The following is a 56246-nucleotide window of genomic DNA, read 5'->3' as shown; positions in this document are numbered from 1 at the left end:
AAGGTTGAAGAAGGGTCCATTGGTTAATAGATGCCAAAAGGCACCGGATCACCATCGGACCCAGCAACCCAAGACAGAGGAGCACGCCCGTGCCTTCATTCTCGAACACGCTCGAACAGGCCATTCACGCAGCGCTGGCGCTGGCGAATGAGCGACGCCACGAATTTGCAACGCTGGAGCATTTGCTGTTGGCCCTCACGGACGAACCAGATGCCGCCCGCGTCATGCAGGCCTGTAGCGTCGACCTTGGCGAGCTTCGAAGTGCCCTGTTAGAGTTTGTGGACGAGGAACTGTCCAATCTGGTTACCAGCGTCGAAGGGTCCGAAGCCGTGCCCACCGCCGCGTTCCAGCGCGTCATCCAACGAGCCGCGATCCACGTGCAGTCTTCGGGCCGTACCGAGGTCACAGGCGCAAACGTGCTGGTGGCGATCTTTGCCGAACGCGAAAGCGATGCCGCCTACTTCCTGCAAGATCAGGAAATGACCCGTTATGACGCGGTGAATTACATCGCCCACGGCGTGGCCAAAGACCCGGCCTTTGGCGAAAACCGCACCGTCAGCGGTGCCGAAGAATTTGAAGAGGCTGAGCAAACCCCTCCGGGTGAGACGGCCGAAAAGAAAGAGAGCGCGCTGGCCAAATACTGCGTCGATCTCAACTCGAAATCACGCGACGGCGACATCGACCCGCTTATCGGCCGCTCTCACGAAGTTGAGCGCTGCATCCAGGTCCTGTGCCGTCGCCGCAAGAACAACCCGCTGCTGGTGGGTGATCCCGGCGTAGGTAAAACTGCCATCGCCGAAGGTCTGGCCCGCAAGATCGTCCAGGGCGAAGTGCCCGAGGTTCTGGCGGCCGCCACGATCTTCTCCCTCGATATGGGCGCACTTCTGGCAGGCACCCGCTACCGCGGCGATTTCGAAGAACGCCTCAAAGCGGTAGTGACCGAGCTGGAAGATCACCCCGACGGCGTTCTCTTTATTGACGAGATTCACACCGTAATCGGTGCCGGTGCCACGTCGGGCGGCGCAATGGATGCCTCCAACCTGCTGAAACCTGCCCTTCAGGGCGGCAAGCTGCGCACAATGGGCTCCACTACATATAAAGAATTCCGCCAGCACTTCGAAAAAGACCGCGCCTTGTCGCGGCGGTTCCAGAAAATCGACGTGAACGAGCCTTCGGTGGAAGATTCCATTGCCATCCTCAAAGGGTTGAAACCCTATTTCGAGGAGCACCACTCGATCAAATTCACCTCGGATGCGATCAAATCCGCCGTGGAACTGTCGTCGCGCTATATCAACGACCGCAAATTGCCGGACAAAGCCATCGACGTGATCGACGAAGCAGGCGCGGCCCAGCATCTGGTGCCCGAAAGCAAACGCCGCAAAACCATCGGCGTCAAAGAGGTCGAGGCCGTTGTGGCCAAGATCGCGCGCATTCCCCCCAAAAGCGTCTCCAAAGATGACGCCGAGGTTCTGAAAGATCTGGAAAGAAGCCTCAAACGGGTTGTGTTCGGCCAAAACGACGCCATCGATGCGCTCTCCAGCGCCATCAAACTGGCACGTGCTGGCCTGCGTGAACCTGAAAAGCCGATTGGTAACTACCTCTTTGCAGGTCCCACCGGCGTCGGCAAAACCGAAGTGGCCAAACAGCTGGCAGATCAGCTGGGTGTGGAACTGCTGCGCTTTGACATGTCCGAATATATGGAGAAACACGCGGTCTCCCGCCTGATCGGTGCTCCTCCCGGCTATGTGGGTTTTGACCAGGGTGGCCTGTTGACCGATGGCGTCGACCAGCACCCCCATTGCGTACTGCTGTTGGATGAGATCGAGAAAGCGCACCCGGACGTGTTCAACATCCTCTTGCAGGTGATGGACAACGGTCAGCTGACCGACCACAACGGGCGCACCGTGAACTTCCGCAACGTGATCTTGATCATGACATCCAACGCCGGGGCCGCCGATATGGCGAAATCCGCTGTCGGCTTTGGGCGTGACCGTCGCGAAGGCGAAGACACCGCCGCAATCGAACGCACCTTCACACCTGAATTCCGCAACCGTCTGGACGCGGTGATCTCCTTCGGCGCCCTGCCGAAAGAAGTGATCATGCAAGTGGTTGAGAAATTCGTGCTGCAACTCGAAGCGCAGCTGATGGACCGTGATGTGTCAATCGAACTGACCCGACCTGCAGCCGAATGGCTGGCCGACAAAGGCTATGATGAGAAGATGGGCGCACGTCCGCTGGGCCGCGTCATACAAGAACACATCAAAAAACCCCTGGCCGAGGAGCTGCTGTTTGGCAAGCTCACCAAAGGCGGATTGGTCAAAGTCGGCATCAAAGAGGGCAAGCTGGACCTGCGGATCGAAGGCCCGTCCAAGCCTCGTATTTCTGGCAAGAAACCACCTCTGTTGACCGCGGAATAATCCAATGAAATATGCCTTGGCTTTAGCCTGTGCAGCATCGCTCGCCTCCCCACTGGGGGCGAGCGATTTCTCTTTGGCCTGGCCGGTGGACTGCACCCTGGGTCAAGACTGCCACATCCAGCAATATGTTGACCACGACCCCGGCCCCGGCTCTCAAGATTTCCTGTGCCAGGGTCTCAGCTATGATGGTCACAAAGGCACCGATATCGCCCTGCCGACCCATGCCGAAATGCACGCTGGTATGACTGTTCTGGCGGCGGCTGCGGGTACGGTTACGGGCGTGCGCAATACCATGGCGGATGTGCTCTACTCGTCCGAGACGGCCGATGCGATCAAGGGGCGCGAATGCGGCAACGGGGTGGTGATCAAACACGCCGACGGCTGGGAGACCCAGTATTGCCATCTGAAACAGGACTCGGTCTTGGTGAAGTCAGGACAGACTGTCACGCCCGGCACTCCACTTGGGGAAATTGGCCTGTCCGGGCAGACGCAGTTCCCTCACCTTCATCTCTCGGTGCGCCACAACAACCAGGTCGTGGATCCGTTTACCTCCGCCTCGCCGGACCCATCCACCTGCCGCGCCGCCTCCGATACCCTGTGGGGCTTCGATGTGGCTTACGAACCGGGCGGCCTGCTGGCAACCGGGTTTTCTGACACAGTGCCCGACTACAGCGCCGTCAAAGCAGGCACCGCCGCGCAAACCGCCCTACCCGCCGCCGCGCAGGCCTTAGTGTTTTGGGGATATGCATATGGCGGGCGCACTGGTGACAAGCTGCACCTCAGCATCTCAGGCCCCGACGGCCCCTTTGTCACCCATACCGAGGAACTGCCCAAAGCGCAGGCCCAGTTCTACCGCGCGGCCGGACGTCGCTTGCGCACAGCGGGATGGCCCAAGGGCACCTATACCGGCACCGCTCGGCTGCTGCGCGATGGAGCCGTCGTGGATGTGATGACAACAAGGCTTACCATAAAATAGACCGGCGCTAGAAACGGCAACCGCCTTGCGCATCGCGCAAGGCCACGCCCAACCGGTGCGCTGGCCCCCATGGGGCATGCAGGCACTGGGCGGGAGCGCCCACCCTGTCAGTGGGCGGGAGCGTCCCGCCTCTTGCACAAGCACGCGGTCATTTCCGGCCCTTAGCGTTCGGTGAACTTCAACTCAATACGGCGGTTCTCGGCACGGGCTTCCGGCGTGTTGTCCGTATTCACTGGCTGGTATTCACCAAATCCATTTGCCGCCAACCGTCCGGGCGGCAAGCCGAGCCCCTCGACCATGAACCGCACCACGGACAGGGCCCGCCCCTGACTCAGCTCCCAGTTATCGGCAAATTTGGGGTGATTGATCAGCGGATCATTGTCCGTGTGCCCATCCACGCGGATGATCCAATTCAGCTCGGTTGGAATGGCCGCCGCTACACTTTGCAGGATCCGCGCGACCTTTGCGATCTCGGCGCGCCCTTCCTCGGACAGATCCGCGCTGCCTGCGTCAAACAGAACCTCTGAGGCAAAGACAAACCGGTCGCCCTGGATCTGCACGCCTTCTTGGTTGCCCAACACATCGCGCAGCCGGCCAAAGAATTCTGACCGATACCGCGCCAGATCTTCGCTTTCCGCCTCCAACGCCTCGGCCCGCAATGCCAATGCCGCCGCCTCATCCTCCAGACGTTTGCGCTCCGCCTCCTCCAACAGGCGCCGTTTACGCTCTTCCGAGGCCGCGCGCGCCAGCGCCGCATTCAAATCCTGACCAAGACTTTGCAGCTGGACCGATTGCGCCACATCGCGCGCCTCGTAATCATCCAAAAGCGCCTGCAAACTGCCAAGCTGTTCGCGCAGGGCCGAAACCTGTTGGTTCAACAGGGCCGTCTGGCGCTGCGCTTCGGTAGAGATCTCTTGTTCCTGCGCCAGGGACGCACGGGCCTGCGCCAACAGATCCGCCCTTTGCTGCGCCAGGGACCGGCTCTCGGTCGCGGCGCTTTCCGCATTTTCCTGCCCCTCAAGCGCTGCCAGCAGGCGGCTTTGCAGCAGGTCTTTGTCCTGCGCGGCGGCATTGGCCTGTTCCAGCTTTTCCAAAGCCATCAACAGACGCGCTTCCACCTCGGCGCGTTGATCTTCGGTTGAGGTCGTGCTGCGCCGCGCCGCTTCCAGATCGTTGCGCGCCTGCGCCAATTTCGCTTCCAGTCCCGCTTTTTCGCTGGCGAATGCGCGTTCGGCATCGGCCAATTCGCCGCGCAGGCTGTCGTCCAACGCAGCCGCGCGTGCCTCTGCATCGGCCAGCGCCTGCTCGTAAAAACGGGCCGCCGCATCGCGTTCCTCGCGCAGGCGGGCAATTTCCTGGTCAAAGGCGCTTTGGGTTTGCACCGATGTTTCCTGCTGCTGGGCCAGCTCGCGTTTCAATTCCTGCTGAATGCGCAAAGCCTCCGCCTGCGAAGCCGCCAATGCGCCCTGCAAAGTCGCTTGGTTCTCTGCGCTGGTGCTGCGCACCCGGTCCAGTTCAGCTTCCAAAGCGGAGACACGCGCCTCGGCCTCGGACTGGCTCACTTCCATCTGCGACAGAACCCGTGTCAGGCGTTGCGCCAGCGCATCGCGTTCCTGCGCCTGGGCGCGCGCGGCTTCCAAGGTGCTCAGCGCCTCTTCCAACTGGGCATCCAATTGCGTGCGCGCAGCCTGTGCTGCCGCCAGCAAGGTCAACGTATCCTCGGCCTCTTGCCGCTGCGCCTCTAGCGCCAGGGTCATCGCCGTCAGTTCCGCATCGGCGTTTTCCAACCGCGCCTGCAAGGCCTGCGCCGCTGCGGCCTCGGCCAGACGTGCGGTTTCTTCGGCGCTCAAACGTTCCTGTAAGTCATTGATTTCAGACGTGCGCGCCGCGCCTTCGGTCTCAAGATCTGCAACCAAAGCTTCCAGAGCTTCGCGTTGCGCCGCCGCCAGCCGTGCTGCCTCTACTTGTTCGTCAATCTCGTCGCGTGCGGTGGCAAGCGCCAGGTTCAACGCCTCCTGCGCGCTCAACAATTCACCCTGCTGGGTTTCCAGATCGTCACGTTCTGCGGTCAGGGCCGAGACCTGACGCTCCGCATCATCGCGACTGTTGATCAACGCCGCGACCTGCGCCTCAAACGCGGTTATCTGCCCGCGCGCGATCTCCAGTTCCGACGCGCGAATATCCCGTTCCGCCGAGACTTGCGCCAAGGCCACGGTGCGATCTGCCAGCTCCTGCTGGGTCTGCGTCAACAGGGCCTGCGTGGTGTTCAGGGTCGAATTCAAGGCCCCAAGCCGCGCCTGCAGCTGAGTGTTTTCCCGGTCCGAAAGCCCAAGCGCCGAGGCCAGTGCTCCCACCTCATCGGCCAGATCATCCAGCTGGGTTTCCTGGCCTGAAATCGTCTCGCGCAGAACGAACTGCACCATCATAAAGATGGTGAGAACAAACATCAAAACCAGCAACAGGCCCGTCATCGCGTCGACAAACCCGGGCCAGATCGCCCCCTGGAACCGTTGACCCGTGCGCCGTGACAGAGCCATGGTTTAGGCCCCTTCGCCCGGCGGCGGTGTTGGCCGCATCCGCGCGCGTGGATTGGCAAAGGCCTTGACCAACAGATCAATATCCTTGCGCAGCTCAGCCAGGCTTTCCTGACGACCAGCGGAAATCTCTTCGAGGATGCGCAGCATCTGCACGTCAATCGAGCGCAGGCGCATGCGGCTTTCGGCGTCGATCCCCACGTCACCCTGGGCACGCATGATCTCAACCAAGGCCTCCTGGCCGAGCGCAATCCGTTCAATGGCGCCGGATAGAGTTTCGGTACGGTCTTGTCGTTGGTTCATGTCCGAGATCACATTGATCAACGCGTCCATCTTGTGGTCCATATCCACCCGCGATTGCGCGGTGTCCATGAACATCACATTCAGCGCTTCCATCTGCTCGGCCATCGTGTCCAACACCTGGCTGACGGCACCGCCCGCGCCTTCACCGACGGAATCCTCGGACGACAGGCTCACACGGGTAAAGGACGACAGCCACTCTTCCAGCTCCCGGTAAAACCGGTTCTGACCGTGACCTGCAAACAGCTCCAGCAGCCCAACAATCAACGAGCCCGCCAGACCCAAAAGCGAGGACGCAAACGCCACGCCCATACCGCCCAGCTGCGCTTCCAGACCGCTCATCAGACGGTTGAACACCGCCAGACTTTCTTCGCCTTCCTGGGGGGCAAGGCTGCGAATGGTGTCGACCACCGCAGGCACCGTGGTCGCCAGACCATAGAACGTGCCCAAAAGTCCCAGGAAAATCAGCAGGTTGACGATGTATCGCGTGATTTCTCGGTCTTCATCGATCCGCGTGGACACCGAATCCAGAATGGATCGTGTCGACGAAGATCCCAACTGCATCCGCGCCCCGCGCGAACGCAGAAGCGAAGCCAGTGGCGCCAACATCGACGGGACTTTATCGTCCTCAAACGTCTCATCACTGGCAAACCGTTCGATCCACCGCACTGACCCGATCAGCTGCACCACCTGCCAGAAACAGGCAGTCACGCCGATCAGAAAAACAAGTAAGATAAATCCGTTCAGCCAGGGATTGGCCTCAAAGATCGGCAACACCCGCGGCAGAGCCACAAAGGCCCCGAATCCGGCAAGTCCCAGCGCGATCAACATCATGATCACCTGGCGCACGGGTTGAGAAAATTGCGGTCTCGCCTCGCGCCCATTTTGCGCCATAGGTTATGACTCCTGACACCTGTTACTGCTCGCTGTCCTCGCGCAGCCTATAGGGAAAGACTGTGAAGTGCCAAGTGTTTATCACGCATTTATGCGGTCAGTTCACGCACTCGCGCAGTGAGCCAGGTCAGATCCGTATCTTCCAATCCGATTTCCGACAAATGCTCGGCGGTGTTGTATAGGTATTCTGTATTTGGGCCCCGTCCGCCAATGGCGCGTGCGATCACTTGGGCTTGCGTTTCCAACGCCATGCCACCGCAATATTGCACGTGTTCGGGGTCCACCACATAGGTCACGGTGCGCACCCGCTCTCCGCATTCCAGCTCAACATCCAGCTCGCGCTCTACATAGGCCGAGGATATCAGCTCGCGCTCACGCAAGGCCTGCAATGTCGCGGCCTCGTGCCTCGCTTCCACCGCAAAGGCGAGGCCGGTGCAATGGGCGCTTTCGATCTCATCCAACGCCAGCACCAGGCCTGGGTTTTCTTCGGTGCCGCGATGATGGATCGACCACATGCAAAATGACCGCCCATAGCCATGCAGCGTCGCTTTGCGCGTCTCAGCCACTGGAAAGCCTGGGTTCCACAGCAGCGACCCATATCCAAAAACCCACATCGTCATGTCGTTACTGGTCCTTTTTGACCGCACCTTATAAACAGCATTTCACGGCCGCGAAAAGGGGATTGCTATGCGCAGGTTGATCAATTGGCTTGTAGTGCTCACTCTTTTATGGACTGCCTATTGGGGCATCGCGGCCTGGGCCCTGCGTGAGGGGGTGACCGCTTGGTTTGGTGAACGTGCACGCGAAGGCTGGCATGCGGAATATGACGGTGTCGAAACCGCCGGATACCCCTCCCGCCACGTGACCCGGATTGTGAACCCGGCGCTTGCCGATCCCGGCACCGGCACCGCCTGGAGCGCAGATTGGATCTCCCTCGACAGCGCCGCCGTCTCCCCCACCCAACAAGGGCTGCGCTTTCCGGCAAGCCCGCAACGGTTTTCCTATTTTGACGGCACCCTGGTTCTGGAGGCGACAGACATGCGCGCCGGCCTCGGTTTTGCACCGGGCCGCGCGCTGGCGCTGGAACATATCGACCTGCGCTCCGGCCCCTGGCAGATCTCGGATGCGGACCAGCCGCTCCTGTCTGGTCAGGCCTTTGTTCTGCGCATGGAAGAAAGCGACGCACCGCTGCGCTACCAAATGCACGGCACGATCGCGGATCTGGTGCTGACCGGCGACACCCGGCGATTGTTGTTTTCCACCAAAGGCCTGCCAGAGGCGTTTGACGCGCTGGATTTTCGCGCCACCGCGACCTTTGACACGCCCTGGGATCGCCGCGCGCTGGAACAAAGCCGCCCGCAACCACGTCACATCATTCTGGAACAGATGCATGTGCAATGGGGCCCGATGCAGATCCGCGCGGCGGGTGAATTAACGATGGACGAAGCAGGCCGCCCCACCGGCACCATCACTCTGCAGGCACAGGACTGGCAACGCATGTTATCCCTGGCCGAGGAGGCCGGCGTGCTTCCGCCCTCGCTGCGCTCCAATGTGCAGCAGGTCCTGACGTTGCTTGCCGGGCGCAGCGGTCATCCCGAACGGTTAGAGCTGCGCCTGAACTTTGCTCGCGGTCGCGTCATGCTCGGGCCCTTGCCCCTTGGCCCTGCCCCGCGCATTCTACTGCGCTGACCTCTGCTAAAGATCGCAACCGCATCGCACCCTTGGTGCGATGCGGCGCCCAAGGCTGGAATGGGGCAAAGCCCCCTTCAGGCGCGGGAGCCGCCCGCCTTTGAAAGAACGCGCCGCCGCTGCAAAATCTTACCGACAGTAAGGTCCACCGCGATGGCGGGCGGTATCCAGATGGAAGTGGTCTTGATGATAGCGATCCGACCGCGGTCCCAAAACCGTGCCAAATGGACCACAGGCCGCTTTCCAGGCCTTTTCCAACTGCTTGTGGGTTTTGCGTGACTTCCATCCCTCAAGAACGGTGATCACATCGCCGTTTTTCAGAATAAACCCGGAAATATCAATCGCCTTGCCACGGCCATGTTCCGAGATTTTGGCACCGGGGCGATTGTTGCGCGTCCGGCACGAGTAATGCGCCGCAACCCGCAGCCCCACCACATCTTTGCGAAACGCCGGTTGCACGCCTTTCTCAACCCAATGTTTCAAGGCCTGCGCCGTCTCACATGTCATCACCGACTGCTGGCTCAACGTCACGCCAGAGACCGCGCGCACCCGCACTGCATCCGTCGCGCCGCAGCCGTTCAGTTTGCCCGGAACAACACCAACAGCCTCACCCTGAATGTCCAGATCGTCACAGATCGCAGCCTTGCGCCGTTTGCGTTTGCCAAACAGAACCGGCTCCACCAAATGTGGCCCCAAAAGATCAGGTCCCAACAGATCCGGCCAGGCTGAGACATCGCCTGCCTGCGACGGCAAGGCCCACATGAAATTTCCGGACGCGTTGGATCCAACAGATGTCGCCGCGCTGCCAATTGACTCCGCCTGCAGGCTCGCAGCCGCACATGCAGCCGCCATTACCAGCCCAGCCAAACACCCCGCGCGTGCCATCAGCTTTTCTCCCGGCCGAAATTCGGCGCGGCCGTGTCTTGTCCGGCTTCGATAATGCCACGCCGGATCGCGCGGGTGCGGGTGAAATAGTCATGCAGATGCTCCCCGTCGCCGGTGCGGATCGCTCGTTGCAAGGCAAACAGCTCTTCGGTGAACCGGCCCAGGATTTCCAGCGTCGCCTCTTTATTGGTCAAGAACACATCGCGCCACATGGTCGGATCGGACGCCGCAATCCGGGTGAAATCGCGAAACCCCGCAGCGGAGTATTTGATAACTTCGCTGTCGGTCACCCGGCGCAGATCATCGGCCACACCCACCATCGTATAGGCAATCAAATGCGGCGCATGAGAGGTCACAGCCAGCACCAGATCATGGTGGTCGGCCTCCATCTCATCCACATTGGCGCCCATCCCTTCCCACAACGCGCGCAGACGTTCGGTCGCGGCAGGATCGGTGCCTTCCACCGGCACCAAGAGGCACCAGCGATTGTCATACAGTTCGGCAAAGCCGGACTCGGGCCCGGAATGTTCGGTGCCTGCAATCGGGTGAGCCGGGACAAAATGCACGCCCGCTGGCAAATGCGGCTGCACCGCCTCGATCACGCCGGCCTTGACCGAACCCACGTCGGACACCGTCGCGCCGGGTTTCAGATGCGGCGCGATTTCCGCCGCGACCTGCCCCATGACCCCAACCGGCACACAGAGCACCACAAGATCGGCGTCCTGCACCGCCTCAACCACCGTATCACTGACCCGATCACACAGTCCGATGCGGCGTGCGGTGTCGCGGGTTTCAACGCTGCGCGCAAACCCCGTGACCTCACCCGCCAGACCGCTGCGCTTCATCGCCCAAAACATCGAGGACGCGATCAGCCCCAGGCCGATCAGCGCCACGCGCTCGTAAACAACAGATGTCATGCGCGCGCACCTTCCTTGAATGCTTGGATCCCGGCCACCACGGCGCGGCAGCCCTCTTCGTCGCCAACCGTGATGCGCAGCCCGTTGGGGATGCCGTACCCGGCCACTTTGCGCACGATGACGCCGCGCGATTGCAAGACCGCATCACAAGCCTCGGCCTCTTCTTGATCGGCAAACCGTGCGAGGATGAAGTTGGTCTGGCTTTCATCTGACGCCACGCCCAAGGCCTCCAGTTCCGCCGCCAACCAATCCCGCCATTTGGCATTTTCCGTCATACAAAACGACAGATAGTCGCGGTCGCGCAAGGCGGCCTCGGCCGTGTTCAACGACAGGTTCGACAGGTTAAAGGGCTGGCGGACCCGGTTCAGCACATCAATAATCTCACGCGCGCCGTAGCCCCAGCCAACCCGCAGCCCGCCCAGACCATAAACCTTGGAGAAGGTGCGGGTCATGATCACATTAGGATGTGCATCAACCAGTCCGGCACCGCCATCAAACGGCGTCTCGCCGCGCACGAATTCCGCATAAGCACCATCCACCACCAACAGGATATGCGCAGGCAGGGCTTGTGCCAGTCGCGCGACCTCTGCGTCGTCCAGCATGGTGCCGGTGGGATTGCCGGGATTGGTCAGAAACACCAGCCGCGTTTGATCTGTCACCGCATTCAGGATCTGATCCACATCGACCCTCCGGTCACGTTCCGGCACACAGACCGGGGTCGCCCCCGCCTGACGTGCCAGGATCGGATACATGGAAAACCCGTGTTCGGTATAGATCACCTCATCGCCCGGACCGGTGTAGGACTGGGTGATAAATTGCAGCACCTCATCACTGCCGACGCCGCAGATAATGCGGTCGGGGTCCAGATCATGCACTTCGCCAATGGCGGTGCGCAGCTCTGCGTGATCGGTGGAGGGATATCGATGCAGATCGGGCGCCGCAGCCTGCGCCGCGGCAATTGCCTTGGGGCTTGGGCCAAAGGGGTTTTCATTCGCGCTCAGCTTGATAACCCGCGCCTGACCGGTCACATGGGATTTGCCCGCCTGATAGAGGGTGATATCCATGATTCCGGGCTGCGGTGTGATCTGCGTCATGTGTTAGGGCTCCTTTAATCGCCCCAGTCATATCGCCACCGCCGCCATTGGAAAAGCCGCAAGACCGCGCGCAGCCGCCCGCTTTGGTCGTTTTTCCCGCCAAATCCGGATCAATTACCAAATTCCGCCAAAGGAACCCCGCTCAGCTGGCGCATTTGAACCGTGCTGTTGCGGGGTCTGCGCGATAAGACGACAGATAGCGTTCGACATTTTCCGCCAGTTCCACCACGGAGGCCAAGATGTACCGCACCGTCTGCGGCGTCATCAGATAGGAAAAATTGAGCCGCACCCAACCCGGTTTCTCCAACTCTTCGCCCGCCTCCAACCGTTGAAACAACGCGTCCGAGGCGGCGGCATCGATCCCCAGCAAACGATGCGCATAGGGCCCCGCACAGGCACATCCGCCCCGCGCCTGAATGCCATACACATCGCTCAGCATCCGGGTGAAGAGTTGCTGATGCACCGCATCACCAGCCCGGTCGCGCACCATAAATGAAAAGATCGGCAAGCGGTGCGCCACGTCCGAGCCCAAAATCGTGATCTGTGGATGCGCGCCCCAAGCGTCCCAGGCCAAGCGCGCAAATCTGTTCTCACGCGCGGCGATCTCGGGGTGGCCCACCGCCGCTTTGACCAGAAACGCCAGCGCCGCGCGAATGTCGCCGATGACATTGGGGGTGCCGGCCTCTTCGCGTGCCACGAGATCGGCGCTGTAGTCATGACGCCAGGGAGAGACAAAGCGCACGGTCCCGCCCCCCGGCCAGCTGGGGCTTTGCGCAACCACCGCATCTTGATTCACGAGTAACACGCCTGATGCACCGGGCCCGCCGGGGAACTTATGAGGGGAGACCACCACCGCATCCTTCGGCGCGCCGCCATATGCGCCCATATCGATCGGCAGGTAAGGCCCACCGCCGGCATAGTCCCAGACCACTTTGGCACCGTGCGCGCGCAACAGCTGCGACACCGGATCCGGGTCGGTCACGATGCCGGTCACGTTAGAGACCGCAGAAAAACTGCCGATCATCACGTCGCTGCAGGCATTATCGCGTAAAGCCTGCGCCAGTGCCGCCAGATCCACACCGCCACGCGCGCCTTCTGGGATCTCTACCACTTTGGCCCGGCTTTCGCGCCAGGGCAGGATGTTGGAGTGATGTTCATAGGGACCGATAAACACCACCGGATCGCGTGCTTCGTTGACGCCAAACAGGCTGACCAGGCGGTTCAACCCCGCCGTCGCACCAGAACCGGTAAAGATCACGGCATCCCTTGGACGCGCCCCGCAGGCTTGCGCAATTTCAGCCCGGGCAGCGCGGCGCAATTGGGTGATATACTGCCCGCAATACGAGGCCTCGGTATGGGAATTGGCATAAAACGGCAGCACCTGCGCGGCAATGAACCGCTCCACGCTGTGCATGGCCCGGCCAGAGGCGACGTAATCCGCATAGACCAGCGGCACCTCGCCCTTGAAACCTGGGATCATCACCCCGTCGCCGATGATATCCGGGCCCAGGGTTCCTTTTGCCACATGGTTGGCAAGGTCGGCTTTGAATGAGGTAAATGGCATCTGGGGGCTCCGCTCTGTCTGCTTTTGCCCATCCTGCCCCACGTGATTGGATAATGCGCAATCATTATCACATTGATTTACGCCCTATTTCGATCATATGATCGCAAATGAGTTCAAAAATAGATCAAATAGATCGCGCACTGGTGAAAGCCCTGCAAAGCGATGCAAGCCTCTCCCAACGGGAGCTGGCGGACCGGTTGAACCTGTCGCAGAACACCTGTTGGCGCCGTCTGCGCGCGCTGGACGAACAAGGCGTGTTACAAGGCAGCACGGCCCGCATTGATCGCAAGGCGCTGGGTCTGGATCTGGTGGTCTTTGTCATGCTGCGCACCCGCCACCACTCAGTGGACTGGCTGGCGCAGTTTCGCCGCCACGTTCTGACCATTCCCGAGGTGGTGGATTTCCACCGGATCGGCGGCGATTATGACTATCAGCTGAAAGTGGTGACCGAAGATATGCCCAGTTACGACCGGGTCTATCAACGTCTTATCGCGGGTGTTGAGCTGGACAGCGTCACATCCTACTTCGCGATGGAGACCATAGCAGAAGGGCGCCCCCTCCCGCTGTAGCCCATATTTTTCAGGTACTTAATGGCCAAAGGCGCTGTCAGGCATCCATTTCACCCGCTTGCCCACCGGCCCCATGCGCATATGCAGACAGGCCGTGTTCAGACGTTGGTAATACAAGGCCTTCAGCGGATACCAACCCGCCGTTGGCACCTCGACATCCACCGCGAATGTTTCTTCGCAGGGTTGGCGGCCGTCAAATTCGCCCACAATCTGCCCACCAACCGTGGCACGCAGCCCGTCGTTGGTCAGGAAATCGATGGTGTACTGCCCCGGCGCGTCGAAATGCACAAACCCAGAGATATCGGCGACAACCCGTTCCGCGCGGGTAGAGGTCAGCACCTTTTCCCCCACATCCGTGTCACGGTGATCCAATCCAGCAAGCGGCGCGCCCTGCTCAACCTTATACCGCAGCGCGCTTTCAGCGGATTTCAGGTTCCGCACATCGGCCGGATAGGCATATTGCACCGCAAGCCCCGGTTTCAGATTGGCGGGCTGCGGGTTGGCAGGCTCCAGTTTCAGCGGCCCCGCCGCTGCCATATGCGCACAAAATCCCAAAGCCAGGCCGAGGCCCAGTTTAACATAGTTCATCATTACTTCCCGTTGCCCCGGGCGCTTTTTGTCCTGTAGCAACAGGCCTCAGGCACGCCCTCAAAATGTGATCTCGAAAACTTTATGAAAAAATAAACCTATTTGACAATCACAATGATGAAATTGTGTGCACACCCCCAAATGCAAAAAGGGCCGCCTGAAACAGGCAGCCCTTTGAAAGTCTCGACTGGTGCGGCGAAGATTAGTTCTTCGCGTAGAATTCAACAACCAGGTTTGGCTCCATAACAACCGGGTACGGAACATCCGACAGGCCCGGGGCGCGCACGTAGGTGGCAACCAGTTTGGAGTGGTCAACGTCGATGTAGTCCGGAACGTCACGCTCTGGCAGCTGAACCGCTTCCAGGATGGCGGCCATTTGCTTGGACTTTTCGCGAACTTCGATCACGTCGCCTTCTTTAACGCGGTAAGACGGGATGTTGACCTTCTTGCCGTTCACCAGAACGTGGCCGTGGTTCACGAACTGACGGGCCGCAAATACGGTCGGAACGAATTTGGCGCGGTACACAACAGCGTCCAGACGACGCTCCAGCAGGCCGATCAGGTTTTCACCGGTGTCGCCTTTTACACGCTCAGCATCGGAGTAAATGCGGCGGAATTGCTTCTCGGTCAGGTCGCCGTAGTAGCCTTTCAGCTTCTGCTTGGCGCGCAGTTGGATACCAAAGTCAGACAGTTTGCCTTTACGGCGCTGACCGTGCTGGCCGGGGCCATATTCACGACGGTTCAGCGGGGACTTTGGACGGCCCCAGATGTTTTCGCCCATACGGCGGTCAATTTTATACTTGGCAGCGGTACGTTTAGTCATACGCTGATCTCCTTCAAAAATGGCGTCGCGACCTGGTCCGAACCCGGTTCAAACCGCAACAATAGAAGGGCGTTGTCCTCTTGAATGATCCTGTTGGAACCAGACATGACAGGCATCCCCTTGCGGAGGCCACCAACACCAATGAAGCCGCGCTTCTATAGGAACGCCGGGAGGAGTCAACAGCTATATAGCGCCACGTCCCGATTTCGCGGATCAGGCCGCATCATGCAGCAAGATCGCAGCCTCGGACCGGTTCAGATTGCGCCGCACAAAGCCACCAAACCGCATCGGGTCGTGCTCAGCCTCGGGCAATTCCGCCAGCAGACGCGCGCGATCCTGCGGCGCCAAAGCCTCCAGCGCGGCACTGGCCGGATGGAAGCTCTCTGTCTCGACCCCATTGGCCCAGACCACCTGATGTCCGTCCAGCAGCAGATGAACATATGTCACCTGGCGCACGTGATGGTCCACGATGATCGACCGGTTGTTGACCAGATCCCGCGCGGCCACCATGACCTCGGGTGTGTTGAACAGCGCCTGCACATGGCGACCTTTTATCAACATGCGATGTTCGGGTGACACCAGCAGTTCTTCTTCGGGACGTTCTATGCCCAGCGCGCCGGCGCGAATGCGGACGGGACGCAAAGATGGCATCACATGCAGACGCGCGCCGCTCATCCGGCGACCGCCCACCCAACGCAAAGGTTGCGCGCCATTGTCGCGGGTCTGCAGCATATCTCCTTCGCGCAGCTCCTCCACCAGACGCGGCCCATCGGGCGTTGCGATCTGGGTGCCTGGCGTGAAACAGATCACCCCATTGCGTGCAGGCACCGCCCCAAACCGCATCGGATCCAGCGTGACATGCGTCACCCACAGATCCTGATCATGCGGCGGCACAGCGCCCAAGAACATCAACAACGGCGGCTGATCCGGCCCCACATCGATCAAGGTGACCGTAAAGCTTTGCACCCCATTGGTGACCTGAAAACAGCTGTCACGCAGCGGCGTCATTTCGGCCACAGGCGCGCGATCAGGTTCCAGCGCCACGCCGACCATTTTGCGTACAATCTTTGCTGCGCGGAGGCGCATGTCGGTGCCGTTTGCTGTCTCACCCAGTCGCAACGCAGATGCAGGCCCATCCACCCGCACAGCCTGCCCTTGCCAGGACCACGCCGAGCCCACTTGCAATGCCTCGGGGGTGGTGGCCGGAAGGCCGTCTATTTCTGTCTGCGACCATGAGAGAACAAACGCGCCATTCAAGCCCGTTTTCATCTGCTCTGATCCTACCTCGGTTTATTTTTGTTAACCCATTGTTAACAAATTCGAGACAATGGCCATATATGCGTTTTTGGAGATTTCACGGATCGTGGCGTGAAAGTCGCAATGACGTAAGGGCAGCGTCAGGGATCACGCGCTTTCGATTGGATGGAAGCGACCTTCGCTGCCTTTGAAGAACGTCAGCGCCTCGCTTGCATCCGCGCAGTCTGCCTCAGACAGGCTTGCACGCAGCACCCGACCGACACAGATCATGTGGTCGCCGCCGTCATAGGCCGCATGGCGCGCACATTCAAACCGCGCCAACGCCCCCTCCAACAAAGGAACCCCATCGCCGTTTTCACCCAACGCACGTCCTCGCAAGCAAAAGGCGTCCTTGGCCACATCCCAGCAAAGGGACTTTTGCGCGGCAGACAGGATATGCACGGCAAAATGCTCCGCCTGCTCGAAATAGCGAAACCGGTTTGCGCCGCGATCAATGGACCACAACAACAAAGGCGGGCTGAGCGACAAGGAAGAGAAACTGTTCGCGGTGATCGCCACCGGCCCGTCCTCGCTTGCCACGGTGACAATGGTCACCCCGGTCGCAAACCGCCCAAAGGCATCGCGCAAGAGACGGCTGTTTTCAGCAGAGGGAACAAAGTCGGTCTGATGCGTCATAATGTGCCACGAACTCCGGCGTCAGGGGACTGTGCCAACGTAAACCAGATTCCCCACCCCCAATCCAGTGCATCCGACCAATTCTATGACACAAACGTCAACACCTTTGTGGTGTGGCCCCTCGCCCAGAAACCCGCAGAACCTGTGGCGCGCACCAGCTGCCCGCCGCCCACTGTCCTAAATGACGTGAGGGTATTTCCGGACGCCCCCACGCAAGTGTTGACAAGTCATCACGTCAGGCGCGACACTTCCCATGATCTGCATCACGATCAGGCAGATCCCCGCGGGCCGGGAATTTGTATGTCGCGTGCAGGGCACGTCAGCGCGACTTGCAATGGAGGATGACCATGGGTCCCTTTCCACATGACGCGCCACAAGCCACCATCGATGAAAACAATGTTGCCGGAACCGATGGGTTCGAATTCGTCGAATTCGCCCACCCCGACCCCGGCGCGTTGGAAGAGCTGTTTCAAAACATGGGCTATGTAGAGGTTGCGCGTCACAAAGAAAAAGACATCTCTCTCTATCGTCAGGGCGACATCAATTATCTGATCAATCGCGAACCTGGCAGCCACGGCGCAGAATTTGTCGCCGAACACGGCCCCTGTGCGCCTGCTATGGCCTGGCGGGTGGTCGACGCCCAACACGCACTGAAATGCGCGTTGGACTATGGGGCCAAGGAATACACCGGCCCCGGCAAATCGATGGATGTTCCTGCAGTCATCGGCATCGGCGGCTCGCTTTTGTATTTTGTTGACACCTACGGCGACAAAGGTTCCTGCTATTCTGTGGAATTCAACTGGCTGGAGGCGGTCGATCCCAAACCCACCGGGGCGAGCTTTTACTACCTCGACCACCTCACCCACAATGTGCAGCGCGGCAATATGGCGACCTGGTATGACTTCTACGCCAAGGCGTTTAACTTCAAGGAAATCCGCTTCTTTGACATCAAAGGCAAACACACGGGCCTGTTCTCGCGCGCGTTGACCTCCCCCGATGGCAAGATCCGCATCCCGATCAACGAAAGCGCGGATGAGACCAGCCAGATCGAAGAATATCTGCGCCGCTACAAGGGCGAAGGCATTCAACACATCGCGGTTGGCACCGAAGAGATCTATGACGCGGTGGATCAGATCGCCGACAATGGCATCAAATTCATGCCCAAACCGCCTCAGACCTATTACGACATGTCCCAGGAGCGGGTCACCGATCACCAGGAACCAATTGATAAGATGATGAAATACGGCATCTTGATCGACGGCGAAGGCGTGGTGGATGGCGGCACAACGCGGATCTTGTTGCAGATCTTCTCAAAAACCGTGATCGGGCCGATCTTCTTTGAGTTCATCCAGCGCAAAGGCGATGACGGATTTGGCGAGGGCAACTTCAAAGCGCTGTTTGAATCCATCGAAGCCGACCAGATCCAGCGCGGCGTGTTAAAAGCCGGCGAATAACCCACAGCCAGCAAACTGCCCTGCCGGTCTGGATCAGGGCAGTTTACCCTGCGAGCTTGGCATTGCTTGGGGTTGGTCCAGATCCTGCGCCAGATGCCGCGACAGCTTGTCGATTGCCACCATCAACCCCGACAGCTCTTCACGCGTCAACATGTCCTCAAACATATTCTGACGGTCGGTGAAAAACGGCTCTTCCTCGGCCAGCGTCGCGCGTCCTTTGTCGGTCAAGGACAAGAGCTTGCGCCGCTTGTTGCCAGGATCACTCCGTTCGGTCAGGAATTCCGCCTTGCGCAAGGCCCCGACCGAGCGGCTGATTTGCGCACGGTCAATGACCATCAAACGGGACAGCTCAGCGGCGCTTGCCTCATTGAAGATATCCAGAACCAACAGGATCCGGTAATCCGTCAGGTTCAAATCCGGGTGTTTCAGGTTCTTGATCGCGTGATTGTCCAGAAGCTTGCACAGTCGCGAGATCCGAAACGACAGATGCACCTCAAGCCGCGACAGGGCCGCAAGACGCACACGCGCCGCCTCTACATCCATCAGCTCCATGACCTGCTCCTTCCCTTAAGCCGGCCTCAACCGGTCATTGGCGCGGATTATCCGTGTTTCCGCGTAAATACCAAGGGGAAGTTCCACTATTTAAGCATGTTTTGCCGTTTACACCGCATTTTGGGTTAAACGCCACGGCGAGGTTCAACCCAAATATTGGTTATGCGGCCAGCACGCAGAGCAGTTCAAACATGATCGAGGCCCCGACCCAGGCCGTCCCGCCAGACGCATCAAAGGGCGGGCTGACCTCCACCAGATCGGCCCCCACCAGGTTTAACCCCTGCAACTTACGCACCATCCGCTGCGCCTCCAATGCGGTAAAACCGCCGATCTCGGGCGTGCCGGTGCCCGGCGCAAAGGCGGGGTCGATACTGTCGATATCAAAGGTCACATAGGTGGGCAGATCACCAACAATCTGGCGGGCCTCGGCCATGATCACATCAAAACCGGTGTCATAAAGCTCTTCTATGGTGACGATGCGAATGCCCTGCTCCAGCCCCCATTCCACATCATCGCCACCGCGTGTGCCGCGAATACCAATCTGGATCATTCGCTTGGGATCCAGCAGCCCTTCCTCAATCGCGCGGCGAAACGGGGTGCCGTGGGTGTACTTGCAGCCGTTGAAATAGCTGTCGAACAGATCCGTATGGGCGTCAAAATGGACCATGCCCAAGGGGCCATCCTGCGCCAACCCACGCAACACCGGCAAGGTGATAAGGTGATCGCCCCCGGCAACCAGCGGTGTGACACCGGCGGCGTGTAGCGCAGTGAAATACTCGGTCACCCGCCCAAGCGTATCCATCGTGTCGGCAGGGTTCACCGGGCAGTCACCAAGGTCCGCACACTTGCGCGCCACAAACGGTTCGATCCCAGACACCGGATGCCGGGCACGGATCATGGTCGACAGATCCCGCAACTGACGCGGCCCATGGCGCGCACCGGGGCGATTGGTGGTGCCCGTGTCCCAGGGCACCCCGACAAGTCCAATATCCACCGCATCAAAATGCTCGGACCCCATCGGAACATGGGGCAGCCGCATAAAGGTCGGCATGCCGGCAAACCGCGGCACATCCATGGCCGAGACGGGCTGAAACGAAAAAGGCGGCTGGGTCATTGTCGGCACTTCACTTGTGTTATGAGAGGGCTGTTCTGCGATAGTGCGCGCCCGTTTAAACGGGCCACGCCCCACAAGTTTCCTGCGCGCCATCTTATTGAACAAGCCCAACGCGACCCCGCGCTGCCGAACACATGCAATCTTTGCCCCGCATCGCTGATTTAAAAGGCAAAACCACAAAGGGCACGACCGCAGGCCCGTCAATCGCCGCGCCGCAGCGCGCGATCGCAAATAACTAAAATCACCGGTGCAGAGAGAGAGTGGCGGGGAGACAGGGATTCGAACCCTGGGAACGCTCTCACGTTCAACGGTTTTCAAGACCGCCGCATTCGACCACTCTGCCACCTCCCCGGTCTGGCGTGGGGTTTAGGCGTTGCTCGGATTTGATGCAAGTGGGAAATCGACGCTCCTGCAAATTCACAACCTTGTCACCAGAGTCTGTCAGATTATTGCCGACCTCTTGGGCGTAGGGTTTTCTTGTGTACACCATCTGGTTATGGTGATCGCAAACATAATAGGCCGGCCAAAGATGCCCACAGGCAAAGAGCATCATAGCGGCAGTAAAAACAGGCAAGGACACTGAGGATGCAGAAGTCTCCTTCTATGAAAATTCGCGGCACGCAGATGGTCGTCTCGCTGGCGCTGGTCTCCGCTTTGGCAGCCTGCCAAACCACCAGCAGCGGTGAACCATTTGCTGACGGCACACCGGGTGCAGAAACAACGACGCTGTCCGACAGCGCTGCAGGTGCCGAAAAACCCGGATTTGGCAAACGCTTTAGCGCCCTGTTCAAAGGCAAGGATAAAGGCGCAGATGAGGGCGGCGCGATCAACACCGCCACCTCGACCGAGTTGGTAGAGCGCGACGTCGAAGCACCGGATGTGTTCCAAGTGACTGAAACCGGCCTGTGGGATGGTCGCCCGTCGTTGGGCGGTGTCTGGGTGGCCCACCCCGATGCGCGCGACCCCGAGCGTGTCATCATCCGCAACAACGCAAACGGTAAGTTCGTCATCGGCGCCCTGTTCCGGCGCGAACGCGAAATCCCCGGCCCCCGCGTTCAGGTCTCATCCGACGCGGCCGAGGCGCTTGGCATGTTGGCGGGTGGCCCGGTTGAGGTCAACGTGACGGCCCTGCGCAAAGAAGCGGTATCCGAGGCCCCGGTTGCAGACCTTGCCGATGCCTCTGACGATATCGCATTGGGCGCATTGGCTCCGGCCCCGGTGGAAACCTCATCGCTGGATCCCATCGCAGGTGCCGCCGCCGCGATCGAGGCCAATGCACCCCCTGCCCCAACCCCAGTTGCAGCGCCTGCACCAAATCCCACGCCCAAGCCCGTTGTCAGATCCTCGCTCGAAAAACCCTTCCTGCAGATTGGTATCTTTAGCGTCGAAGCCAACGCCAAACGCACCGCGGATATTATGCGCAATTCTGGCATGATCCCGCAGGTTCTGGCGCAATCCTCAAATGGCAAACCGTTCTGGCGTGTCCTTGTGGGTCCCGCCCAAACCAAATCGGAACGCACGCAATTGTTGAAACAAGTACGCGACACGGGCTTTACTGACGCATATGCTGTCACCAACTGATATCAAAGGGAGACCGCCCGTGATCACTCTGTTGAAACGTTCCGTGTTGACCAGTTTGAAATCCACCTTTGCCGCTGGCCTGATGGTCAGCCTCACGGCGCTGTCCGCCGCCGCCTTTGATACCAAGGCACGCGCGGCCTATGTGGTGGATCAGGGCACCAACACCGTGTTGATGTCCAAAAACCCCGACGTCCCGCTGCCCCCGGCGTCAATGTCCAAGCTGATGACGCTTTATATCGCTTTTGAGGCTTTGCAGGATGGGCGTCTGACCTTGAACGAGACGCTGCCCGTCAGCCTGCACGCCATGAGCTACAAAGGCTCGACCATGTTCCTGAACACCCAGGACCGGGTCCGGGTTGAGGATCTGCTGCGCGGCATTATCGTGCTGTCTGGCAATGACGCCTGTGTGGTTCTGGCCGAAGCGCTGTCCCCTGATGGGACCGAGGTCGGCTTTGCCCGTTACATGACCGAACGTGCCCGCGATATGGGGATGGAGCATTCCACCTTTGCCAATTCCAACGGCTGGCCTGCGGCAGGGCATCGGATGTCGGTCAAGGATCTGGCCACCCTGGCCGAGCGGTTGATCGAGGATTTCCCACAATACTACCCGATGTTTGCCGAGCGTGAGTTCCTGTTTGATGGCCGCGCGCCCTCCAATGTGCGCAACCGTAACCCGTTGCTGTCGTTGAATATTGGCGCCGATGGCCTGAAAACCGGTCACACCGAAGAGGCGGGCTATGGTCTGGTGGGCTCTGCCCTGCAGGATGATCGCCGGGTTATCTTTGTGCTGACCGGTCTTGGCAGCACCCGCGAACGCGCCGAGGAATCCGAGGCGGTCGTGAACTGGTCCTTTCGCCAATTTTCCCAGAAAACAATAGCCAAAGCGGGCGTTCCCGTCGCTCAGGCCGAAGTCTGGATGGGCAATGCAAAGACCGTGGGTCTAGTGGCGCAGGATGATCTGAACGTGCTGCTGCCCGCCTTGCAACGCAACGAATTGCAGGGCGAAGTGGTCTATGACGGCCCGCTTCAGGCACCAATCACCCAAGGGGACCTGTTGGCAGAGCTGGTGTTTCAACCGGACGGTCTGCCGGAAAAACGGCTTCCCCTCGTGGCGGAAACTGATGTACCCGTGGGTGGATTTCCTGTGCGGGTCAGAACGGCGGCCGAAGTTCTGATCAAACGTTTACTGAACGGCCCTGAGACGACGCAGTGACCCCCAAAGACCAAAATGGCCTCTTTCTGACCTTCGAAGGTATCGACGGGTCAGGAAAATCAACACAATGCAAACGTCTGGCCGAAGCGCTGCACGCGCGCGGGCTGGACACGGTCCTGACACGGGAGCCCGGCGGCTCTGCCGGGGCCGAAGAGATCCGCAGTCTGGTGCTGGAGGGTGATCCCGACCGCTGGTCGGCCGAGACCGAGCTATTGTTGTTCACCGCCGCCCGTCGCGACCATCTGGAACGTCTGATTGCGCCGTCGGTGGCGGACGGAAAAGTGGTAATCTGTGATCGCTACGCCGACAGCACCCGCATGTATCAGGGCCTGTCGCGCGGCGATCTGCGCGCCACCGTGGACCAGTTGCACGCGCTGATGATTGGCCGCGAACCGGATCTGACCATCCTGTTGGACATGGACCCCGCCATCGGCCTGTCGCGTGCCAAAGGCCGCAAAGGTCACGAGGAACGGTTTGAGGACATGGGGCTCGAACTGCAGCAGAAAATGCGCGCCGGTTTTCTGGCGCTGGCTGAGGAATTCTCTGACCGTTTTGTGGTGATCAACGGCGATCAGCCGCCCGAAAATGTGGCCCAAGCTGTGCTCGCCGCCACGCTTAAGGCGTTGGCACAAATCGATCCATGAGCGACGCTGACAGCCTTCCCCGCGCCGATCAGGCCCCCGGCGCGCCGCACCCGCGCGAAACGCCGCGCTTGTTTGGACAAGACGCAGCAGAGCGTGATTTCCTGTCGGCGTACACCTCGGACCGGATGCACCACGGTTGGCTGATCACCGGCCCCCAAGGGGTCGGAAAGGCCACATTGGCCTGGCGGATCGCCCGGTTTTTGCTGGCCACGCCGGACGATGACGGCGGCCTGTTTGGCGCGCCGCCCCCGCCCACCTCGTTGGCAATCGATCCCGACCATCCGGTCTCCCACCGCATTCAGGCGCTGGCGGAACCGGGACTGGCCGCCATCAGTCGCAGCTATAATGACCGCGAGAAACTGCGCGACCAGATTGTGGTCGATGATGTGCGCGCGCTGAACCGGTTCTTTGGCCTGTCGGCCACCGATGGCGGACGCCGTGTGGTAATCGTCGATGCCGCCGACGACATGAACACCAGTGCCGCCAACGCGCTGTTGAAAATGTTGGAAGAGCCCCCCGCCCGCACCACGCTTTTGCTGATTTCCCACCAACCCTCGCGCCTGCTGCCCACCATCCGGTCGCGCTGTCGTACCTTGCGGTTGGGCCCATTGGACGCAGGCGACATGCAAGCCGCCTTGACGCAAGCCGGGATCGAGCTGGCAGGCAACACCGAGCACCTGAACGCGCTGGCGCAGGGCTCCGTCGGTCATGCGGTCCGACTGCTGTCCATGGGCGGTTTGGAGATTTACAGCGAATGGGTGCAGATCCTGGCCTCCATGCCGCGGCTGGATCGTGGCCGCGCGCTGAAACTGGCCGAGGCCGCTGCGCAGACCGGGGCCAAGGCCAAGTTTGAACTGTTGTTGACCCTGATCGAGACCAGTCTGGCGCGCCTTGCCCGCACCGGTGCCACCGGCCAAGCCCCGATGCCCGAAGCCGCCCCACAGGAGGGCGAAACCCTGTTGCGCCTGTCGCCCAATCCGCACAAAGCGCGGGCATGGGCGGACCTTGCGGCAACAGCCACGTCACGGGCGCGTCACGGGCAGTCGGTGAACCTTGACCCCGCTGCACTTGTCCTAGATACGGTCTTCAAGATGCAGGAAACCGCGTCCCGTTAAGGCCACGGCCCGAGGACGCGACACGGGCGTAAAGGGCAGAAAACCAGCATGAGCGAACCGCAAATCACCGATAGCCATTGCCACTTGGACTTCCCTGATTTCGAAGGCCAGCTGGATGAGATCCTCACCCGCGCAGCCGAGGCCGGTGTGGCCCGTATGGTCACCATCTGCACCAAGCTGAAGAACGAACCCTCTGTGCGCGCCATCGCCGAGGCCCATGCCCCGGTGTTCTACGCCGCAGGCACCCACCCGATGAGCGCTGCCGAAGAGCCGATGACCTCGGTCGCGGAACTGGTAGGGCTGGCCAAACATCCGAAATTTGTCGGCATTGGTGAGACCGGACTGGATTACCATTACACAGCCGAGAGCGCCGAGGTGCAGAAACGCTCGCTCTTGATCCATATCGAGGCCGCGCGCGAAACCGGCCTGCCGTTGATCATCCATTCCCGCGCCGCTGATGATGACATGGCGCAGATCCTCGGCGATGAGATGGCCAAGGGGGCGTTCACGTGCGTCATGCACTGTTTCTCATCCTCACCGGAGCTGGCCAAAGCCACGCTTGAGATGGGCTGCTACCTGTCGATGTCGGGCATTGCCGCCTTCCCCAAAAGCCAGGAGCTGCGCGATATTTTTGCCGCCGCCCCGATTGATCGGATCCTGGTTGAGACCGACAGCCCCTATCTGGCACCGCCCCCCTATCGCGGCAAGCGCAACGAGCCGTCCTATACCGCCTATACCGCCCGTATCGGGGCCGAGGTTTTTGGCATGGATTACGCCGATTTTGCCACGCAGACCGAACAGAATTTTGACCGCCTCTTTTGGAAAGTTGCGCAGCATCAGGCTGTGGCTTGATGGCAGAGATACGCTTTACCATTCTGGGCTGCGGCTCCTCTGGCGGCGTGCCGCGTTTGGGCGGACATTGGGGCGATTGCGACCCCGCCAACCCCAAGAACACGCGCCGGCGCTGTTCGATGCTGGTTGAGCGTGAGACGGAGAACGGCACCACCAGCGTGTTAATCGACACCTCGCCCGATATGCGCAGCCAATTGCTGGACACCGCCACCGGACGCCTGGACGGTGTGGTCTATACCCATGCCCATGCGGACCATATGCATGGGATCGATGATCTGCGAATGATCGTGTTCAACATGCGCGCTCGCATCCCGGTCTATGCCGATGCGGATACCCAAAACGCGCTGCTGTCGCGCTTTGCCTATGCGTTTGTGCAACCCGAAGGCTCCTCTTATCCGCCGATCCTGAATCTGCACAGCATCGAGGATACGTTTGAAATCGACGGCCCCGGTGGCACGATCCCGTTTCAGCCGTTTCGGGTCAAACATGGCGCGATTGATGCGCTGGGGTTTCGGATCGAACAGCTCGCCTATTTACCGGATGTGTCCGAGATCTATGACGACGCGCTGCCAGCTCTTGAAGGTCTGGATTGCTGGGTTCTGGACGCGCTGCGTCGCGCGCCGCATCCGACCCATTTCAACCTGAATGATGCGTTGGAATGGATCACGCGGATGGCACCAAAACGCGCGGTTCTGACCAATCTGCACAATGATCTGGACTATGCGACCCTGGCGGATGAGACCGCCAAACATATTACCCCAGCCTATGATGGCATGGTGATCCGCTACCCGGTGTAAGGGTCATGCGGATCCGCCAAAGGATTAAATTCGGCCTATGTTGAACACACTAATTGATGTTATTTTGCCGGTTTTCCTGGTTGTGGGCGCGGGCTATGCCACCACGGCGGCGGGGATTTTTCAGCAGGTCCATATCGATGGGTTGATGAAATTCGCCCAGAACTTTGCCATTCCCTGTCTGTTGTTCAGCGCCATCGCACATCTGGATCTGTCGACCGGATTTTCGGTGCCGCTGCTGATCAGTTTTTACACCGGGGCGCTGACCTGTTTTCTGGTTGGGATCTTTGGGGCCCGCTATCTGTTTGGCCGCCCCTGGACCGATGCCACGGTCATCGGCTTTTGCTGTCTGTTTTCCAACGCCGCGCTGCTGGGTCTGCCGATCACCGAACGAGCCTTTGGCACCGAGGCGCTGACTGGCAACTACACGATCATCGCCTTTCACTCGCCCTTTAGCTATGGCATCGGCATCACCGTGATGGAGATCCTGCGCAACCGCGGCACCGGGTTCATCCAGACCACCCGACACGTTCTGCGCGCCATGTTCAAGAACTCGTTGATCCTGGGCATCACGCTTGGCTTCATCGTCAACCTCTCGGGCGTCACCATCCCGAACACGGTCGAAGAGGCCCTGTCGATGTTGATCGCCGCCGCCCTGCCGGCCGCGCTGTTTGCGCTTGGCGGCGTGTTGACCCAATACCGCCCCGAAGGCGACATGCGAGTGATCCTGTTCGCTTGTACCTTGTCCTTGGTGGTGCATCCCGCGATCGTCTTTGGCTTGGGCAGCTCGCTGTCGGTCGACACCGAATTGCTGCGTTCCGGCGTTTTGACGGCCGCTATGGCAACCGGGGTCAACGGGTTCATCTTTGCCAATATCTATGACAGCGCCAAACGCGTCGCCGCCTCAACCGTGTTGTTGGCGACCGCCATGTCCATGCTGACGATTCTAGGATGGCTTGCGCTGATCGACTAACAACACGCTATCAGTTCTTTATCGCGCGTTGATCTCCGCAATCATCGCCCGACCAATGTCGGCCAGTACATGATTGCGCACTGCAAAGTCGGCGTCGGTTTCGGTCAGATAGATCGCTGCCAGATACCGCGCACCCAGGTCCGTTTCAAGAAAGGCGATGATCCCACGGGAACCGTACCCCCCAGCTCCGGTCTTGTCACCAATGGTCCACCCTTCTGGCACATGAACCCGGATAAGCCCATCAGCAACCAGATCGTCCACCATCCACTGTCGCAGTTGCGCGGCGCTATTGGTGGACAAAACGTCCCCCCACAACAACATCTGCAATGTCGCAAGAATTGCAGACGGCGTGGTTGTGTCCCGCAGATCCCCCGGTTTAGCTTCGTTCAACGCGGTTTCCCATCGGTCAAGACGCGTGGTCCGATCTCCAATGTGGCGCAAGAACTGCGTCAGCGCTTCAGGTCCTCCAATGCGCTCCAACAAGAGGTTTGCAGCCGTGTTGTCACTGAGCGTCATGGTAGCAGTGCAGAGATCCTGTATGGTCATGCCATGTTCTACATGCAGTTCAGTAACCGGGGAATAGGGCACCAGGTCGGCGGCGGTGTATTCGATCTGCTCGGTCAGAGCCTCGCCTTGTTCTGTGCTACGCGCAAGAATGGCTGCACATAGAAGCGGCTTGAACGTGCTCGACATGGCAAAGCGCTCATCCTCACGGTGAGTTATCTGCCAATCGGACTGCACATCCCGCAAAACGACACCGACGCGCGCATCAAGGCGCGTTTCCCAAGCGGTCACAACGTCGCTCAGCTCACCAGCACTCGCTTTTAGCGCCCCTCCGAAGATAAGAACGATTCCAATCAATATCTGCTTCATAACATACCTGCCTCTTTACTCATTTTGCGCCCTGTTAATACGCGCGCAGCTGCCTTCACAAAGGCAAACATCAACCTGTGGTCTTGTTGGCAAATAGGCGCTCACCTTATTCGTTCATGACGTAAAAGACGTTTGAATTTCTGGCTCTGCGTCGGCGTCCGCTACCTTTTACGCCTACAAAACTGCTCCTTTTGTCGCGCTTTTGCTGCGCTGCGACATGCGGGCGTGACAAGGGGCGGTGGGATGCATATAAGGCCCGCAAATTCTATCTAATCAGTCTTTAGGAGCGCCCTCATGACCCTGCAGGTTTTTGGTCACAAATCCCCCGATACCGATTCCACCGGTTCCCCGCTGATCTGGGCCTGGTATCTGAACGAGATCAAAGGCGTTGATGCCGAAGCTGTTCTGTTGGGTGAGCCCAACACCGAAGCGGCGTTTGTGGTTGAAAAATGGGGTTTTGACAAACCTGCCATCAAGACCGAGTTCGCATCCGGCACCCAGGCCGTCATCGTGGACACCAACAACCCGGCCGAGCTGCCTGCCAACATCAACGAGCTGGACGTGCTGGCAATCATCGACCACCACAAGCTGGTTGGCGGTCTGGAAACCAAAGGCCCCATCGACATCACCGTGCGTCCGCTGGCCTGCACAGCCACCATCATGTACGATCTGATGGGTGATGACGCGGCCAAGATGCCCGACAACATCAAAGGTCTGGTCCTGTCCTGCATCCTGTCCGACACGCTGGAATTCCGTTCTCCGACCACCACCGATGTGGACAAAGCGTTGGCCGAAAAGCTCGCGGCTGAGCTGAACATCGACCTGAGCGCCTATGCCGCAGAAATGTTTGCGGCGAAATCCGACGTCTCTGCGTTCTCGGATGCGGAACTGATCCGCATGGATTCCAAGGAATACGCCGTTGACGGTGTAAAATTCCGCGTCTCCGTTCTGGAAACCACCGCGCCGGACATCCCGCTGAACCGCAAGGCCAGCCTGATGGAAACCTATGCCACCGTTCAGGCCGAGGACGGCGTTGATCAGGTTCTGCTGTTTGTGGTCGACATCCTGAAAGAAGAAGCGACCCTCTTGGTTCCAAACGACGTTGTAAAAGGCGTTGCAGAAAAGAGCTTTGGCGCAACCGTGGACGGCGACAGCGTTGTTCTGCCGGGCGTTATGTCGCGCAAAAAACAGATCATCCCGAACCTCAAGGTCTGATCTGTCGCCACATCTCTGAAATAAGAAACGCGCTCCATCTGGGGCGCGTTTCTTTTGTTGGGGCAAGCGTTGCGATCAAACGGTTATTGCGTGCCGTTTAACTGTTTCACGTCAGCTGTTATCCGGAGCAGTTTGACTGCCAATTCCCGATGTTTTTCCGATTTAAACGTCACGATATCCCTGCGTTCAAACATGTCGGCAAGACGGTCTTCGTAGGTTATCTGCATACCAAAAGGTGGCCAGTCAGACTGAAACCTCGCCTTTATCGAAGCTCCCAATTCTTCAATAGTTGCAAAAAAACTAAAGAGCTCATACCAACTGGCATCGTATGGCGATGGTTGAGAGAACAGATCCTCAAAAATAGCGGTCAGCCTTTCGTCATCTTGGTGTGTGTCCATTATTTCCTGACCCGTCGGGGTTTGCAGGAACTGAACGAGGTCAGCCACTGGTTGCCCTGTGTATAAGGCACAGGACTGGTCAATAAATACCTCCGTTACAAAAGGCGCCTCATCACGTAGAGGTCCAGTGACGAGGTATTCTGTCGCTCCTTCTGGGGAGATCGACAACGCGCCCACTTGGGCAAGGCTTTCTGTCAATCCTTTCGCAAAAGCGTCCTTTTCGGCCGCAGAGATGTTTTTTTTGTCGAACACATAATCCGCAAAGAAAACGTTCCAAAGGTCGCGAAAATCCTCCCGAGGGCAGGACGCTGCGGCTGTGTTGGCGGCGAGCAAGAGGCTTGCGGAAAGGGTAAATAATCTGTTCATGCAAGACGCGCTGAGCCGCAATCACGGCAATCTTAAGGCGAGGGGCGCGACGAAAATTCACGCCGACATGAGTGTATTTTCCAGAAACAGTTCAGCAGGCTGGTCACGGCAGTGCAGTGCAACACTCAACAGATCAAGAACCGCATAAAAAATGGCGCAGGTCTCACTGGCAAACCTGCGCCGTTAAAAATTGAATCTATGAAAATAAGCCCGGCCAGCGCGTCACCCCGGTGGAAAACGTATTGAGGTTAATGAATTCTTGCAATGATTGCATTCACTCGCCAACCTGGAATTATCTATAGGTTGGCGCCGGTCTCAATTTTTGAGATTTAAGCGGACCGTCTTGTCTAAGTTTTCGGTCAAAAGCTGACGGGGGCCAGTGTAAAGAATCAACTGATGGATGCGCTGAATGTTGTGGTGGCAGCGCCGCATGGGGCACCGCGTTGGTCGGCGGCGCAGGCTTTGGCCGACGGTATGGGCATCAAGAGCATTATCGTGGCCGAAGGCAATGGCTCGCTCAGAAATCTGAACTGGCTCAACACCAATATGCCGGCTGCATGGATGGAAGAATACGTCGCGCAGGACTATGTGACGATCGACCCTGTGATCGACGTTTTTGCTTATCGTCCCGGCGTGTTCAGCTTGCCTGTGGCCGGACAAAAAAGCAGGACGTGCATTTTTGGGAAATGGATCATGGTCTCAAGGCAACGGGATTTGGCTATTTACACTGTAGCCGGTTCCGGGAGCCTGGCGAGATTGGCACTTATGTGTCGCTGGCCTACGAGCAGGATCCCAAAGACCATAGGAAGCATAATCTGCAGGAAAAGGGACCTCTTTGCGGCGCTTCTGGCCAGCATCATCGGCCCGGACACAGCTCCACAAGAGCAGCAGTATCGCACCACGCCGCGGGGCATCATCTCACGCCACGCCAACGTGATGTGCTGTCCTTTTTGGCGCAAGGCTACAAGACCGCGCGCATTGCCGAAAAACTTGGGGTGACAGAGGCCACGGTGACCCTGCATTTCGGTGCCGCGCGCAAGGCCTTGGGTGCCAACACCCGCGAACAGGCGCTGGTGATTGCCTTGCAACACGGGCTGCTGACGCTGTAGTCGCGCGCCACAGGCTGGCGTTTCACCCGTCCCTCTGCCATAGATCACATCAACTTCTAGTTATTGGTCAAAGGGGGCCCGCCATGACCCAGATCGTTGAAAACCTCGCTGAGATTTCCCAGAACTACCGCGCGCTGTTTGTGGATCTGTGGGGCTGTGTTCACAACGGGATCACCGCCTACCCCGAGGCGGTGGCCGCCCTGCAGGCCTATCGCAAATCGGGCGGCGTTGTGGTGCTGGTGACCAATTCGCCCAAACCCCGTGCAGGCGTTGCAATGCAGATGACGCAGTTCGGCGTGCCCGAAGATGCCTATGACACCATTGCCACCTCGGGCGACAGTGCGCGCGCGGCGATGTTCACCGGCGCGGTTGGGCAGAAGGTCTATTTCATCGGCGAATGGCAGCGCGACTGGGAGTTCTTTGAGCCCCTGAATGTGATCGACAACCCGGTGGCGATCACCCGCGTGCCGCTGGCCGAGGCAGAGGGCATTGTCTGCTGCGGCCCCTTTGACACGATGGCGGATCCGGATGTGAACCGGGCCGATTTCCTGTTGGCCAAGACCATCGGTTTGAAACTGCTCTGTGCCAATCCGGACATCGTGGTGGATCGCGGCCATACCCGCGAATGGTGTGCCGGTGCGCTGGCCAAGCTTTATACTGAGATGGGCGGGGAGAGCCTGTATTTCGGCAAACCTCACCCACCGATTTATGACCTGGCGCGCCGTCGTCTGGCAGAGGTCGACAAATCCATCCAGGATGAGGACATTCTGGCCATTGGCGACGGGCCACATACGGATATCTCGGGCGCCATGGGCGAAGGGTTGGATGCGTTGTTCATCACCGGTGGTCTGGCCGCAGCAGAGACCAAAACGTCGCACCAACCGGATCCTGAGGCGCTAAAAGCTTACCTCGACAAGGAAAAATCCGCCCCCACCTTTAGCATCGGTTTTCTACGTTAGGTCAGTTTCCCCTTGATTTTCTGCAATTGCAAAGTAATAAAGTTACCCAAGCTACACCTTTGCGACCTGAAAATTACCTGACCAATGCGACGGTCAGCCATCCAAGGGGGATCAGAATGTTGGATAACCTGCCGCGCGGAACCATTTGTATCGAAGATATCGAGATGGGGATGGTGCGCTACCTGCGCAAAACCGTCACCGATGAGGATATCGAGAAATTCGCCCAGGTCTCGACCGACCGCAATCCGGTGCATCTGGACGAAGAGTATGCGCAGGAGACTATGTTCCAGGGTCGTATCGCCCATGGGATGTTGACGGCGGGTCTGGTCTCGGCGGTGATTGGCGAACAGCTGCCCGGCCATGGCACGATCTATATGAGCCAGTCGCTCAAATTCCTCGGACCCGTGCGCCCCGGTGATCTGGTCCTGGCCGAGGTTGAGGTGACCGGCATTGAGATCGACAAACGTCGGGTCAAACTGGACTGTCGCTGTATTGTGGACGACAAGAAGGTTCTGGTCGGTGAAGCGGTGGTTATGGCACCGTCGCGCAAGTTCGATTGATACCCAAACCGCGCGCGTTGGCCTGACGGACAACAGGACACATCAACAGACAGGCGAATGGGACCGGCACCCGAGATCGGGCGCCGGTTTTCTTATACGATCTGGGTTTGATGTTTCCGTTTCAGGGTGGATCGGGCGGTCAGTTTCATCAGTGCGAAACATAACCGAAAAAGAGATGGCGGCGCGCCACCACGGATACGGGAACGGGGGTGTCAGCCCCGCTTGCCAAGCGCACTTCACAAAACCCTTGCCATCGGGCCCTGCTCCTAAACTTTACGACGCCTGCCGTGCAACGGCTGGGCGAAGGATCAATCACTAGGGATGCTGCCACAGCCCCCTTAACGCCCCACAACCCGAGCGCGCGCTGGACACGCAACACCTGCAAGAGAACGCCCGCAGCGCGCCGTCCAGGCGCGCTGCCCGGCCCAAGGGTTTTTTGGGCCCCAAAGGGGGCTGCAAAATGCGCGGGAGCACTCCCGCCCGGACGTGGCCCATCACAGATGCGCCTCCTCCCGTTGGGTCAAGCGCCGCGCCTCGCGGCACGGCGCCGGTTGCGCTCTTTGAACAGTCTCGCTTCATCAGGGCAGGTGTGCGTGCAGGAGCCGCGTTTTCTGTTGGATTTCAAACGCGCAATGCTTGCGTGCAACCGCCCTTGTCGCTAGGCATGCGCCCATGCGGATTATACGAGACTTTCAGTTCGTCGAGCCTCAGGACAAAGGGGCCAGTGTCGCCATCGGCAATTTCGATGGCGTCCACCTTGGCCATCAGTCCGTCATCGACATGGCGCGCGATGCCGCCCCCGACGCCCCGTTGGGGGTGATGACATTTGAGCCGCATCCCCGAGAATTTTTTGCCCCCAGTGCCCCCGCGTTTCGTCTGATGTCTGCTGAGGCCCGCGCCTCGCGACTAGACAAACTGGGGGTCGACAAGCTTTATCAGTTGAATTTCAACGCAGCCCTGTCCTCCCTGACCCCAGAAGAGTTCGGCCAGAAAGTCATCGCCGATGGTCTGGGTCTGACCCATGTGGTGGTGGGTGCGGATTTCTGTTTTGGTAAAGGGCGCGCGGGCACGGTTGCGGATCTCAAACGCTTTGGCGCGCAGATGGGCTTTGGCGTCACCGTGGCCGAGCTGATGGAATATTCCGACAACACCGTCTCCTCCACTGCGATCCGCAATGCGCTGGCGGATGGGCGGCCACGTGACGCGGCCAATATGCTCGGCCATTGGCACCGCATCGAGGGCGAGGTGATCGGCGGCGAGCAACGCGGTCGCGAACTGGGATTTCCCACTGCCAATATGTCCATCGACGGTCTGCACCCGCCCAAATTCGGCGTCTATGCGGTTCTGGTCGACGTTCTGGATGGTCCCAATGCGGGCAGCTACCACGGTGCGGCTTCGGTTGGCGTGCGGCCAATGTTTGACGGTGACCACCCCAATATCGAGACCTTCCTGTTTGATTTCACAGGCAATCTTTATGGCGCGACGCTGTCCGTTGGGCTGGTCGATTACCTGCGCCCTGAGATGAAATTTGACGGCTTGGAGGCCCTCATGGACCAGATGCACGCCGATTGCGACGAGGCACGTGCCCTTCTGGCGGCGCTGTAGCTGCGATGGGCAACGACACGCATATCGACCGCGCAGGGCTTTCGCACCGGTTCTGGGAAAAGAAACCGCTCAAGAAACTCTCCCCCCAGGAGTGGGAAGCGCTCTGTGATGGCTGCGGCAAATGCTGCCTCAACAAACTCGAGGACGAAGACAGCGGCGAAGTGGCCCTGACCTGTGTCGCCTGCCGGATGCTGGATGATGACACGGGGCTGTGCAGCCAATATCCGATCCGCCATCAATTTGTGCCGGAATGTATCGTGCTAAAGCCGGAAAATCTGGACACGCACGCCTATTGGATGCCGCAGACCTGCGCTTATCGGCTGTTGTGGGAAGGCAAATCTCTGCCCAATTGGCACCCGCTGGTCAGTGGTGATCCCGAAAGCGTGCATCGCGCCGGTGTCTCTGTCCGCGGGCGCACCGTGTCAGAGTTTGAGACCCCATTGGAAGAATGGGAAGACTACATCATCGAAGAGCCGGTCTGAAACCGGCTCTCCTGCTTTTGCAAACCCTGTAATGGTTCCGCAGCCTTAGCTGCGACCCAGATGCCAATCGAGCGCATCGACGCGGTCTTGGCCCCAGAAACGGGCACCATCCTCGGTGATGTAGAACGGCGCGCCAAAGACACCTGCGCTCACCGCATCCTCGAGGTTTTGCGCATAGGTCTCCGCGCCGGTCAGCAGACCGCTTTCCGCCAGCGCAGGGTCAAAACCGGCGCCTTCGAGCATGGCGCGCACCACGTCGTCTTCGGCGATGTTTTTCTCTTCGGCCCAAACCGCGCTCAGGAAACCCTGAACCAATTTGCCCAAATCACCACCACCGGCGTTTTGGGCGGCGATGATCGCATAGGACGACGGGGCGGCATTTGTGGGCCAATGGGCCGGTTTCAGGTTGATCGGAAGACCGGTCAGGGTGGCCTGACGCTCCATCTCGATTGTGCGGTATTCCTGGCGGGAGGGATGGCGGTCCTTGGGCGGGGTGCCACCGGTACGGCCAAACAGCGCCATGATATCCAGTGGTTTATAGGTGACGGTGGCGCCGTGTTTGGCGGCAACCTCTTCCAGACGACCACCGGCGAGGTAGGTGAACGGCGAAAGCGTTGAAAAGTAATAATCGATCTTGGCCATGTGATGAATTCCTTGCGCTTATAACTGGGATTAGACCTAAGCCCATGTTAAGCGGGTTTCAACATCACGAATCTGTCACAAATTGCCTCTGCTGCCGGGGATACTGCCTATGCCAACCTTGACCGAACCCAAGCTTATTTCTGGGAACGCAAACCTTCCGCTTGCCGAAGCGATCGCACGGCGGATGAGCCTGCATCGCGGAATGGACCAAGGGCTGGTTGATGCCCGTGTAGAGCGGTTCAACGACGGTGAAATCTTTGTCGAAGTGTTCGAAAACGTGCGCGGCGAAGACATGTTCATCATTCAGCCGACCTCGAACCCGGCCAATGACAACCTGATGGAGCTGTTGATCATCTCTGACGCGCTGCGCCGGTCGTCGGCCCAGCGGATCACCGCAGTGATCCCTTATTTCGGCTATGCCCGTCAGGACCGCCGCACCAAGGCGCGGACGCCGATTTCGGCCAAGCTGGTTGCAAATATGCTGGTTGAGGCCGGAGTGGAACGGATCCTGACCATGGATCTTCACGCCGCCCAGATCCAGGGCTTCTTTGATATTCCGGTGGACAACCTCTATGCCTCACCGATCTTTGCGCTGGATGTGAAAAGCCAGTTCAAGGACCAGATGGATGATCTGATGGTTGTCTCTCCCGACGTGGGTGGTGTGGCGCGCGCGCGCGAGCTGGCCAAACGGATCAATGCGCCGCTGTCGATTGTCGACAAACGCCGCGAAAAACCCGGTGAGATTGCTGAGATGACTGTCATCGGCGACGTCTCGGGCAAGATCTGCCTGATCGTGGATGACATGTGCGACACCGCTGGCACGCTGTGCAAAGCGGCGCAGGTTCTGCTGGACAATGGTGCCAAGGAAGTGCACGCCTATATCTCCCACGGGGTGATGTCAGGTCCGGCAGTTGAGCGTGTCTCGAACTCGGTCATGAAATCGCTGGTGATCACCGATTCCATTCAGCCCACCGAAGAGATCCTGAAGACGCCGAACATCCGCATCCTGCCCACCGCGCCGCTGTTCACCCAAGCGATCCTGAACATCTGGCACGGCACCTCGGTCTCGTCGCTGTTTGACGACAAGACCCTGATCCCGATCTATGAGCATTTGACGGCAAGCCGTTAATAAAACCCAGTCTTTTGGGTTTTCTCTGCAAGAGCCGTCCCCAGGTTTTGGGGGCGGCTTTTTTGTAGAGGTTACTCTGCCAGAACGGCCAGCGCTGCCTGGTGCAGATCCGCGGTGGCCGCAGCCACAATGGCGCCGGATGATGCCAGACCCAACGCACCGCCCTGCCAGTTGGTGATGATGCCGCCTGCTTCCTCGATTACCGGGACAAGGGCGCAGATGTCATGGGCATTCAAGTCGCCGCCGTTCAGACACAGATCCACCTTGCCCGCCGCCAGCGCGCCATAGGCTGGAGAGCCCGCATCAAAGGCTGTGCCGCCGACCGCGCCACGCAGGCGTTCATAGGCACCCGCCTCCGCCCCGGCAAAGCTGTTTTGATTGGCAAGCATGGTCAGCGCCGTGCCTAGATCGGTGGTGGTCGACACGGTGATGCGCCGATTGTTCAACCACGCCCCCTGCCCGCGCACCGCAAAGTATCGCGCATCCATCAGCGGCAGGTCGATCATCCCCATTAGCGGATACCCCGCCGCGTCACAAAGCGCGATGAGGGTGGAAAAATTGCCAAGCCCCATGCCGTATTGCCGGGTGCCATCGATGGGGTCGAGCACCCATGTGTACCCCGCCTGCCCGGCGTCGCTGCCATATTCCTCTCCCTGGATGGCGTGGGTCGGAAATGCCGTGCGCAGGTGATCGCGCCAGCTGCGTTCAATCGCCAGATCCGCACGGGTGAGAAAGCTGCCGTCGTCTTTGAAACTGACGTCTTTGGGTTGCAGCCAAGTGGCCCGGGCCACGGGTCGGGCAAGATCGGCCATGTGATGGGCACAGGCCAGGGCTTGCGTCAAAAGCTGTTGGTCCATTTCGGTCTTCTCACATTCAAGGGACAGTCATGCACGCAGGGTTGCGGGCGGAGCCTGCCCCTGGTCAACAGCGCCGTGCCAACCCGTGTGGATTGCCCAGCAAGTGGCACAGGCCCGCAACAGGCCAAATTAGCACCGCTGAAAAACATGCGCATATGCCGCTTGACCTGGAGTAACTCCACCCTGCTAGCGCTGTTCGTGTCATCCAACAGGAGCCCGATATGACCCATTTCATCGACCGCTTTTTTGTAGCCCTCATGTCGCCCGAAGGCGCCGCCCATATGATTGCCGACGATGCCAAAATCATTGCCGTGCGCGAGGCGCGTTATGAGGCGCTACCGCTTTATGGCACATATACCGGGCCCGACGGGTTTACCGCCTTTTTCAACGAGCTGCGCCGGATCTTTGACACACAATTGTTTGAGGTGGATCATACTATGGCGGACGCGGCGCGTGGTTTTGCGGCGGGACGCTTTATTCATCGGGTGCGCGCCACCGATAAGCTGTTTCACAGCCATTGGACCCTTTATGCGGAATTCACGGGCGACAAGCTGACGCTTTATCGGTTCTATGAGGACACGGCCGCGCTGGAAGAGACCAATGGCGTGCGCACGCAGTCGCAGGAGCATGTTGCGTGAAGATATCAGAAGCCGCCGCCCAATCCGGGCTAAGCGTTGATACGATCCGATTTTACGAGCGCGCGGGGCTGTTGCCCCGCCTGCATCGCGGCGCGGATGGGCATCGGGTGTTCACCCCCACCGATCTGCGCTGGCTGCGGATGTTTGAACGGCTGCGCGCCACGCACATGCCGCTCAAGGTGATCCAATCCTATGTAGAACTGAGCCGTGAGCCGGACTCTGCGCTGGAACGGCGCGCCATATTAGAAGCGCACCGGGCCGAGCTGGACACCCAGCAGGCGCAAATCGATGCTTGCCGGGAATTGTTGGATGAAAAGATCCGCCATTATGACGGTCTGACCACGCTGGCAAAACCGCCCAAGAAAGCAGGCTAGTCCGGGAGGGGGTTAATCCACATCCCAGTCATCATCGAACGGCAGATCCCCGATGGCCATCCAATTGGCGCGCAGCCGGGCGATGCGGCTGTCGGACCAGGTACGAAAGACGATGTCAAATCCGGTCTCGGTGATGTTTTCGGCGCGGATTTCGGCCCGGATTGCAGCTGCGGTGTCCATATCCCACAGCGCGACAGAGACCTGAACCGCAGGCGGGCGCGCATAGGGTTCGGCAAACGTGACCGCCTTGCGCCGCTCCCGGTCGCCCTTGCCGGTCCACATGGTGCCGCCGCTTTCAAACTCTGAAAAGATCTGCGCGTCACCGGTATCAATGCCAGTGCGTGGGTTGCGAAGACGTTTCATTGTCGCCTCAATTTGTAGTTCATAGCAAAATCAATAGGCCCAAAGCGTAAATATGTCACCAACCGCATGTCACGGGCCCTCTCCACGCCCCGCCCTGCGGCTCTACATCTGCTCAACATAGAAAGAACCGGGTGCAAAGACACCGGTTCTTTTTTGGGTTTTCGAAAATGTTCCGTAAACTCTGCGCATCAACGCGCCGCAAAGGATGGACGCGCTGACGGGCTCTCGGCATCGACTTGGAAATGGGCCACAAGCTCTGCCAATTGCATGGCGTCCGCGTTCAATGTTTGGCTGGTGGTGGTTGTTTCCTCGACCAAAGTGGCGTTTTGCTGGGTGACCTGGTCGATCTGGGTCATGCCGGTGTTGATCTCGTTCAGGCCAATCGATTGCTCTGCCGCGCCTTCGGCGATGCCACTGACCAGACGAGAGACATCGGTGACCTGGGCAACGATGCTTTGCAAAGCTTCGCCCGCCTGATCAACCAGTTGCACGCCATTTTCCACCTGTTGGCCGCTGTTGGAGATCAGCGTTTTGATCTCCATCGCCGCATCCGAGGAACGTTGCGCCAAGGCCCGCACTTCCGAGGCCACGACCGCAAAGCCACGTCCTGCTTCACCGGCCCTCGCCGCCTCGACACCCGCATTAAGCGCCAAGAGATTTGTCTGGAAGGAAATATCGTCAATCACGGTGATGATTTGTGAGATATGCGAGGAGCTTTTCTTGATCTCGGTCATCGCAGCCACGGCATCGTCGACCACTGCGCGATTGGTCTCTGCGGCGCTGCGGGCCTCGTTCATCGTGGCCTCAACACTGCGGGCATTGTCGGCGGCCAGTCGCACGCTGGAGGTCATTTGGTCCAACGCGGCTGCGGTTTCTTCCAAGGTGGCCGCCTGGCTTTCGGTGCGTTCCGACAGATCCTGCGAGCCCTGACTGATCTCTCCCGCGCTGCCCTTGATTGACAGGGAGGTGGTTGAGATATGCGCGATGGTTTCGCTGAGGGTTTCCAGGGTTCGGTTGAAATTTGTGCGCAGCTCGGTGTAGCCCTCGGGCAGGTCCTGATGGATCCGCGCGGTCAAATCGCCATTGGCCAGTCGGTTCAACCCGTCACTGATCGCATCAACCGCACGGGATTGTTTGGCCAGCTGCTCCTCTGTTTCGCGCTGCTGTGCCTCCTGTGCGGTTTTGATCTCCTGGCCGAAACTTTGCACAGCGCCCAAGATATCGCCGATCTCGTCATGGCGGGCTGCATCGGTGGTGTTTGCACTGTCCGCACTGTTTTTCCCTGCGTTCAGAATGATTTGCGGAATGCGGCGGATCGGACGAATGATCGTGCGACTGACTGACAACAACGCCGCCAGCATGCCAACGGCGGCAATCGCGCTGAGCACCATGTACGAGATCTGCTGAATGCGCGCTTGCGTGTCACTTTCCTCGGCCATCCGAACTTCATTGGCATCCACCTGCAGGATACTGATCAAGTACAGCAGCTCGGTAAATTTGACGCTGACCTCATCCAAAGTCTGCTGGATCGCCTTGCTGCGCATCCGTTCTTCGAATTGGAAATTGTTGCGCGCTTCCTCAATTTCACCGGCTTGGGCCAATCGCAATGTGCGGCTGTTGGCCACTGTCTGCATCGATACCATCCGGTCGATCTGCCCGGCAGCGCGGGTCAGATACGTTACATATTGCGCATATTCCGCTTGGGGCAGATCGGTGAGTTCGAGCACGGTAGAAAAGCCCAGGATGGATTTCAAATAGCGCCGCGCGGCATTTTGAAAGCCTGTCCGGCGCGCGATCTCTCCCTTGGTGTCCATGTTTTGCGCCGCCAGCCCCTCACGGCGGGCATTCTCCATTTGGCGCAGCGCCCGGTTGACGTCCAACAGCGAGGTCGTCATCGAGCCAACAGCACGCATCAAGCGCTGGTCCGAAGCCACGATAGACTGTTGATGACCCATAAGGTCACGGGACTGTTCCCCAGCCTGTTGAACAAAAAACAGGTTGATCCCAATCAACAATACCATCGGCCCGATCACCCAGATCAGGATACGACCGGCCAGACGAAGCTGGTACCATTTGCGCGGCGGGCGGGTGGCTGGATTGGCCATTGGACCCTCTCCTTTTTCTGCGTGGCTCAAGGGGGTTAAGACGTCAGGGCTTCGACAAGAAGACGCGCGTACATCACGGCGTCATAGACATCTGACGGCGTTTTTCCGCCCTCATATTCTGCGGTTGTCAATTGGCCTTGCGATTTGGCAGCGTTCAACAGCGCCATGACATCGGCCTGCGCGCGCGACAAAACCACGATCACATCCGATGGGGATTTCGACCCCGCCGCTGCGGTGGGCACTGTGATGCCACCTTGGATCGCAAAGGCTTCCTTGGTCGATGCGAGGTTTTGAATGGCGGCGATCAGATCTAGCGCCGCGGCATAGGCATCCGTCGGCGTGCGGCCCTTGGATTTGGGCAATTCCGCGCGGGTCAGTGCAATGTTTTCGCGTTGCGCCAGACCTTCGAGGTTTTCAACGACCGATGCGGCGAGCCGGTACACGTCATTGGGCACCGTCGACGGCACCCCAAGCGCGTCCAGCTCAGCCGAGATTTGCAGCAAGTTTCCATAGACATCGGTCGGTGTTTTGCCGCTGGGCAATTCTGCGGTGATCTCACTCGCGCCCAGACCATAGGCCGAGCGCAGTTCTTGAACCTCCACCAACAGTTTTTCTACCTGGGCCTTCACTTCGGCAGGGGTGATCGCGTGGATATTTTCTGGTGGCAGGCTGTGGCTTTTCAGACCGTTGATAAACCGCAGCAACTGTACTTTGCGCCATTGGTCGCGCACCAGAAACAGAACATGGCGCGGTTTGGTTGGGTCCTCCGGAGCGGTGATCGTTCGCGCGGTGGAGAAGTTTTCCGCATTGAGCGCTTTTAACTCCTGAACAATATGTTCGGTGACCTGAAAGACGTGACTGGGCGTGGCTTCTTGGGCGTGAAGACCTCCCGCGAGGGCAAAACATGCGGCTGCGAAGACTGCAGTATACGTGCGCATCGACACTACTCCGAGTGGTATTTGTTAATGTAACGACGGAAATTTCTGGTTACATTTTCTATCCGCCAGTCGTTAATACAGGGTAAAATCCTAGAAAACGGTGTCGAAAAACTGACCGCTTTGATTTTAAAATCATTATGATTGAAGAAAGATCAGGCGAAGCATGAGTTCACCTCATTTTATCTGCCTGATTTAAATATGCGTTTCTGAATCATCTTTTCAAAAGCGAATCAAGTCCATCATATCACTGATACTGCATGTAAAAACACCCGAATGGGTTTTCGATAGACACTCCTGCACATCTGCCCCCCTCACAGAAATGCGAGCTTTGATAATTAAATTTCAAAATTCCGAGTGTGAAACATATCGCAAAACTTGAAATTAAAAGACATATTATATTTAATATTTCAATTTATCGACTAATCTCATCCTGATAAAAATTCAGCCTTCCCCAAAGACCTTAGTTTTCACAAATTCAAAACAACCCATATCTTACGTCACGCCCGCGCCCACCAAGCTCCGCAGCCAGGCAACAAAGGCCCCCGCCAGTGCGGTTTCGCTTCGGTGCAGCAGGAAATACCCCTCCTGCCCGATGATCATCTGGGGCGCGGCAGAGATGATCTTGTGCCTGGCCAAGGCGTCGCGGGCGATGTTTTGGTTCACCAGCGCCATGCCGCGTCCGCTCATCGCCAGTTTCAGCGCCGAGCCGTAGGAATCCACCATGACGCTGGGTGCCTTGAGGGAACGACCTGTCTGCGCCTGCCTGTCCTTCCACCCTACTGAGGTGCCGATGGTTTCGACCAAGGGCAGGTCCTCTAACGGGGCTGTCAGCGCAGCGGACTTTACGGGCAACAGATCCATCGCCAGCATCTCCGCCCCGGCCCCCACTTGGTTGTGCGAGCCAAAGCGCAGTTCCACAGCGGCGCGCGGGGCTGCAAATTCATTGGACCAGATCGTGGCCTGAAAGACGGTGTATCGCGACGGGGCCATTGTCGCAATGGCTGGTGACGGGCTGACCGAGACGGACCTGCCTGTGATATGCGTCGAGACTCGGTACATGAAGGCCCTGCTTAAGGCGTAGCGGATCAACAATAGCGATCGCAATGACGCCCGCGGGATCGCCCAGATGATGCGTGCGGGCTTGTTCAAAACGGTGCATGTCAAGACGCTGATGGCTCAGGAACAACGCATGCTGCTGACCAGCCGCAAGCTGCTCCAGCGCAAAGTGCTCGACATCGAGAGCGGCATGCGTGGCACACTGCGCACCTTCGGCCTGAAGGTCGGTGTTGTGAGCGCGCGGATCTACGAAGCGCCGATCCGCGAATTTGGTTGAGGATTTTGCCAGATTTGCGGTGATTGTCGAGCCGTTACTGACAGACCGGGCGGTGATGCGTCAGCAACTGGATGCGCTCCACAAAGTGTTGCTCTATGTGGTGCGTGATGATCCGGTCTGCAGACGGTTCATGACAATGCCCGGAGTTGGCCCGGTCGTCGCGCTCACTCACCGCGCATCGGTCGACCAACCGCACCGCTTTGTTCATTCGCGAGATGTTGGTGCACATGCCGGTCTGAGGCCCAAGCGGTACCAGGCCAGCGAGATCGAGTATGACGGCGGTATCTCCAAATGCGGTGATGCCCTGCTGCGCTCCATGCTCTATGACGCGGCCCAATCGACGCTCACCCATTCCAAGAAATGGTCTTTGTTTAAGACCTGGGCGATGCGGGTTGCACAGCGGCGCGGGGTGTGACGCGCAACGTTGGCACTCGCCAGCCGTATTGCCGTCATTCTCCACTGCATGTGGATCGATGGCATCGACTTCTGCGTTAGCAACAGCGCCGCAGAGCCGGCTTGAAAAACAGATTCTGATCCTGAGGTCTGCCCCGGCAGAATGATGTCCTCACGAGGACGACAGGTGGTGTGAGTTCGCAATGGGTGAACACCTATCGCGCGATCTCGCACATGGCGCCTTTTGGCGGTTATAACCAATTCGGCTATAGGCGCGAAGCCGGAATTGCGGCGATTTTGGACTATACCCGCACCTAAACCACATGGATCAACACCTCTGATCAGCCGATGCCAAACCCATTTGTGATGTGTTGACGATGGGTTTTCGGAGGATTCTTGCCGGCTCGTGCAAAAAATAAAGTAAAAGAGCGGTTTCAAGACCTGTACAAAGGTAGCGCGATGCCATATCGCTGCCGCCTTCAATCGCTTGATCCAACATGGTGCGGCCCAATTTTGTTTAGGGGGGTCGGTATTTCATTTGGGAAGCGCAACCCCAGTGAAAAGAAAACCTCGTGAAAAAAGCTCTTCGTGACGCACTTGATGACCGTGGCTATGCCACACTCACCCCGGTTCAAACCGCAGTAAGCGATCCCGACCTCAATGGTTTGGATCTGCTGGTATCGGCACAGACCGGTTCCGGTAAAACCCTCGGCTTTGGTCTGGCCATTGCCCCCAACCTGCTGCAAGAGGCCGAAGCCTTTGACGCAGCCGGTGCGCCATTGGCGCTGGTGATTGCCCCGACCCGTGAATTGGCGCTGCAGGTTAAACGCGAACTTGGCTGGCTTTATGCCAAGGCCGGTGCGCATCTGGCGTCCTGTGTCGGCGGTATGGACATGCGCGATGAACGCCGTGCCCTGGCGCGTGGTACCCATATTGTTGTGGCAACCCCCGGCCGTCTGCGCGACCACATCATGCGCGGCTCCATCGATCTGAGCGCGGTGCGTTCGGTTGTTCTGGACGAAGCGGATGAGATGCTGGATCTGGGTTTCCGCGAAGATCTGGAATTCATTCTGGGCGAAACCCCAGAAGAGCGTCAGACGCTTTTGTTCTCGGCCACCGTGCCGCGTTCGATTGCGGAACTGGCCAAAAGCTATCAAAAAGACGCGCAGCGGATTGTTACCAAATCCGAAAGCACGCAACACGCCGACATCGACTACAAAGCAATGAACGTGGCCGAGCATGACACCGAGAACGCGGTGATCAACACGCTGCTGTTCCACCAAGCGCCAAACGCGATTGTCTTTGCCAACACCCGTGCCACCGTGAACCGTCTGACAACCCGCCTGTCCAACCGTGGCTTCAAAGTGGTTGCCCTGTCCGGTGAATTGTCCCAGGCCGAACGTTCGCACGCGTTGCAGGCGATGCGCGATGGGCGCGCCCATGTCTGTGTGGCCACCGATGTTGCGGCACGCGGGATCGACTTGCCGAACCTGGATCTGGTGGTTCACGCCGAGCTGCCGTCGAGCCACGAGACCATGCTGCACCGCTCTGGCCGGACCGGCCGTGCGGGCCGTCACGGTGTCAGCGCGCTGATCGTCACCCGCCGCAACCGCAAAAAAGCGGAACGTATTCTGCAGTTTGCCAAGGTTAAGGCCGAATGGACCACAGCACCGTCAGCGGATGATGTGCGTTCGCGCGACTCAGAGCGTATGCTGGCAGATCCAACCTGGCAGACCCCGGTGGAAGAGGCCGAAGCCGCACCGGTGGCCTCCCTCGCCGAGGCGTTTAGCGCCGAGCAACTGGCAGCGGCCTACCTGCGCCTGTACCGTTCCGTGCGTTCTGCGCCGGAAGAGCTGGCCGATGTGGACACCAAAGCGCCCGCACGCCGGGACGACTTTGGCCCGACCATCTGGTTCTCGATCGCGGGTGGACGTGCAGCCGAGGCCGAGCCACGTCGCCTGCTGCCAATGCTATGCAAATTCGGCGGTCTGACCAAAGACGACATCGGCGCCATCCGTGTGCGCCAGGACGAAAGCTTTGTGCAGATCAAAGAAACCAGCGTTGCAAAATTCGTCGAGGCAATTGGCGACGATATGACCGTCGAAGATGGTGCCGCCGTAAAGAAGCTGGACAACGCACCGGACCTTGGCGAAGGCCGTCCAGGTGGTGGTCGCCCGATGAACAAACGCGGCCCGCGCCCTGATGGGCATCGCGGTGGCGGCGGGCGTGATCGCTCGGACGGGCCACGCGGCGATAAGCCTTGGGGTGATAAACCACGCGGGGACAAACCGCGCGGCGATAAACCCCGTGGTGACAAACCTTGGGGCGACAAACCCCGTGGGGATGGCAAGCGCTTTGAGGGCAAACGCCCCGAACGCAAACACAGCGACGCGCCGGAAAAACCCCGCGCGGCCAAGCCGACACCGGCCAAGCCAACCGAGCGCCGTTCTGAACGCAAAGGGTCCGATTTCAACGGTGGCGGCGAGTCCCACTCCAAGAAGCCAACAACCCGCAAAGGGCCTCCGCCCCCAGCGAGCAAGCCAAACAGCAAGAAGAACAAAGCCCGCGCCATGCTGTCGCCCAGCAACAAGGTCAAACGCCCGACCACCAGCAAACCGCGCAAGGCGTAAACCCAGCACAAACAGATCGTGCAAGCATCCGTAAATGATCTGGCCTCATACCTCGGCTGTCTGCCTGAGGTGTGGGGCTTTCTATTTTTTACGCTGTAAGCGCCTGAATTTAATGCAAGCCACAGGGATGTGTTCTGCCGACGCGGCGTTGCGCTTTTCCTGTTACTTTGGCGTGTTAGGCTCAGCCCATGACACTCCCTGTTGAAGCCTCATGGTATCACACCGCACGCCTTGATGATCGCACTTGGCTGATCACCGAGCCGCATGTTCACCCGATCTTTTCCGCCAATATGCACCTTGTTCTGGGGCGCGACGCGGATCTTTTGATCGACACCGGCATGGGGATAGCGCCGTTGCGCCCGATGGTTGACGGGTTGCGCGACGACCCAGACAAACCGGTGATCTGCCTGTCGAGCCACACACATGTGGATCACATCGGCGCCGCGCATGAGTTTGAGACGCGATTGGTCCATCCCAGCGAAACCGATGAGCTGGCCAAACCCTCGCCCTATTCTCTGGTGAGCGCGGATATCTCAGATGCGCTGGCCAATTTGTTTCTGGATGCCGGCTACGAGCCGCTGTGGGAGTATCTGGTCAACGCGGTCCCCACGACAAATTACGACCTTGACAGCTATGCGATCCAACCAGCGCCCGCGACAGGGTTGGTGGATGATGGCGACGTTATTGACCTGGGTGATTGGCAGGGTGAAGTGCTGCATCTGCCGGGGCATTCACCGGGGCAATTGGGCCTGTGGCACGCAGAGAGTGGGACCCTGTTTGGGGCCGATGCGATCTATGACGGTCCGCTGATTTTTAGCGGGCCGGGTATGAGTGTTGCGGAGTATACCACCAGCTTGAAGCGCCTGCGTGATCTGCCGGTCAATGTGGTGCACGGTGGCCATGATCCGGCCTTCGATCGCGCGCGGATGCTGACCATCATCGACAGCTATCTGGCCCAATGGGGTTCGGCTTAGATCTGCAATGCGATCTGCTGCGGCGCGCCGAAGAAATCGACTAAATCGGCGGTAAACCCCTCTGCCCGGTCTGCGGCGGCAGTCAGGACCTGTTTGCGTTCTAGAAACGGATTGGTGGCCAGACGCGCAGTGCCGACCGCACCGTCCCAATCCCCCAGAATGTAATGCGAGGCGAAATGCCCGGGCAACCCGTCCGGTTGCAGCCCTTCTTTCAATGCGGTGATTAACGGAGCACTTGCTGGCGCGTCGGGCGTGCCCAGGGCCAGTAAGAACTGGCTTTTTGAAAACACCACGACCCCGTGCTGCCCGCCACCTTGCACCCGATGGGCCACGGTTGTTGCTGCGGGCTTTTTGCGCCAGAGTTCCGCGTAATCCGCATGGACGCCGTCCTCGATCAGATCGCCGGCCGCGTCAAACGACATCAGGCCCGCATCCAACCCATCGGGGGTGCCATGCCAATTGATGTCACGCGCCCAGGTGCAGATACTGTCGACCACGGTAATGGTTCCAGCAAACCCTTCAGCCGCCATCAAAGATGCCAACTGCGCGGGCGCAAGATCACAAAGCGCTGTGGCCCCGTCGAGCGCGGGGCGGTCCAATGGGATGCGAATGTCAGCGTAAAGCGGGCCGCATTGCATCCAGTGAACGCGGGTGGTTGCATCCTCAACCCCCGGCGCGCGCAACCAGACCCGGCTCCAATGGGCCTGAAGATCACCCGCACCGATCATGCTGCGACGCTTTTCAAGCCGGACAGTTTTGCCACGATCTCATCTGTGGTTTGCACCGCGCCGTCTTGCAGATATTCCATCGCATGCAACGACGCCTGATGGGCCGCGTCCGAAGTGCCACCCACACTGTCGGCGATCACGCGCATGTAGTAGTCATGCTGGTGCCCATCGACAAAAGTGTAGTGCACGCAGACATCGGTCATGCCGCCCACTAGGATCAGCGTCTCGGCCTTGAGCCCTTTGAGCAAGATCTCAAGCTCGGTGCCAAAGAAGCAGGAATAGCGGCGTTTGCGGATGAAGTAGTCGCTGTCGCGCATATCCATTTCTTCTGCCGCAACAGGGGTCCCCGGTTCACCGTCCAGACAATGAATGCCTTCTGATCCGTCCATCTCACGCCCGTAATCCACCATATCGCGGCGGTGGTTTTCTTCAAAAAAAATCACCGGAACATCTGCCGCATGGGCCGCATCTACCACTCGCCGGGCGCGCGCCATATTGTCGAAATAGTCGGGCATGGTCGGGATGCCTGCGTTGCTGCGATCCAGAAAGGCACCCTTTTGGATATCAACAACAATCAGAACTGTTTTGCCGACAAGAGTTGGTTGGCGCGCCATGGCGATCTCCGCTTTTTAAGTGGTTAGGATTTGGTGGGTTCTGCGCCCATCAGGCGCGGCAGATCTCCCCAGCGGGCAACGGCGGAAAAGACTGCGATCGAGATTACAATAAAGGTGATCGCCGCCACGGCCATCGTGGGGGTGTAGCCGTTGCGCAGGGAGTTGAAGATCTGCAGCGTCACCGTGGAATAGGACGAAGCCGTGACAAAGAACATAACGATGAACTCATTGAAACTGAGCACCAGCGCAAAGAAAAACCCCGACACGGTATAGGGCATCGTCTGCGGCAGGATCACGGTGCGAAAGACAACAGGCCCCGTCGCCCCCATCGTCGCTGCCGCATCCAGATGCGAGCGGTCGATGGATTGCAGACCGATGGAGATTGTCACCAGTGGCAAAGCCATGAACAGGGCCGCGTGGCTGACGATGCCGATCCACAAGGTCCCCAAAGTGCCGATAAAGCTCCACAAAAATCCAAGCCCCACGCCAAAGACGATCGGCGGCAAGGCAAAGGGCATGGAACCCAACCCGGCCAGAACCTGCGCCGCTTTACCGCCCTGTTTCCACAGACCATAGGCCAAGGGCCAGGCGACCAGAACCGCCAGCGCCGCGCTGCAAAAGGCCACAATCACCGAATTGCCAAGGGCCGTGACCCAGACGGTTTCGGTGAAAAAGAACTCTTTAAACCGGGCCAAAGTCGGCTCTTTCGGAGGGAAGAACATGGTGCGCCCTGAGTTGAGCGCTGCACCACAAACCACCAGAATAGGCAGGGCCAGCATGACCGCCGAGAGCGCCATAAATACATTTGAAATGGTGCGTAGGATCATGTTGCGGCCCTCCGGCTCATCCATTGGCCAAGGACCAGGAACACACCCGCCGTGATGAGCAAAATCACCGCCTGCGCGGCCCCAAATGGCGCGTTCAAAGTGGCTCCGCGTACGGCGGAATAGACGGAGACAGCCATGGTCTGTTTGGCCGGTTCCGCAAAGACCGACACCGTGACATAGACCCCCAGCAGGAAGACAAACAGCAACAGGGTCGCGCCAAACAATGGCAAGCGGACTGCGGGCAAGATGACCGTGCGCATAACGGTCCAAGGCCCCGCGCCCATGGTCTGCGCGGCCTCAACCATGCTGCGATCCATCCGCGACAAAGGCGGATAAAGCAGGATCACCGCGTATGGCCAAACCAGATAGGACATGGTCAGAACCGTGGCAAAGACTGAGGTTTTAAATTTCACATTGCGCGGATTGGCCAGACCCCATTCGCGCAGGGTGTCAAACCATCCAACGGCCTTAAGCCAATCGGTCAGGCCGGTCTCTTTGACCACCATCGGCAGGCCCGAACGGTTGGACAATAGCACATCCCAGCCCATGACAATGAACACTTCCGACAGCGACAGGCTGGAGAGGATAAACACCAGCCACGCGCTTTGCGCACGGCGCGACAGGCCCGTCATCAGATAGGTAAAGGGAAAGGCCGACAGCACTGCCAAAATCGCGGCAAGTACCGCGTAGTAAAGCGAGTAATAGAGGTTTTGGAGATAAAGGAACGTTACCTCTTCCGGCCAGTTCGCGCCGACGAACACCCGTTGGTAATTGGCCAGCGAAAATCCCCACTCCCAGCTCGCGCCCTCGATCTTTTCGCCAAAGGAGACGGCGATGATCAGCGCAAATGGGGTCACGCACAGGAACAGGACCAGCGCCCAGATGACAAGTTTTGACACCGAGAGCTGAGACAGGCGGCTGCGTCCTGTTAGGGCCGAATTGGCGAGAATTTCCGGATCGCTTATCGCGCTCATGAGGCGTCCTGCCTCGGCTCGGGGAACACATGCAACCCATCCAGCGGCAGGGTCACAATGGTGTCCTGCCCCACGTGATAGTCGTCTTGTTCTTCGCCGCGCGCGTATTCCACCACCATCGGTCCAATGTCGGTCTTGAGGTGGATGTCACGCGCCGGGCCTACGTCGCGCACAAATGTCACCGTGGCCTTCAGCTGACTGCCGGCAACGTCTCGACGCCCCAAACACGGCACTTCTGGCCGACAAGCGATGCGCACGTCGGAGCCGTTGATAAAATTGGCCGGGGAATTCGTCTCTAGCAGGGAGCCATTCACCCGCAGTTTGCCGTCTTCGACAACGCCGTCATAAAAGTTCGCCTTGCCGATGAAATCCGCGACAAAAGCGTTTTCGGGCCGGTGATAGATATCTTGGGGCGCGCCGACCTGTTCGACTTTGCCCCGGCTCATGACCACGATTTTATCGGCCATTGTCATTGCTTCGCGCTGGTCATGGGTGACGACAATTGTGGTGACGCCCAGACGCTGTTGCAACAGGCGCAGTTCCACCTGCATGTCTTCGCGCAGTTTGGCATCCAGCGCTGACATCGGTTCATCCAACAAAAACACCTCAGGTTCTTGTGCAAGAGCGCGCGCGATGGCCACCCGTTGACGTTGACCACCGGACAGCTGCCCCACACGCCGATCGCCGTAGCCCTGCAGCTGCACAAGATCGAGCAGACGCTCACCCGTCGCAATCGCGTCTGACTTGCTGGTGCCGGAAATCACCAGCGAATAGACCACGTTTTCGCGCACGTTAAGATGCGGAAACAGCGCGAAATTCTGAAACACCATGCCAAAGCGACGTTTGTGGGCGGCCAGCGCCGTGATGTCGCGACTCCCCAGATGCAGGCTGCCGCTAGTTGGCGTCTCAAGCCCTGCGATCATCCGCAACAGTGTGGTTTTCCCGCAGCCTGAGGGGCCAAGAAGCGCTGTCAGCTCCCCTTCGGCAAAATCGAGGTGGACGTTTTCGACAGCGCGTGCGCTGCCGAAAACTTTGTAAATACCTTTAAGGCTCAATCCATTCATGGCTTATGCCCCCGCGAGCATTTTGTCCCATGTCTCTTTGATAAAGGTCTCGTTGTCGAGATAGGCCTCATAGGCGGGTTTGATCGACGGCGTGCCCGATACAAATGCGAACTCTTCATCCGTCAGATCGGTTTTGGACTGCGGCACCAATGGTGCGGTGCCGATTTTGCGGCTCATCAAGGCTTGTACAGCCGGGTCAGAGGTGAAGTTGATGAACGCGGCCGCTTCGTCACCTTTGTCTGACAAAGATGACAGACACCAGGAGCCATAATCCTGTGGGTTGCCTTCCTTGGGGAAGACCGCCTGGATCGGGAAGCCGTCCAGCGCCATCAGGTTCGACACATCCAGGTAATACTGCCCGCCGATGATGTCGGTGTTTTTCATCGCCTGTTCCATCTGGCTTTCGGCAGACCACCACAGGGCAACGTTTGGTTTGATCTCAGCAGCTTTTTCGACCAAGGCGATGATGCCGTCTTTGGTGCTAAAAGTCTCAGCCCCGTCAAAGAAGGTTGCCGCCACAATATCCAGGAACAGTGCGTTAAAGTTGCGCGGCAGACCCAGCGAGGCCTCGTATTTCGAACTGTCCCAGAATTCCGCCCAGCTGGCCGGCGCGTCGACTTCTTCGGGGTTGATGACCATCGACGTGAACCACGACATCGCGCCGACACCGATGGCGCCGGTGGTGTCTTCAAACACGAAATAGGGATCCATATTGCTGGTGGCGGGCATGGCTTTGACATCAAGCGGCGACAAGAGGCCACCCACGCGCGACGCCTTGATCATAGTGGCGCGACCATAAAGCGACAGATCCGCAGGCACGGTGCCCGCTTGTGTCGCTTGGGTCATTGTCACCAACCAATCGGCTGAGTTCGGCTGGGTGACGCTTTCCACTTTGATCCCCGTCGCCTCTGTGAAGGCCGGATAGACATGCGATTTGAAGCTGTCTTCGAAATACCCACCGTAGGAGCCGATTTTCAGGCTGCGTTCTTGTGCAATGAGCGGCGAGCCGATCACACTAGAGGCAGCGGCCAGACCTGCAACACTGCTGGCGGATTTCAAAAGAGAGCGGCGGTTCATCCCTGTCATGACGATTTTCCCCTGTTTTGCGGAGTGGTGGCGCGACGTGATTCACCGCGTCCTTGTGCCTTTACGCTGCAACGGCGGGTTCAATTGCCGTGAGTCACAAGACCGAAAACTCGTCAAACATATTTACTATTGTTTAAGTTTTGGGCGAAACCGCCGTGTTGCTGAAGATTTGTAACCATTCTTTTTACGCTCCAGAGCCTAGACGGTGAAACATGGCTCTGGGCTCTCCCCGTCCCGTCGCAGAGCAGAGGGCCAGTCGGCGGGGCCTTGTGGGGAATACTCAGTCATACGGACTGAAAGAGGACTGAACACATGCGTTCCGACATTTCTGAAGACCAGCGTGCGCTCACGATTGAGGATGCAAACCTTCCCGTTATCGATCTTGCCGGATTGTTCACCGGCGATACAGACGACAAGGCAAAAGTGGCCGCCGCCCTGGGGGATGCGGCCCGGACATCCGGCTTTTTCTATATCACCAACCACGGAATCCCGCAGGAGCAGATCGATGCCCTGTTTTCGGCGTCCAAGGAATTTCACGAAAAATCGCGCCGCTTTAAGATGAAATACTGGTCGGGTTTCACCACCCACCACCGCGGCTATGTGCCGTTCGAAGAAAACGGCGCCAATTTTCCCAAGTCGATCAATTTCAACGAAGCTTGGGACATGTCGTTTGAAGCACCCGACGACCACCCAGATTATCTGGCCAATTGGCGCATGACCGGGCCGAACGTCTGGCCGGATATTGCTGGTTGGAAAGACACGGTTGCAGGTTATTATGACGCGGCCTTTAACCTGGGCCTGCGCCTGTTGGATGCATTGGCGCTGGAGCTTGGGATCGAGCCCGAAGAGTTGACGCAGCATATCACCTATCCCACCTCGCAATTGCGCCTGCTGCGCTATATCCAAAATGAGTTGCCCGCGACCAAAGAGATCACAGGCATCCCCGCCCATTCAGATTTCGAATGTTTCACCCTGTTGTTGACCGGCGCGCCGGGACTACAGGTGATGAATGCCGAGGACGTCTGGGTCGAAGCACCACCAATTCCCGGCTGTTTTGTCGTCAACATCGGCGACATCTTTGAAACCTGGTCCGGCGGCGCGTTTAAATCCACCCAGCACCGGGTCTATAACACCGGCAAAGAACGCTACTCCATGCCGCTGTTTTTCGGATTGGACTATCACACCGTGGTCGAGCCGCTCGAGAAGTTCAAAACGCCCGAGACCGTTGCGAAGTACCCGCCCATGAAAGCGGGCGATCATTTGATGCGCATGTCGGTGAAAACCTTCCGCTATATGGCCGACGCCCACGAGCAGGGCGAATTTAACCCTGAATACGAGGTGCTGGACGAAAGCCCGTTTATGCGGGAAGCCAAAGAGCCGTCTGACCAGTAATCAAACGGCATGCGAGCACTACGGGGGCAAGGACCAGCTGGTCTTTGCCCCTCTTGCGTTTTGACTATCCTGGTTGGCGATGTCAGCTCTGTTCCAGTTCCTGCCAGATCTCTTCAACCCAGGATTTGATCTGCAATGCTTCGTCCCAACGGTTCGACATCTCGCGCCCATCGGGGCCGGTCATGGCGTAATCGGGTGGGCCGAGTTCACACAGAAAAATACAGGTGCCGTTCGAATTGCGGCTGCGCCAACCGTCAAAGCCTTCGCGCCAGAAGGTCTTGAACATCTCCACCCATTTTTGGTTTTGCGGAAAGTCCAGTTGTAGCTGGATCTGACCGCGCCCGGCCACGCGACCTTGAAAACTGTCCGATCGCGCCAGGATACGGCTCATATGTTCACCGTCACGCGGGCGTAACGGGCAGGCCATTTCGCGCCCGACCACATAATGAGAGAGATCGGCGCACAGGCGCATTTCCGGCACCGCATCCAGCAGACACAGTGTGGAAAACAGATCATTGGTGATGCAGTCGCGATGGGTCTCAAAGAGGATCGGCATGCCTTCTTGTTCTGACATCTCGATCCAGGCGCGAATGATCGGGATCATGCCCTCAACACTCAGCGGCATGACCTGACCGATGACCACCACAAAGGGCGCGCCAAAGTCCTTGGCCATCTGGAGAGTCGGGCGCAGGGCTTCGACGGTCTTGGGAAAATCCACCAAAAAGGGCGTCAGACCCGCGCGCGCCATCATCGGCTGGATGCGTTTGACGTCGTCAATAGCTGTGGCACCAAAATCCAGCGCCATCCCGTGATACCCGGCGTCGGCGACCATCTCGACCACGTGGTCATAGGGCAATTTTACACCGGTTGGATCATGAGGCTGCATGGCCCAAAGCGAAGTATAGATCTCAAGCGTGCGGCTCATTCTGCGTCCACCCGCATGCTACGCCCGTTGACCGGCACCACCCAGACCTCGTTCATGGGGTATTGGCTTTCGTCCTTTTGGCTGAGCTTTTTGATGACTTCGATCTGAAACTCAATCCAGCCCATGCGCCAGACATCGCCGCCAATCTTTTGTTCGATCTTGTCGTTGAGTTGGCGCAGCTTCCAAAATGGCACCGACGGAAACGTGTGATGCGCCGTGTGATAGGGCATCTGCCAGCAGAGCCAGCGGATAAACCCGTTGGTACGGGTGCTGCGGGTGTTTTCCAGGATGTTGTCCTCATGACTGAGGCCCAGATGTTCGATGGTGTTTTGCAGCTGGTGTACCGGTTTTGTCAGCACCATGGGGATGATCCAAAACGTGGCCCAGGCCCAGCTGCCAAAGGCCAGCGACACGGCGATGATCACTAGATAGAGCGCCAGATGGATGCGGCTTTCGCCGATAACCTTGGCCTCTTCATCGGCACGAATATAGGGCTCCACAATCACGCCGCGCGCCCGGCGCACAACGCCAAACACCCGGTTCCGCCAATAAGTAACACCGCTGACCCACAGAAGATATGTCGTCAACGTATAGGGTTCGCGTACCAATTCGCCGTCGCGCTCCCAATCCTGGGTCCATTTGTGATGAGCGAAATGCATGACCTGATCAAAATCGCGCGGAAAGATCATGACAAAGCCGATCAGCCGCCCCCAAAGTTCATTCACGCGGCGGGTGGCAAAGACGGTTCCATGGGACAATTCATGCTGGCCTGCGTAGAGAAAGTTCAACAACACCCCGAGGCAGAACCCGGTCAGCAGCACCCAATAACTGCCCATGGCAAGTGCATGCAGCACCACACACAGCGCAATCGCGCCAACATGGCTGAGGATCTGCATCCATCCGCGCAGGTCAGATCGGGTGTTCAAGTCTCGAAGCTCGGCTGGCTCCAACAGTTTTCGCCGGGAAAAGCTCGCGTCCATGGAGGTATCCTTGGGGTTTGAAGTCGTCTCTCCAGCGCTACTGATTATATTTTTGCAAATCTATTGATATTTTTTCCGCAAAATGATGAATGAAATAGATGAGTTTACCCCCAATATCCGCTTTGATCGTTTTGGACGCCTTGGCGCGCACCGGATCCGTGCGCGCAACCGCGACAGAGGTTCATCTGAGCCAAAGCGCCGTTAGCCATAAATTGAAGGCGCTTGAGACGCAGTTGGGA

Annotated in this window: 58 protein-coding genes and 1 tRNA gene (1 of these 59 cut by a window edge); 29 read left to right on the top strand and 30 right to left on the bottom strand. The window is 58.8% G+C overall.

The features are described from left to right. The first annotated feature begins 89 nt into the window (after window positions 1–89). A complete protein-coding gene (gene clpA, locus KMP13_RS10350; protein ID WP_215265772.1) occupies window positions 90–2417 on the top strand; it encodes an ATP-dependent Clp protease ATP-binding subunit ClpA in 2328 nt (775 codons plus the stop codon). 4 nt (window positions 2418–2421) lie between these two features. Beyond that, a complete protein-coding gene (locus tag KMP13_RS10345; RefSeq protein WP_215265771.1) occupies window positions 2422–3393 on the top strand; it encodes a M23 family metallopeptidase in 972 nt (323 codons plus the stop codon). Window positions 3394–3554: 161 nt separating this feature from the next. On the opposite strand, the gene KMP13_RS10340 is transcribed toward KMP13_RS10345, so the two are convergent. The 3 genes from KMP13_RS10340 to KMP13_RS10330 all read right to left on the bottom strand — a co-directional run bounded on the left by KMP13_RS10340 (window position 3555) and on the right by KMP13_RS10330 (window position 7741). Continuing rightward, a complete protein-coding gene (locus tag KMP13_RS10340; protein WP_215265770.1) occupies window positions 3555–5930 on the bottom strand; it encodes a peptidoglycan -binding protein in 2376 nt (791 codons plus the stop codon). Window positions 5931–5933: 3 nt separating this feature from the next. Further along, the gene (locus KMP13_RS10335; protein WP_215265769.1) at window positions 5934–7121 is read right to left on the bottom strand and encodes a biopolymer transporter ExbB; all 1188 of its coding nucleotides are present in this window, start codon (window positions 7119–7121) and stop codon (window positions 5934–5936) included. Between the two features lie 89 nt (window positions 7122–7210). Further along, window positions 7211–7741, bottom strand: coding sequence for a gamma-glutamylcyclotransferase (locus tag KMP13_RS10330; RefSeq protein ID WP_215265768.1), 531 nt, complete (start codon window positions 7739–7741; stop codon window positions 7211–7213). Window positions 7742–7808: 67 nt separating this feature from the next. Here KMP13_RS10330 and KMP13_RS10325 point away from each other — a divergent pair, with 67 nt between their 5' ends. Next, entirely contained in the window at window positions 7809–8810 is a 1002-nt protein-coding gene (locus tag KMP13_RS10325) for a DUF2125 domain-containing protein (RefSeq protein WP_215265767.1), read from the top strand. A 129-nt stretch (window positions 8811–8939) separates the two neighbouring features. Here KMP13_RS10325 and KMP13_RS10320 read toward each other — a convergent pair whose 3' ends face one another. From KMP13_RS10320 to KMP13_RS10305, 4 genes are all read right to left on the bottom strand, one after another. Continuing rightward, on the bottom strand, window positions 8940–9695 hold the full coding sequence (locus KMP13_RS10320) for an extensin-like domain-containing protein (RefSeq protein WP_215265766.1): 756 nt from the start codon (window positions 9693–9695) through the stop codon (window positions 8940–8942). Continuing rightward, window positions 9695–10612 carry a prephenate/arogenate dehydrogenase family protein gene (locus tag KMP13_RS10315; RefSeq protein WP_215265765.1) on the bottom strand — a complete coding sequence of 306 codons (918 nt, stop codon included), beginning with the start codon at window positions 10610–10612 and terminating at the stop codon, window positions 9695–9697. The genes KMP13_RS10320 and KMP13_RS10315 overlap by 1 nt, the downstream gene beginning before the upstream one ends. Beyond that, window positions 10609–11706: a histidinol-phosphate transaminase gene (gene hisC, locus KMP13_RS10310; protein ID WP_215265764.1), complete on the bottom strand. Its 1098-nt coding sequence runs from the start codon at window positions 11704–11706 to the stop codon at window positions 10609–10611. The genes KMP13_RS10315 and hisC overlap by 4 nt, the downstream gene beginning before the upstream one ends. Window positions 11707–11848: 142 nt before the next feature. Beyond that, window positions 11849–13270: an aminotransferase class V-fold PLP-dependent enzyme gene (locus KMP13_RS10305; protein ID WP_215265763.1), complete on the bottom strand. Its 1422-nt coding sequence runs from the start codon at window positions 13268–13270 to the stop codon at window positions 11849–11851. Window positions 13271–13377: 107 nt separating this feature from the next. On the opposite strand from KMP13_RS10305, the gene KMP13_RS10300 reads away from it, so the two are divergent. After that, window positions 13378–13839, top strand: a complete 462-nt coding sequence (locus KMP13_RS10300) for an Lrp/AsnC family transcriptional regulator (RefSeq protein ID WP_215265762.1) — start codon at window positions 13378–13380, stop codon at window positions 13837–13839. A gap of 18 nt (window positions 13840–13857) precedes the next feature. On the opposite strand, the gene KMP13_RS10295 is transcribed toward KMP13_RS10300, so the two are convergent. From KMP13_RS10295 to KMP13_RS10280, 4 genes are all read right to left on the bottom strand, one after another. Continuing rightward, window positions 13858–14427: a PA14 domain-containing protein gene (locus KMP13_RS10295; RefSeq protein ID WP_215265761.1), complete on the bottom strand. Its 570-nt coding sequence runs from the start codon at window positions 14425–14427 to the stop codon at window positions 13858–13860. Between the two features lie 202 nt (window positions 14428–14629). After that, complete coding sequence (gene rpsD, locus KMP13_RS10290) at window positions 14630–15250, bottom strand: 30S ribosomal protein S4 (RefSeq protein ID WP_215265760.1); 621 nt, start codon at window positions 15248–15250, stop codon at window positions 14630–14632. Between the two features lie 213 nt (window positions 15251–15463). Continuing rightward, on the bottom strand, window positions 15464–16519 hold the full coding sequence (locus KMP13_RS10285) for a Hint domain-containing protein (RefSeq protein ID WP_215265759.1): 1056 nt from the start codon (window positions 16517–16519) through the stop codon (window positions 15464–15466). Between the two features lie 135 nt (window positions 16520–16654). Further along, window positions 16655–17182, bottom strand: coding sequence for a flavin reductase family protein (locus KMP13_RS10280; RefSeq protein ID WP_215265758.1), 528 nt, complete (start codon window positions 17180–17182; stop codon window positions 16655–16657). Window positions 17183–17529: 347 nt separating this feature from the next. On the opposite strand from KMP13_RS10280, the gene hppD reads away from it, so the two are divergent. Beyond that, window positions 17530–18636, top strand: a complete 1107-nt coding sequence (hppD, locus tag KMP13_RS10275; protein ID WP_215265757.1) for a 4-hydroxyphenylpyruvate dioxygenase — start codon at window positions 17530–17532, stop codon at window positions 18634–18636. Between the two features lie 33 nt (window positions 18637–18669). Here hppD and KMP13_RS10270 read toward each other — a convergent pair whose 3' ends face one another. From KMP13_RS10270 to KMP13_RS10260, 3 genes are all read right to left on the bottom strand, one after another. Next, window positions 18670–19188: a MarR family winged helix-turn-helix transcriptional regulator gene (locus KMP13_RS10270; protein ID WP_215265756.1), complete on the bottom strand. Its 519-nt coding sequence runs from the start codon at window positions 19186–19188 to the stop codon at window positions 18670–18672. A gap of 160 nt (window positions 19189–19348) precedes the next feature. Next, window positions 19349–20302: an agmatinase gene (gene speB, locus KMP13_RS10265; RefSeq protein ID WP_215265755.1), complete on the bottom strand. Its 954-nt coding sequence runs from the start codon at window positions 20300–20302 to the stop codon at window positions 19349–19351. Window positions 20303–20563: 261 nt separating this feature from the next. Next, window positions 20564–20653 (bottom strand) — tRNA-Ser (locus KMP13_RS10260). A 234-nt stretch (window positions 20654–20887) separates the two neighbouring features. Here KMP13_RS10260 and KMP13_RS10255 point away from each other — a divergent pair. The 7 genes from KMP13_RS10255 to KMP13_RS10225 all read left to right on the top strand — a co-directional run bounded on the left by KMP13_RS10255 (window position 20888) and on the right by KMP13_RS10225 (window position 27474). Beyond that, on the top strand, window positions 20888–21883 hold the full coding sequence (locus tag KMP13_RS10255) for an SPOR domain-containing protein (RefSeq protein ID WP_251363786.1): 996 nt from the start codon (window positions 20888–20890) through the stop codon (window positions 21881–21883). Window positions 21884–21965: 82 nt separating this feature from the next. Beyond that, entirely contained in the window at window positions 21966–23096 is a 1131-nt protein-coding gene (locus tag KMP13_RS10250; RefSeq protein ID WP_251363796.1) for a D-alanyl-D-alanine carboxypeptidase family protein, read from the top strand. Next, the gene (gene tmk, locus KMP13_RS10245) at window positions 23093–23740 is read left to right on the top strand and encodes a dTMP kinase (protein WP_215265753.1); all 648 of its coding nucleotides are present in this window, start codon (window positions 23093–23095) and stop codon (window positions 23738–23740) included. Before KMP13_RS10250 ends, tmk begins: the two co-directional genes overlap by 4 nt. Further along, window positions 23737–24855 carry a DNA polymerase III subunit delta' gene (locus KMP13_RS10240; protein WP_215265752.1) on the top strand — a complete coding sequence of 373 codons (1119 nt, stop codon included), beginning with the start codon at window positions 23737–23739 and terminating at the stop codon, window positions 24853–24855. The genes tmk and KMP13_RS10240 overlap by 4 nt, the downstream gene beginning before the upstream one ends. Window positions 24856–24903: 48 nt before the next feature. Next, window positions 24904–25707 carry a TatD family hydrolase gene (locus KMP13_RS10235; RefSeq protein WP_215265751.1) on the top strand — a complete coding sequence of 268 codons (804 nt, stop codon included), beginning with the start codon at window positions 24904–24906 and terminating at the stop codon, window positions 25705–25707. Beyond that, window positions 25707–26504: an MBL fold metallo-hydrolase gene (locus KMP13_RS10230; RefSeq protein WP_215265750.1), complete on the top strand. Its 798-nt coding sequence runs from the start codon at window positions 25707–25709 to the stop codon at window positions 26502–26504. The genes KMP13_RS10235 and KMP13_RS10230 overlap by 1 nt, the downstream gene beginning before the upstream one ends. 37 nt (window positions 26505–26541) lie before the next feature. Beyond that, window positions 26542–27474, top strand: a complete 933-nt coding sequence (locus tag KMP13_RS10225; RefSeq protein ID WP_215265749.1) for an AEC family transporter — start codon at window positions 26542–26544, stop codon at window positions 27472–27474. An 18-nt stretch (window positions 27475–27492) separates the two neighbouring features. On the opposite strand, the gene bla is transcribed toward KMP13_RS10225, so the two are convergent. Beyond that, window positions 27493–28347: a class A beta-lactamase gene (gene bla / locus KMP13_RS10220; RefSeq protein WP_215265748.1), complete on the bottom strand. Its 855-nt coding sequence runs from the start codon at window positions 28345–28347 to the stop codon at window positions 27493–27495. Between the two features lie 294 nt (window positions 28348–28641). Here bla and KMP13_RS10215 point away from each other — a divergent pair, with 294 nt between their 5' ends. After that, window positions 28642–29562: a manganese-dependent inorganic pyrophosphatase gene (locus KMP13_RS10215; RefSeq protein ID WP_215265747.1), complete on the top strand. Its 921-nt coding sequence runs from the start codon at window positions 28642–28644 to the stop codon at window positions 29560–29562. An 83-nt stretch (window positions 29563–29645) separates the two neighbouring features. Here KMP13_RS10215 and KMP13_RS10210 read toward each other — a convergent pair whose 3' ends face one another. Continuing rightward, window positions 29646–30326: a hypothetical protein gene (locus KMP13_RS10210; protein WP_215265746.1), complete on the bottom strand. Its 681-nt coding sequence runs from the start codon at window positions 30324–30326 to the stop codon at window positions 29646–29648. 396 nt (window positions 30327–30722) lie between these two features. On the opposite strand from KMP13_RS10210, the gene KMP13_RS10205 reads away from it, so the two are divergent. The 6 genes from KMP13_RS10205 (at window position 30723) to KMP13_RS10180 (ending at window position 35041) form a co-directional block, all read left to right on the top strand. Beyond that, entirely contained in the window at window positions 30723–31325 is a 603-nt protein-coding gene (locus tag KMP13_RS10205) for an autoinducer binding domain-containing protein (protein ID WP_215265745.1), read from the top strand. After that, complete coding sequence (locus tag KMP13_RS10200) at window positions 31265–31435, top strand: LuxR C-terminal-related transcriptional regulator (protein WP_353055702.1); 171 nt, start codon at window positions 31265–31267, stop codon at window positions 31433–31435. The genes KMP13_RS10205 and KMP13_RS10200 overlap by 61 nt, the downstream gene beginning before the upstream one ends. Before the next feature lie 83 nt (window positions 31436–31518). Continuing rightward, window positions 31519–32394, top strand: a complete 876-nt coding sequence (locus KMP13_RS10195; RefSeq protein WP_215265743.1) for a TIGR01459 family HAD-type hydrolase — start codon at window positions 31519–31521, stop codon at window positions 32392–32394. Window positions 32395–32510: 116 nt separating this feature from the next. Beyond that, window positions 32511–32954, top strand: a complete 444-nt coding sequence (locus tag KMP13_RS10190) for a MaoC family dehydratase (RefSeq protein WP_215265742.1) — start codon at window positions 32511–32513, stop codon at window positions 32952–32954. A 672-nt stretch (window positions 32955–33626) separates the two neighbouring features. Beyond that, window positions 33627–34559 (top strand): bifunctional riboflavin kinase/FAD synthetase, encoded by a 933-nt coding sequence (locus tag KMP13_RS10185; protein ID WP_215265741.1) that lies wholly within the window; start codon window positions 33627–33629, stop codon window positions 34557–34559. Window positions 34560–34564: 5 nt separating this feature from the next. Next, window positions 34565–35041 carry a YcgN family cysteine cluster protein gene (locus KMP13_RS10180; RefSeq protein WP_215265740.1) on the top strand — a complete coding sequence of 159 codons (477 nt, stop codon included), beginning with the start codon at window positions 34565–34567 and terminating at the stop codon, window positions 35039–35041. A 45-nt stretch (window positions 35042–35086) separates the two neighbouring features. Here the strand turns inward: KMP13_RS10180 and KMP13_RS10175 are convergent, their stop codons facing one another. Then, complete coding sequence (locus KMP13_RS10175; protein ID WP_215265739.1) at window positions 35087–35683, bottom strand: 2-hydroxychromene-2-carboxylate isomerase; 597 nt, start codon at window positions 35681–35683, stop codon at window positions 35087–35089. A gap of 109 nt (window positions 35684–35792) precedes the next feature. Here KMP13_RS10175 and KMP13_RS10170 point away from each other — a divergent pair, with 109 nt between their 5' ends. Next, window positions 35793–36812 (top strand): ribose-phosphate pyrophosphokinase, encoded by a 1020-nt coding sequence (locus KMP13_RS10170; RefSeq protein WP_215265738.1) that lies wholly within the window; start codon window positions 35793–35795, stop codon window positions 36810–36812. Window positions 36813–36883: 71 nt separating this feature from the next. Here KMP13_RS10170 and KMP13_RS10165 read toward each other — a convergent pair whose 3' ends face one another. Continuing rightward, on the bottom strand, window positions 36884–37669 hold the full coding sequence (locus tag KMP13_RS10165) for an inositol monophosphatase family protein (RefSeq protein ID WP_215265737.1): 786 nt from the start codon (window positions 37667–37669) through the stop codon (window positions 36884–36886). 221 nt (window positions 37670–37890) lie between these two features. Between KMP13_RS10165 and KMP13_RS10160 the strand changes: the two genes are divergently transcribed. Together KMP13_RS10160 and KMP13_RS20810 are read left to right on the top strand one after the other, a co-directional pair. Next, window positions 37891–38307: a nuclear transport factor 2 family protein gene (locus KMP13_RS10160; RefSeq protein WP_215265736.1), complete on the top strand. Its 417-nt coding sequence runs from the start codon at window positions 37891–37893 to the stop codon at window positions 38305–38307. Next, the gene (locus KMP13_RS20810) at window positions 38304–38681 is read left to right on the top strand and encodes a MerR family transcriptional regulator (protein WP_215265735.1); all 378 of its coding nucleotides are present in this window, start codon (window positions 38304–38306) and stop codon (window positions 38679–38681) included. The genes KMP13_RS10160 and KMP13_RS20810 overlap by 4 nt, the downstream gene beginning before the upstream one ends. A 12-nt stretch (window positions 38682–38693) precedes the next feature. Here the strand turns inward: KMP13_RS20810 and KMP13_RS10150 are convergent, their stop codons facing one another. The 4 genes from KMP13_RS10150 to KMP13_RS10135 all read right to left on the bottom strand — a co-directional run bounded on the left by KMP13_RS10150 (window position 38694) and on the right by KMP13_RS10135 (window position 43146). Next, entirely contained in the window at window positions 38694–39044 is a 351-nt protein-coding gene (locus KMP13_RS10150) for an H-type lectin domain-containing protein (protein WP_215265734.1), read from the bottom strand. Between the two features lie 188 nt (window positions 39045–39232). After that, window positions 39233–41149 carry a methyl-accepting chemotaxis protein gene (locus KMP13_RS10145; RefSeq protein WP_251363785.1) on the bottom strand — a complete coding sequence of 639 codons (1917 nt, stop codon included), beginning with the start codon at window positions 41147–41149 and terminating at the stop codon, window positions 39233–39235. Between the two features lie 35 nt (window positions 41150–41184). Continuing rightward, a complete protein-coding gene (locus KMP13_RS10140) occupies window positions 41185–42087 on the bottom strand; it encodes a hypothetical protein (RefSeq protein ID WP_215265733.1) in 903 nt (300 codons plus the stop codon). A gap of 492 nt (window positions 42088–42579) precedes the next feature. After that, window positions 42580–43146, bottom strand: coding sequence for a hypothetical protein (locus tag KMP13_RS10135; protein WP_215265732.1), 567 nt, complete (start codon window positions 43144–43146; stop codon window positions 42580–42582). A 67-nt stretch (window positions 43147–43213) separates the two neighbouring features. Here KMP13_RS10135 and KMP13_RS10130 point away from each other — a divergent pair, with 67 nt between their 5' ends. The 5 genes from KMP13_RS10130 to KMP13_RS10115 all read left to right on the top strand — a co-directional run bounded on the left by KMP13_RS10130 (window position 43214) and on the right by KMP13_RS10115 (window position 47417). Continuing rightward, window positions 43214–43420, top strand: a complete 207-nt coding sequence (locus KMP13_RS10130) for a hypothetical protein (RefSeq protein WP_215265731.1) — start codon at window positions 43214–43216, stop codon at window positions 43418–43420. Then, entirely contained in the window at window positions 43413–43835 is a 423-nt protein-coding gene (locus tag KMP13_RS10125; protein ID WP_215265730.1) for a transposase, read from the top strand. Before KMP13_RS10130 ends, KMP13_RS10125 begins: the two co-directional genes overlap by 8 nt. 170 nt (window positions 43836–44005) lie before the next feature. Further along, complete coding sequence (locus KMP13_RS20805; protein WP_285895537.1) at window positions 44006–44131, top strand: hypothetical protein; 126 nt, start codon at window positions 44006–44008, stop codon at window positions 44129–44131. A gap of 254 nt (window positions 44132–44385) precedes the next feature. Next, window positions 44386–46443, top strand: coding sequence for a DEAD/DEAH box helicase (locus KMP13_RS10120; RefSeq protein WP_215265729.1), 2058 nt, complete (start codon window positions 44386–44388; stop codon window positions 46441–46443). 188 nt (window positions 46444–46631) lie between these two features. Continuing rightward, window positions 46632–47417 (top strand): MBL fold metallo-hydrolase, encoded by a 786-nt coding sequence (locus KMP13_RS10115; protein ID WP_215265728.1) that lies wholly within the window; start codon window positions 46632–46634, stop codon window positions 47415–47417. On the opposite strand, the gene KMP13_RS10110 is transcribed toward KMP13_RS10115, so the two are convergent. The 6 genes from KMP13_RS10110 to KMP13_RS10085 are packed head-to-tail and all read right to left on the bottom strand — an operon-like array spanning window position 47414 to window position 52710. Beyond that, entirely contained in the window at window positions 47414–48145 is a 732-nt protein-coding gene (locus tag KMP13_RS10110; RefSeq protein WP_215265727.1) for a hypothetical protein, read from the bottom strand. The genes KMP13_RS10115 and KMP13_RS10110 overlap by 4 nt on opposite strands. Beyond that, the gene (locus KMP13_RS10105; protein WP_215265726.1) at window positions 48142–48759 is read right to left on the bottom strand and encodes a cysteine hydrolase family protein; all 618 of its coding nucleotides are present in this window, start codon (window positions 48757–48759) and stop codon (window positions 48142–48144) included. The genes KMP13_RS10110 and KMP13_RS10105 overlap by 4 nt, the downstream gene beginning before the upstream one ends. A gap of 23 nt (window positions 48760–48782) precedes the next feature. Next, entirely contained in the window at window positions 48783–49586 is an 804-nt protein-coding gene (locus tag KMP13_RS10100; protein ID WP_215265725.1) for an ABC transporter permease, read from the bottom strand. Continuing rightward, window positions 49583–50560 (bottom strand): ABC transporter permease, encoded by a 978-nt coding sequence (locus KMP13_RS10095; RefSeq protein ID WP_215265724.1) that lies wholly within the window; start codon window positions 50558–50560, stop codon window positions 49583–49585. The genes KMP13_RS10100 and KMP13_RS10095 overlap by 4 nt, the downstream gene beginning before the upstream one ends. Next, window positions 50557–51624, bottom strand: coding sequence for an ABC transporter ATP-binding protein (locus KMP13_RS10090; protein ID WP_215265723.1), 1068 nt, complete (start codon window positions 51622–51624; stop codon window positions 50557–50559). Before KMP13_RS10090 ends, KMP13_RS10095 begins: the two co-directional genes overlap by 4 nt. A 3-nt stretch (window positions 51625–51627) precedes the next feature. Beyond that, the gene (locus tag KMP13_RS10085; RefSeq protein WP_215265722.1) at window positions 51628–52710 is read right to left on the bottom strand and encodes an ABC transporter substrate-binding protein; all 1083 of its coding nucleotides are present in this window, start codon (window positions 52708–52710) and stop codon (window positions 51628–51630) included. Between the two features lie 312 nt (window positions 52711–53022). Between KMP13_RS10085 and KMP13_RS10080 the strand changes: the two genes are divergently transcribed. Then, a complete protein-coding gene (locus KMP13_RS10080) occupies window positions 53023–54102 on the top strand; it encodes an isopenicillin N synthase family dioxygenase (RefSeq protein WP_215265721.1) in 1080 nt (359 codons plus the stop codon). An 82-nt stretch (window positions 54103–54184) separates the two neighbouring features. Here KMP13_RS10080 and KMP13_RS10075 read toward each other — a convergent pair whose 3' ends face one another. Then, window positions 54185–55027 (bottom strand): sugar phosphate isomerase/epimerase family protein, encoded by an 843-nt coding sequence (locus KMP13_RS10075; RefSeq protein ID WP_251363784.1) that lies wholly within the window; start codon window positions 55025–55027, stop codon window positions 54185–54187. Beyond that, window positions 55024–56007 carry a fatty acid desaturase gene (locus KMP13_RS10070; RefSeq protein ID WP_215265720.1) on the bottom strand — a complete coding sequence of 328 codons (984 nt, stop codon included), beginning with the start codon at window positions 56005–56007 and terminating at the stop codon, window positions 55024–55026. The genes KMP13_RS10075 and KMP13_RS10070 overlap by 4 nt, the downstream gene beginning before the upstream one ends. A gap of 98 nt (window positions 56008–56105) precedes the next feature. Between KMP13_RS10070 and KMP13_RS10065 the strand changes: the two genes are divergently transcribed. Next, a protein-coding gene (locus tag KMP13_RS10065; RefSeq protein ID WP_215265719.1) for a LysR substrate-binding domain-containing protein crosses the window boundary here: on the top strand, window positions 56106–56246 show its start. It continues 747 nt past the right edge of the window; only the first 141 of its 888 coding nucleotides appear in the window; the start codon lies at window positions 56106–56108; the stop codon falls past the right edge of the window.

The organism is Epibacterium ulvae, from assembly GCF_018678075.1.
GTDB classification, from domain to species: Bacteria; Pseudomonadota; Alphaproteobacteria; order Rhodobacterales; family Rhodobacteraceae; genus Epibacterium; species Epibacterium ulvae_A.
Note: the sequence above shows the minus strand (reverse complement) of the source record. Positions and strands in the feature narration are given on the sequence as shown.

Coding starts and splice junctions, on each gene's coding strand:
- KMP13_RS10175 (WP_215265739.1), bottom strand. CDS start 35,683: ATGGCCAAGATCGATTATTACTTTTCAACGCTTTCGCCGTTCACCTAC.
- KMP13_RS10130 (WP_215265731.1), top strand. CDS start 43,214: ATGATGCGTGCGGGCTTGTTCAAAACGGTGCATGTCAAGACGCTGATG.
- KMP13_RS10105 (WP_215265726.1), bottom strand. CDS start 48,759: ATGGCGCGCCAACCAACTCTTGTCGGCAAAACAGTTCTGATTGTTGTT.
- KMP13_RS10300 (WP_215265762.1), top strand. CDS start 13,378: ATGAGTTCAAAAATAGATCAAATAGATCGCGCACTGGTGAAAGCCCTG.
- KMP13_RS10335 (WP_215265769.1), bottom strand. CDS start 7,121: ATGGCGCAAAATGGGCGCGAGGCGAGACCGCAATTTTCTCAACCCGTG.
- KMP13_RS10135 (WP_215265732.1), bottom strand. CDS start 43,146: ATGTACCGAGTCTCGACGCATATCACAGGCAGGTCCGTCTCGGTCAGC.
- KMP13_RS10095 (WP_215265724.1), bottom strand. CDS start 50,560: ATGAGCGCGATAAGCGATCCGGAAATTCTCGCCAATTCGGCCCTAACA.
- KMP13_RS10215 (WP_215265747.1), top strand. CDS start 28,642: ATGACCCTGCAGGTTTTTGGTCACAAATCCCCCGATACCGATTCCACC.
- KMP13_RS10085 (WP_215265722.1), bottom strand. CDS start 52,710: ATGACAGGGATGAACCGCCGCTCTCTTTTGAAATCCGCCAGCAGTGTT.
- KMP13_RS10255 (WP_251363786.1), top strand. CDS start 20,888: ATGCAGAAGTCTCCTTCTATGAAAATTCGCGGCACGCAGATGGTCGTC.
- KMP13_RS10330 (WP_215265768.1), bottom strand. CDS start 7,741: ATGACGATGTGGGTTTTTGGATATGGGTCGCTGCTGTGGAACCCAGGC.
- KMP13_RS10165 (WP_215265737.1), bottom strand. CDS start 37,669: ATGGACCAACAGCTTTTGACGCAAGCCCTGGCCTGTGCCCATCACATG.
- KMP13_RS10190 (WP_215265742.1), top strand. CDS start 32,511: ATGTTGGATAACCTGCCGCGCGGAACCATTTGTATCGAAGATATCGAG.
- KMP13_RS10160 (WP_215265736.1), top strand. CDS start 37,891: ATGACCCATTTCATCGACCGCTTTTTTGTAGCCCTCATGTCGCCCGAA.
- KMP13_RS10240 (WP_215265752.1), top strand. CDS start 23,737: ATGAGCGACGCTGACAGCCTTCCCCGCGCCGATCAGGCCCCCGGCGCG.
- KMP13_RS10070 (WP_215265720.1), bottom strand. CDS start 56,007: ATGGACGCGAGCTTTTCCCGGCGAAAACTGTTGGAGCCAGCCGAGCTT.
- KMP13_RS10315 (WP_215265765.1), bottom strand. CDS start 10,612: ATGACATCTGTTGTTTACGAGCGCGTGGCGCTGATCGGCCTGGGGCTG.
- KMP13_RS10145 (WP_251363785.1), bottom strand. CDS start 41,149: ATGGCCAATCCAGCCACCCGCCCGCCGCGCAAATGGTACCAGCTTCGT.
- bla (WP_215265748.1), bottom strand. CDS start 28,347: ATGAAGCAGATATTGATTGGAATCGTTCTTATCTTCGGAGGGGCGCTA.
- KMP13_RS10345 (WP_215265771.1), top strand. CDS start 2,422: ATGAAATATGCCTTGGCTTTAGCCTGTGCAGCATCGCTCGCCTCCCCA.
- KMP13_RS10180 (WP_215265740.1), top strand. CDS start 34,565: ATGGGCAACGACACGCATATCGACCGCGCAGGGCTTTCGCACCGGTTC.
- hisC (WP_215265764.1), bottom strand. CDS start 11,706: ATGACGCAGATCACACCGCAGCCCGGAATCATGGATATCACCCTCTAT.
- KMP13_RS10110 (WP_215265727.1), bottom strand. CDS start 48,145: ATGATCGGTGCGGGTGATCTTCAGGCCCATTGGAGCCGGGTCTGGTTG.
- KMP13_RS10320 (WP_215265766.1), bottom strand. CDS start 9,695: ATGGCACGCGCGGGGTGTTTGGCTGGGCTGGTAATGGCGGCTGCATGT.
- KMP13_RS10285 (WP_215265759.1), bottom strand. CDS start 16,519: ATGAAAACGGGCTTGAATGGCGCGTTTGTTCTCTCATGGTCGCAGACA.
- KMP13_RS10305 (WP_215265763.1), bottom strand. CDS start 13,270: ATGCCATTTACCTCATTCAAAGCCGACCTTGCCAACCATGTGGCAAAA.
- KMP13_RS10075 (WP_251363784.1), bottom strand. CDS start 55,027: ATGAGCCGCACGCTTGAGATCTATACTTCGCTTTGGGCCATGCAGCCT.
- KMP13_RS10225 (WP_215265749.1), top strand. CDS start 26,542: ATGTTGAACACACTAATTGATGTTATTTTGCCGGTTTTCCTGGTTGTG.
- KMP13_RS10210 (WP_215265746.1), bottom strand. CDS start 30,326: ATGAACAGATTATTTACCCTTTCCGCAAGCCTCTTGCTCGCCGCCAAC.
- hppD (WP_215265757.1), top strand. CDS start 17,530: ATGGGTCCCTTTCCACATGACGCGCCACAAGCCACCATCGATGAAAAC.
- KMP13_RS10195 (WP_215265743.1), top strand. CDS start 31,519: ATGACCCAGATCGTTGAAAACCTCGCTGAGATTTCCCAGAACTACCGC.
- KMP13_RS10325 (WP_215265767.1), top strand. CDS start 7,809: ATGCGCAGGTTGATCAATTGGCTTGTAGTGCTCACTCTTTTATGGACT.
- KMP13_RS10150 (WP_215265734.1), bottom strand. CDS start 39,044: ATGAAACGTCTTCGCAACCCACGCACTGGCATTGATACCGGTGACGCG.
- KMP13_RS10140 (WP_215265733.1), bottom strand. CDS start 42,087: ATGCGCACGTATACTGCAGTCTTCGCAGCCGCATGTTTTGCCCTCGCG.
- KMP13_RS10250 (WP_251363796.1), top strand. CDS start 21,966: ATGGTCAGCCTCACGGCGCTGTCCGCCGCCGCCTTTGATACCAAGGCA.
- KMP13_RS10340 (WP_215265770.1), bottom strand. CDS start 5,930: ATGGCTCTGTCACGGCGCACGGGTCAACGGTTCCAGGGGGCGATCTGG.
- KMP13_RS10185 (WP_215265741.1), top strand. CDS start 33,627: ATGCGGATTATACGAGACTTTCAGTTCGTCGAGCCTCAGGACAAAGGG.
- KMP13_RS10230 (WP_215265750.1), top strand. CDS start 25,707: ATGGCAGAGATACGCTTTACCATTCTGGGCTGCGGCTCCTCTGGCGGC.
- KMP13_RS10280 (WP_215265758.1), bottom strand. CDS start 17,182: ATGACGCATCAGACCGACTTTGTTCCCTCTGCTGAAAACAGCCGTCTC.
- KMP13_RS10270 (WP_215265756.1), bottom strand. CDS start 19,188: ATGGAGCTGATGGATGTAGAGGCGGCGCGTGTGCGTCTTGCGGCCCTG.
- KMP13_RS10100 (WP_215265725.1), bottom strand. CDS start 49,586: ATGATCCTACGCACCATTTCAAATGTATTTATGGCGCTCTCGGCGGTC.
- KMP13_RS10295 (WP_215265761.1), bottom strand. CDS start 14,427: ATGAACTATGTTAAACTGGGCCTCGGCCTGGCTTTGGGATTTTGTGCG.
- KMP13_RS10090 (WP_215265723.1), bottom strand. CDS start 51,624: ATGAATGGATTGAGCCTTAAAGGTATTTACAAAGTTTTCGGCAGCGCA.
- KMP13_RS10170 (WP_215265738.1), top strand. CDS start 35,793: ATGCCAACCTTGACCGAACCCAAGCTTATTTCTGGGAACGCAAACCTT.
- KMP13_RS10205 (WP_215265745.1), top strand. CDS start 30,723: ATGGATGCGCTGAATGTTGTGGTGGCAGCGCCGCATGGGGCACCGCGT.
- KMP13_RS10080 (WP_215265721.1), top strand. CDS start 53,023: ATGCGTTCCGACATTTCTGAAGACCAGCGTGCGCTCACGATTGAGGAT.
- KMP13_RS10115 (WP_215265728.1), top strand. CDS start 46,632: ATGACACTCCCTGTTGAAGCCTCATGGTATCACACCGCACGCCTTGAT.
- rpsD (WP_215265760.1), bottom strand. CDS start 15,250: ATGACTAAACGTACCGCTGCCAAGTATAAAATTGACCGCCGTATGGGC.
- KMP13_RS10235 (WP_215265751.1), top strand. CDS start 24,904: ATGAGCGAACCGCAAATCACCGATAGCCATTGCCACTTGGACTTCCCT.
- speB (WP_215265755.1), bottom strand. CDS start 20,302: ATGACCCAGCCGCCTTTTTCGTTTCAGCCCGTCTCGGCCATGGATGTG.